Below are 57,671 nucleotides of genomic sequence, written 5' to 3' on the forward strand. Positions count from 1 at the left end.
ATAAATATTTTGGGAGGACTAACAGCATATTGTTTCTTTCCAAAGAAACCGTCACTCAACTTGAAAAAGGTAAATGACGGTCAACTATTTTTAAAATTTGCTTAAACCGAACTCAGGTTAAATTTACGAAATTTTCAAATAGTAGTGATAAAAATTTTATTATGTTAATTAATGATAGATAACTCAAAAACAGAATATTATAGTTTTTTGATGCAAAGACTTTTGCCGTCAAGTTTTCTGATGGTAATATTGAAAAAAAACTTTTTCCAATAAATTTTAAAGTATGAATATTATGTTATATTAAAGAGAAGTAATATTCATGGATTTTATTCAATAAATTTGGATTTATTACTTAAAGTGGACATTTAATTATGGATAAATATGAAATATTGGAAGTATTGAAACGAAGGTTGGCAGAAAAAATTCAGAAATTCGAACAACTGATTGAAAGTACAAGAGCTTCGAATAACGATACCAAAAGTTCAATGGGAGATAAATATGAAACGGGGCGGGAAATGCTGCAGCAGGAAATCAATAACTTACAAAGACAACTGAATGAAGCGACGAATCAGCAGACAGCACTTCAGAAAATCAATGCCGATCCCTGTACGAAAGTACAAAACGGAGCACTGGTGAAAACAGACAGAGGACTATTCTATATTTCAGCTTCCGTTGGAGAAATTATTTATGATAATCAGAAAATCATGACTGTTTCTTTAGAATCTCCCTTAGTCAAATCTATGTCAGCATTAAGTAAAGGTCAAAATTTTTCCCTCAACAATAATTCCCAGACGATCATAGAAATTTGGTAACGATTTACGAGAGTGAAAAGCTTATTTTTTAACTCAGATTAATATTTCACCAAAGAATTTTAAGAAAACTTTATTGCTTACTTTGGAAGCATTTTGCTGGTTTTGACGTAAATTGTGGTATCAAATTATTACAAATAATAAAATATCATTATGGGAATTTTAGAAAACAAAGTCGCCCTTGTAACAGGAGCCGGATCAGGAATCGGATTGTCCGTTGCTCATTCGTATGCAAAAGAAGGAGCCAAAGTAATCGTATCAGACATCAACGAAGAACATGGTAAAAAGGCTGTAGAAGAAATTAAGGCAGATGGTGGTGAAGCTGCATTTGTAAAGGCAGATACTTCAAAGGCAGAAGAAGTGGAAGCTTTAATAAAGAAAACGGTAGAAATCTATGGCAGACTTGATATTGCATGCAACAATGCCGGAATCGGTGGAGAGCAGGCTCTGACCGGCGATTATAGTCTCGACAGCTGGAGAAAAGTTCTGAGTGTAAATCTTGATGGTGTTTTTTATGGCTGTAAGTATCAGTTAGAGCAAATGGAGAAAAACGGGGGTGGCGTTATTGTTAATATGGCATCCATCCACGGAACTGTTGCAGCGCCGCTTTCATCGGCATATACTGCTGCGAAACATGCCGTAGTAGGACTTACAAAAAATATAGGTGCGGAGTATGGGCAGAAAAATATCCGTTGCAATGCAGTAGGGCCTGCTTATATTGATACTCCTCTTTTAGAAATGCTGAGCGAAGAAATGCGAAATGCTCTCATCACCAAACACCCGATGGGCAGACTCGGAAAACCTGAAGAAGTTGCTGAACTTGTGCTATTTCTAAGTTCGGAAAAATCTTCATTCATGACCGGAGGATACTATCTTGTAGATGGCGGTTATACAGCGGTTTAATAAAAATCATACTTTTTTTCAATATAAAGCGTCCATCAAAATGGATGCTTTTTTTAATTCATTTTTAAATTTCTTTCTTTAAATTTGAGGCATAAATCATTTTTTCAATGCAGAACTACCTAGACCTTTTACAGCATATTTTAGATAACGGAACAGACAAAACCGATAGAACCGGAACGGGAACGAGAAGTGTTTTCGGTTATCAGCTGAGATATGATCTTTCAAAAGGCTTTCCTCTTGTAACGACGAAAAAGGTGCACCTGAAATCTATTATCTATGAGCTGTTGTGGTTTTTAAAAGGAGATACCAATATTAAATATTTAAAAGATAACGGTGTTTCTATCTGGGACGAATGGGCTAATGAAAACGGTGATCTGGGACCGGTTTACGGTGCACAGTGGAGAAGCTGGAATGGAGCCGATGGAAAAGTGGTAGACCAGATTACGGAAGTGATCGATCAGATCAAAAAAAATCCGGATTCCAGAAGACTGATTGTCTCTGCATGGAATGTTGCGGAAATCCCGAATATGGCTTTAGCGCCTTGTCATGCATTATTTCAGTTTTATGTAGCAGATGGGAAACTGTCGCTACAGCTTTATCAAAGAAGTGCTGATGTTTTTCTTGGAGTCCCTTTCAATATTGCAAGCTATGCTTTATTGCTGATGATGGTCGCGCAGGTTTGCGATCTGGAAGTTGGCGATTATGTGCATACTTTCGGTGATGTTCATATTTATAATAATCATTTTGAACAGGTTAAAAAACAACTTTCCAGAGAAACAAGGCCTTTGCCGACGATGAAACTTAATCCTGAAATTAAAGATATTTTTGATTTTGATTTTGAAGACTTTACATTGGAAAATTACGATCCGCATCCCGGAATTAAAGCACCTGTTGCGATTTGATATTTTTTGAATTAATATTTCAGATATTATTTTATAATTGCTGTCATTCTGTTATTTTTGATTTGAAATTTCATTCCGGATTCTTCAACGATGGTGAAAAAGTCATGGAAATAAAGTAATAGATGACATCGCAAAAGCAAATATCTCACTGGATTTTACCGTAATATAAATTTTATAAATTAATACTAAAAAGTGAAGCTCAAAACTTCACTTTTTTTTGTAACATCTTCAGAAATTTTTCAACTCATTTGTTAAATCTCAGAATATGTTTAAAAAGTTACTTTTTCTCTCAGCAATAAGTTTTTCAAATATTGCATTTTCTCAACAAAGTGTAAAAGAAAAATTGGGAAATTACTTTGATTCTCTGTTTGTACACCATAAAGTAATGGGAAGTTTTGCCATTGCAGAAGATAATCGGCCGACTTTCATTAAAGTGGTCGGATTTTCCGATGTTGAAAAAAAGCAAAAAGCAAATGTGGAAACGCAATACCGAATTGGCTCGATCAGCAAAATGTTTACCGCAGTTTTGATGATGAAAGCTGTTGAAGAGAAAAAGATTTCTTTAGACAAAAAATTATCAGATTTTTATCCTGAAATTCCAAATGCTGATAAAATCACGATCGAAAATTTATTGCAGCATAGAACCGGAATTCACAACTTAACCAACGAAGCAGAATATTGGCAATACAATACAAAACCTCAGACAGAAAGTAGTTTAGTCAATATCATTAAAAAATATAAAAGTGATTTTGAACCTGGCTCGAAGTATGAATACAGCAATTCTAACTATATTTTATTAGGTTTTATTCTTGAAAAAATATATAAAAAAACGTACGCTGAATTAATTAAATCTAAAATCACAAAACCTTTAAAATTAACTTTAACAGAAGTTGGTGGAAAAATCGACACGTCAAAAAATCAGGCAAAATCTTACGAGTTTACCAACGGAAAATATGAACTTTCATCTGAAACGGACATGACCATTCCTATTGGTGCAGGAAATATCATCTCAACTCCGAGAGATCTTTTAAACTTTATTCTTGGTTTGGAACAGGGAAAATTAGTAAAAAAAGAAAGTCTGGAAAAAATGAAACATTTTATAGACGATTATGGATACGGTTTGTTGAAGGTTCCTTTTGATAAGCATTGGGGATTCGGTCACACCGGAGGAATCGATAAATTCAGTTCGGCCTTATTTTATTTTCCGGATTTGAAGGTTGCGGTAGCTTTTAGTACCAATCAATCGGACATGGATACAAATGAAATTTCAATTAAAATGATTGAAACTGCAATCGGAAAAGATTTCGAAATTCCAAGTTTTAAAACAATGGAAATTCCGGAAAATGAGCTTCAAAAATATGCAGGAACATATTCTTCTCCTGATATCCCCTTAAAAATTAATATCTTTATCAAGGATAAAAAACTGATGGCACAGGCAACCGGACAAGGCGCATTTCCTTTAGAAGCGACTTCAAATACCAGGTTTAAATTCGATACAGCTGGAATTGTCGTTGAATTTTTCCCCGCAAAAAATCAGTTTATCATCATGCAGGGTGGAACGAAAAACACATTCGCAAAAGAATAATACAATGAAATATTTAAAAATAAATATTGAAAAGACTGCGGATATTGAAGCATTGAAAAACGCAGTACTTCAAATGAAAGGTGTGGATTCCGTAGAAATCATCGACGATGAAAACCCTGAAAGCGAACTGAAAAAAGCGTTTGCAAAGACTAAAGAACAGTTCAAAAAAGGAGATTACGAAACCCTGGTCAATGACATCTTTGATATTTTAACAAAAAAATAATTTTTAATCATAATGAAAAAAGCCATTTTATCAATCGCTCTTTTGGGAATTTTCTTTTCCACAAATGTGGCGGCACAAACTGAAACTTCCGGAAGAGAAAAGGTCTACAGAGCCACTCACACGAAAGCAACAGAACTTAAACATACCAAACTAAAAGTAAATTTCGACTATCAGAAAGAGCAGATGAACGGTGAAGAATGGCTCACTGCATCTCCTTTTTTCTACCCGACCGGCGAACTAACGCTGGATGCCAAAGGAATGCTAATTCACGAAGTAGCGCTGGATACGAATGGCAAAAAATCTCCCTTAAAATATGACTATAAAAATGATGTATTAAAAATCACTTTAGATAAAACGTACACAAAAAATCAGGATTATACAGTTTACATCAAATACACAGCCCGTCCGAATGAAGTAAAACAGGAAGGTAGCGCTGCGATTAATGATGCTAAAGGACTGTACTTCATCAATCCGCAAGGGAAAGAAGCCGATAAACCTACACAAATATGGACGCAAGGCGAAACAGAATCCTCCTCAGCATGGTTTCCTACCATTGATAAACCGAATCAGAAAAGTACACAGGAAATTTATATGACAGTTCCTGATAAATATGTAACCCTTTCAAACGGTATCCTTAAAGATTCCCAAAAAGAATCAAACGGATTGAGAACGGATCATTGGGTAATGGATAAGAGACATTCTACCTATTTATTTTTCATGGGAGTGGGAGAGTATGCCATCGTGAAGGACAAATGGAGAAATATCCCAGTCGATTATTATATTGAAAAGAAATACGAACCTTATGCAAAGCAGATCTACGGAAATACTCCGGAAATGATTGAATTCTTTTCTAAAAAATTAGGATATGACTATCCATGGGCAAAATATGCACAGATTTCTGGTAGAGATTACGTAAGTGGAGCGATGGAAAATACTACAGCAACCCTTCATGGAAGTGATATTCTCCAAAAGCCGGGACAGCTCATCGATGAAAATACATGGGAAGATACTATCGCGCACGAATTGTTTCACCATTGGTTTGGAGATCTTGTAACCGCAGAAAGCTGGAGTAATCTTACAGTAAACGAGTCATTTGCCAATTATTCGGAATATCTCTGGAACGAATATAAATACGGAAAAGATCAGGCAGATTATCATCAGATGAAAGATGTTAATATGTACATCCATAATCCCGGAGACTTTAAGAAAGATCTTGTAAGGTTTAATTATGATTCACGCGAAGATGTTTTTGATTTGGTAACCTATCAGAAAGGCGGCGGAATTCTTCATATGCTCAGAAATTATCTTGGCGATGATGCATTCTTTGCCGGAATACAAGATTATCTGAAAACCAATGAATACCAGAACGCAGAAGCTCATCAGCTGAGACTTTCATTTGAAAAAGTATCAGGGAAAGATCTGAACTGGTTCTTTAACCAATGGTATTTCGGAAGCGGAAACCCTAAAATCAATTATTCTTACACCTTTGAGCCGGTAAAAAAACAGATTGCAGTAACTGTTGAGCAGACTCAGGAACAGCCGTTCCAGTTTCCTTTGGCGATCGATGTTTACGAAAACGGAAAGCCGAAGAGATATAATGTTTGGGTAAACGCCGAAGCAAAAAATACATTTAATTTTGATGTTACTAAAAATGCCGATCTTGTAAATATTAATGCAGATGGCGTTTTACTGGCTGATATCCAGGACACAAAGACTCCGGAACAGTATCTTATGCAGTTTACAGGGTCTAAAGAATTTAAAAGCAAATATGCAGCTTTGAACGGCATTAAAGATCAGTTAGGAAAAAATCCTGCAGCGACAAAATTATTAGCCGCAGCGATTAAAGATCCGTTCTTCAGAACAAGAATAAGAGCATTGCAGTTGATGGATCTTTCCAATGCTGAACAGTTGAAAGCTTTAGGTAGCGATGTTGAAAAACTGGCAACCAACGATCCTAAAACACTCGTTCAGGCTGCTGCAATTTCAGCGTTGGCAAAAACAAAAGATAAAAAATATATGCCGGTTTTTGAAAAAGGAGCCAATGCTGTTTCCAATGCGGTAAAAGGAAGTTCGGTCGGAGCTATCGTAGCGATCGATCCTGCAAAGGCTGGTACGTATGCCGATAAAATCGACATGGAAGGCGCTTCAGAAACACTTGCTGCACAGATGTTGCCGATTATAGTTCAAAACAAAGTAGCTTCTCAGATGGCTAATATTGCTCAGTTTGCAGCGTTTTATCCATTCATCAAATTCCAGAATCCTGAATTGGGAAAATCTGCTGAGGAAGGTTACAATTGGATCATGAGCTCAGATAATTTAAAAGCTACAGAAAGTATTACAAAAATGTTAAGCCGTGCGAAAGGTCAAATCGGAAACAATCCGCAGGTAAAAATGATGATATCCCAGATGCTGAAAGACGGTCTTAACAAGAAAATGGAAGTTCTGAAACAGAACCCTCAGAACGCCGCAAGCATTAACAAACAAATTGATCTTATTAATAAAGCGATTGAAGATTTTAAATAAATAATAAGAATTCATCTCAAATTATGATAACCGCTATTTTGTAGCGGTTATTTTCTTATGTTAATTATTAAATTAAATTTAATAATTGCTTATTTATTTGATTGTAATGTTTTAAAATTGTAATTTTGATTGCGAATATAATAATAAGTTGATTCGTGTATTTTGATGAGGAAACTTATAATTCTGTTAATAATTTACAATCAAGCATCTCCCTGGAGGTGCTTTTATATGCAATAAAAACCAGATTTTCTTTATCTAATATAAATCATACTTTGTAAATTTCATAACAATCATTACTGATTAAACGTTTACATTTTTTAAATTCGTATTAAAATTAAAAAAATATGACTTTTGGAATTGAGGCAGCAAGCTATTATGTGCCGTCTTTGTATTTGGAAATTAAAGATTTAGCTGAAAAGAGAGGAATTGATCCTGCTAAACTTGAAAAAGGATTAGGTCTTCATAAAATGGGCTTTCCTGATGTACACGAAGATGCAGCGACTTTTGCGGCAGAAGCGCTCTTAAAATTAATAGAAGACTACCAGCTCAATCCAAAAGAAATCGCAAGAATTTATCTGGGAACCGAAAGTGCCCTGGATGCAGCAAAACCAACCGCTTCTTATGCGATGCAGATGGTAGAGGAAGTTCTGGAACCAAAATTCGGCAGCAGATGCTTCAAAAACTGTGACGTTGTAGATATGACGTTCGCCTGTATCGGAGCGGTAGATGCGCTTCATAATTCACTCGATTTTGTACGGGTGAATCCTGACAAGAAAGCAGTGGTAATTGCAAGCGATTACGCAAAATATGAACTGGCTTCTTCCGGTGAATATACACAAGGCGGAGGGGCGGTGGCTGTTTTGATATCGTCAAAACCGGATCTGATCGAAATTGAAAATCATTGGGGAATTGCTACAGAGAGTGTCTTCGATTTCTTTAAACCAAGACGGCATTTTAAAAAAGAAGAATTAGTAAACGCTCCCGAAAGTTATCCTGAAAAAATAGAAGTTTTTACCGATGAACCTGTATTTGATGGTCAGTATTCCAATCAGTGTTATCAGGATAGAATCAGGGAAGCATATGAGCATTATAAGGAACTGACAGGAAAAAACAAACCTTATGAAAACTGGAAATACCTGATTTTTCATCTTCCGTATGCTTTCCATGGCAAAAGGGTTTTCACGGAAATTTACAGTTTGGAAAACGGCTTGTCTTATGCAACTCCTGAAGAGCAAAAAGCGGTGGCAAAATCTGAAGAATACATCAGCTTTATTAATGAGAAAATCGAAAAGTCACAAAGAGCTTCTTCAGAAATAGGAAATATGTACACAGCATCCATTTTTATGGCAATGCTTTCAGCGTTGCAGACTTCTTTTAATGAAAATGAAGAACTGAAAGGACAGGAAATCGGATTTTTAGGATACGGAAGCGGTTCGAAATCAAAAGTTTTTGCAGGCAAAGTTTCTGAAAACTGGAAAAATGTTGTGGCAAAATGGAATCTCTTTGATGAATTGAAAAACAGAAAAGCAATTGATTTTGAAACGTATGAACAACTTCACAGAAAACAAATTCAGGAATCGGTAAACAAAAATTATAAAGGTTTTGGGTTAAAGTATGTTGAACTTGAAAATCCTGTTTTGAAAGGAGCAAGATATTATCATTATCAAAAATAAACTATTCTAAAGCATCTCAATCAAAGGGATGCTTTTTTGCTGACTTTAATACACAATGATTCAATAGTATCTTTTGGAGGAATCACCACAGTTACTGAGATATTGTAGTTTTATCTTGATAACTCTTCGGCGTGACACCAACAAACTGTTTGAAAACTCTAGTAAAATAGTTGGTATCTGAAAAACCAGTCTGGTAAGCAGTTTCTTTTATGCTGTTTTGGTTTTTTAAGAGCTCTTTAGCCCTGCTGATTCTTTCCTGAAGGATAAATTCATTAGGCGAAGTTCCCAGCTCATCTTTAAACATTCTGAAGAAATTCGATTTACTCACATACGCAAGCTTTGCAATGCTTTCAATGGAAAGTTTCTGATGAAGATTCTTTTTGATGTAATCTACTGCGAAACCTATTCTGGATTTATTCTTAACGATATTTTTCTCCACCATACTTCTTGCCTGAGTCTGCATTAGTCGTATCAATAACTCTTTCAGTGCAAAATCTGCCATGATGTCTTTTTGTGAATTATCATCCATCGCAATACGCATGATATTGTTCGTAGCAGAAGCTAAAGATTGATTGTTAAACAGAAAGTATTCATCAAATTCGATATTCCACTGCGAGGTCTCGTCTGTTTTTGGTAAATGATAATTAAGATGATTAAGCGAATTCTCAATAAATTCAGGATTCAGGCTTAGTGAAATGCATTGTGATGGCGTTTCATCAGCTTCGGGGAAATCGATAATCATCGTCTCTCCGGGCGATACCAGAACACTTTCACCAGGATAATAATCAAAATAATTAGTCTTATTATCGAGTTTCATGTGCTTTTTTCCACGAAGCATGGCGGTGAATGCAATCGTATCAAAATGCAGTTTTACGTCAAAAGCGGCTTTGTGAGTCTCGTATATGCTGAATTCACAATTGTTCAGATTGAATGTAGTCTGGTTTTCCACCATGCTTAAAAGCTGGTTTTCCTTCTTTAATTCAGGGGTTTTGAGTAAAAACTTATGATTATTCATTTTAGAACATTTTATGCTTCCGCTTAACTCAAATATAAGAAAATATGATATTTAATGAATGTTAATGAATTATAAAATTGTCCGTCTGTACGATTTTGAAGTCTTTTTGTACGATTTTGCTATCCGATTACCTGTTGTAAATGTAACTTGGCTATTCAGAAAAATTAAAAATTGTACGAATATGAGCACAACAACACAACAACAATCAGACACATTATTGCAATGGCCTGAATTCAAAAAAAGATACGATAACTATATTGACGGCAAATTTACCGCCCCCATAAACGGTGAATACTTCGATGTAGTATCGCCCATTGACGGAAAACAGTTTACCCAGGCGGCGCATTCCTCCAAAGAAGATCTGGAGTTGGCTGTAAATGCTGCGGAAAAAGCATTCCAAACCTGGAAAGATACTTCGTCAACAGAAAGAAGTGTTATTTTAAATAAAATTGCAGACAGAATCGAGCAAAACCTCGAATACCTGGCGACGGTAGAAACAATAGATAATGGGAAAGCGGTGAGAGAAACACTGGCAGCAGATTTACCATTGGCGGTAGACCATTTCAGGTATTTCGCTTCCGTGATAAGAGCAGAAGAAGGTTCACACAACGAATTAGATAAAGATACGGTTTCTTTGATCGTTCATGAGCCGCTTGGTGTCATTGCTCAGATCATCCCTTGGAATTTCCCGATCCTGATGGCAGTATGGAAACTGGCTCCGGCCCTGGCGGCAGGAAACTGTGTCGTATTGAAACCTGCGGAAAGCACCCCAATTTCCATCATGGTTTTAATGGAGGTCATAGGAGATCTGCTGCCTGCGGGAGTCGTGAATATCGTTAACGGTTTCGGTGCAGAGTTAGGAAGAGCCTTGGTAACCAATCCAAAAGTTTCCAAAGCAGCTTTCACAGGATCTACAGCGACAGGTCGTCTTGTGATGCAGTACGCAACTGAAAATATTATTCCTGTAACCTTGGAATTGGGAGGTAAATCACCAAACGTTTTCTTCAGTTCCGTGATGGATGCCGATGATGAGTTCTTAGATAAAGCCATAGAAGGAGCCGTGCTTTTTGCCCTTAATCAGGGAGAGATCTGCACTTGCCCTTCGAGATTATTGGTTCAGGAAGATATCGCAGACGCTTTCATTGCAAAAGTGGTTGAAAGAGTAAAAGCCATCAAAGTAGGAAATCCATTGGATAAAACAGTGATGATGGGTGCTCAGGCATCCCAGATACAGAAAGATAAAATTCTTTCCTATATTAAATTAGGAAAAGAAGAAGGCGCGGAAGTGCTGGTAGGAGGAGATGTCAACAATGTAGGAGAAGGATTGGAAAACGGTTATTATATTCAGCCGACCATTTTCAAAGGCAACAACAGAATGAGAATCTTCCAGGAAGAAATCTTTGGTCCGGTGCTGGCGTTTACCACGTTTAAAGACGAAGAAGATGCTATCAAGATCGCCAACGATACAATTTATGGCCTTGGAGCCGGAGTATGGACGAGAGATGCCCATCAATTGTACAACATTCCGCGTCATATCCAGGCGGGAAGAGTTTGGGTTAATCAATACCATTCTTACCCGGCGGGAGCGCCGTTCGGAGGGTACAAACAGTCAGGAATCGGTAGAGAAAACCACAAGATGATGCTCGATCATTACCGTCAGACCAAGAATATGCTGATCTCTTACAACAAAAACAAATTAGGTTTCTTTTAAAATGAAACGCAATAATCCGTGTAAATCTGCGTAATCTGTGGTCAATAAAAATACGTGATAAACAGTTTTGTAAGGATTCATTTAAAATGAAACATAACAATCTGTATAAATCCGTGTTATCAACGGTAAATAAAAAACAAAAACTAAACTAAAAAAACTCAGAATATGATTCCAAAAACGATGAAGGCGGCGGTGGTACAAGGGTACGGTCAGCCGTTAAAAATTGAAGAAGTTCCGGTACGTGAACCCGGAAGATATGAAGTACTGGTAAAAGTGATCGCCTGCGGAGTCTGTCATACCGACCTTCATGCGGTCGATGGTGACTGGCCTGCAAAACCCAAAATGCCCTTGATCCCCGGACATGAAGGTGTAGGAATTGTTGTCGCGTGTGGCCCCGAAGCGTATGTGAAAGAAGGAGATGCAGTAGGCGTGCCTTGGCTGTATTCTGCCTGCGGATGCTGTGATTATTGTATTACAGGATGGGAAACCCTTTGCGAAGCCCAAAAGAATGGTGGCTACAGTGTTGATGGTGGCTTTGCGGAATATGTGATCGCCGATTCAAGATATGTGGGGCATTTGAAGAGTGATGTCAACTTTTTAGAAATTGCGCCCATACTTTGTGCCGGTGTTACCGTATATAAAGGATTAAAAGAAACCGAAACAAAGCCCGGAGAATGGGTGGCTATTTCCGGAATCGGAGGATTGGGACATGTTGCCGTTCAGTATGCAAAAGCAATGGGAATGCATGTAGCCGCTATAGATGTAGCGGACGATAAACTGGAACTGGCGAAGAAGCTGGGAGCAGATTTGGTAGTCAATGCAAGAAACACAGATCCTGGAGAATACCTGCATAAAGAAGTTGGCGGAATGCACGGCGCATTGATTACGGCGGTCTCTCCTATTGCCTTCAAGCAGGGGATAGATGTGCTGAGAAGAAAGGGGACCATCGCGCTGAACGGCCTTCCTCCAGGTTCATTTGAGCTTCCGATCTTTGAAACCGTGCTTAAGAGAATTACCGTGAGGGGGTCTATCGTCGGAACAAGAAAAGACCTTCAGGAGGCACTAGATTTTGCTAATGAAGGATTGGTAAAAGCAACCGTTACGGCTGCAAAGCTGGAAGACATCAATGAAGTCTTTGATAAAATGAAAAAAGGACAGATCGATGGAAGAATCGTTCTCGATATTGCCGGAAGTGCAAATTAATGATGACAATGTCTGGTTCGGCGAAATGAAATTTCGCCGAACTTTTTTTAACATCATGAACAACTTATAAGCACGTTTTGTATTTTGATATATTTTCGTCACTTTGAGTAGATTTTGAAAAAATCGTATCGAGAAGTTTGTTACTTCTGAAGATAAATCTGTTCTCGATACATTTTTCCTCCACTTTGTTACGAAAAAGTACTCGAACTGACGGATCGTATAAAAATTTTGCAAAATGCACAACTGCTTATTATAAGTATAAAGTAAATTTGCTTGAGGATCAGAAAAAGTCCAGCTCCTTAAAATAATTAAAAGTATCCCGAATAGTGAAACTATTTAATTTGAGCTATGCCAATCAATACAAAAGAAAAAATTATGAAACCTAAAATATCAAGACTTGCCGCTACAGAAAAAGCCTTAGAAGTCATTTGGGAGCTCGAAAAAAAATACGGAGATCTCATGTTCTACCAGGCGGGCGGATGTTGTGAGGGGACGCAGCCACAGTGTTTCGAAAAAGGCGGGTTTTATCCGAGAATGAACGATGCTATGATCGGCACCATCCACAATCATGAATTCTGGATTGACCGTGACCTGTTCGAATACTGGCAGTACTCCCATTTCACACTGGATGTTACCGACGGCTTCGGACCCGGCGGATTTTCCCTCGAAACCCCTTTAGGCAAAACATTTAAAGTTCATTACCGACTTTTTACACCTGAGGAACTGGAAAATCTGGAGCCGGTAAAAAGGAGTGAATAAATATTAAAAGAATGATGATTCGCATACATTACTTTTGAATATAAACTTGTTGAAACTGATTTCAGGATTAACCACAAACCGAAGGTTCGACGGAGTCAAAAGCCACAAAAGATAATGATAAAGCAATGAAATATTCAAAGTTCTCAAAAGGATATACATTGAAGATTTTTTTTAGCTATTGAGATCTTTTTCATTTATATCATACCGGTTGGGTATTTTGTAAGATTTGGTTATGGGATTCGTCAATTCGAGTATTTTTCGCAGCGAAGCGAAGAAAAATGTATCGAGAATCTGTGAGTAAAGGTGACTTAAAGTGAAACTTCTCGATACGATTTTTTTTAAATCTACTCGAAGTGACGAAAATGAATCAAAACGCACAACGGGTTATAGAAATATTTCTATAGGCTTGTAGATGTTTATCTACAGAGGATTTTTGTATTGATTATTTTATTAAGTTTATCACTTAATCTAAATAATTAACACAAATGTCTATCAAGTACACAGTGATTGAACGTGGTGAGCCAGGCGTAACTGGCGGTGGAACCAAAAAATGGTATGCACAGGTAAAAACCGATGGTGAAATGACCGTCGATGACCTGGTAAAAGAAATCGAGAAATTTTCTGCCCTCAGTGAAGCAGATATTCGGGGAGTCATCATTGCCCTCGAAAACGTCATTCAGAAAGAGCTTGCCAATAGCAAGATTATCAGGCTCGACAAACTGGGGAGTTTCTATCCCAGTCTCAGCAGTGGAAGTGCCGAAAGTGCCGACAAGTTTAATGTAAGCCTTATCAAAGGAGCGAAGGTAAACTACCGTCCTGGTAAGCGTATTACTGATGCACTCAATACGGCCACTTTTACCAAAGACAAGTAAACGTATAAAACCTGCGCAGGTTTTACCTCAAACCTAAGCAGGAGTTACTCCAAACCTGCGCACCTTTTGCATAAAAGCTGCGCAGGTTTTTTATGAAACATAGTTAGGTATTTTTAAATACATCAGTTAAAACGGCATCAGACCTTGACAAACCTATTGACAAACATTGACGCAATCAACTGCCCGACAGCATTTAAAACCGTTGCTAAAGGATCTACCAATGTTCCGATAATCATCACGGCTGGAATTGCCTCTGCGGGAAGTTTGTAAACGGAAATCATCAGCATTTCACCGATATATCCGCCATTGGGAATTCCTCCTGCTACGATACTGACGAAAACGGTAATGCCTAATGCTAAGAGCAGATTCACCGGATCAAAAAAGTCTCTTCCGATAATCATAAAAGCAACATAGATCTTAATGATCGAAGACATTGAAGATCCGTTCTTATGAAGCGTTGTCCCGATCGGAATCACAATGTTGGAAATCTGGCTGGGAATTCTCATATTAGAAGCTGCCTGCAGATTGGCAGGCATGGTAGCAAAGCTGCTGCAGGTACTGAGTGCCGTTACGGTAGGGTAAATGGCATTTTTCCAGAACCTTTCGATTCCGCTTATTCCCCCTGCTATAAAAGCATACAATGAGAAAAATACCAGAAAGTAAATAACACCTGCAATATAATAAAGTCCTAATGGTTTAGCATAAAATCCGAAAAGCTGAGGTCCTAATGTGGCTACCTGATAAGCGAAATAAGCGCCCAACCCAATAGGGGCTGCTTTCATAATCAGTAAAAGAAGTTCTTTCATCACTTCATATCCTGAAGCAATAAACGCCCTGAAAACCTGTCCTTTTTCTCCTGCTCTTCTGGCTGAAAAACCTGTCATAAAAGCAAAAATGAGCAGCGCCAGCATATTCTGTCTTGAAAAAAGCTGTGTAAATTCGCCCACCGTAAAAAAGCTTACTATTCTGTTGCCCCAGCTCTCACCAGATGCTACTTCTTCGACTGCTTCTTGGCTTCCAGAAATTCCCGAAACGGGAAACAGATACACTGCGCAGATCGTGAAAACGGCTGCCGTTAGAATAAAAAATAGAAAAGTAAGCCCCATCGTAAAAATGATCTTTCCGAACTTTGACTGCTGCTCAAGCGAAGCAATAGAGTTGGAAACGGCAAAAAAGACCAGCGGCACAACACTTACAAAAAGTAAATTGAGAAAGATATCTCCCAAAGGTTTAAGGTAATCTACAATATGGGGAGCTACAATTCCGATAATGCTTCCGACACTAATGCCCAGAAGCAAAAGCAGGATTCCGGAGTAGTTTTTCAGGACTTCTTTCATGAGGCGCTTTTTACTCAAAGATAGCTTTATTTTTAACACTTCATTATATAAATTTCCTTTTCAAAATCCTTAAATTTGAGTAAAAACCATTCTATGGCTTATATAGATTACTATAAAATTTTAGGCGTAGATAAAAACGCAACACAGGAAGATATCAAGAAAGCATATCGCAAGCTGGCAAGAAAACTGCACCCCGACCTTAATCCCGATGATAAGGAAGCAGAGAGAAAATTCAAAGAAATTAATGAAGCCAATGAGGTTCTCAGTAATCCTGAAAACCGCGCCAAGTATGATAAATATGGCGAGCACTGGAAGCATGGAGAAGAGTACGAAAAAGCACAGCAACAACAAAGGCAGTACCAGAGCCAGGGCAGTAATTTCGGAGGCGGGTTCTCCGGTGCGGATTTTGGAGAAGGGGAAGATTTCTCAGATTTTTTCCAGAGTATGTTCGGTGGCGGAGGAGGTTTCGGAAGAAGTTCAAGAGGAAGTGCGTCCGGAAAGTTTAAAGGACAGGATGTTCACGCAGAACTGAATCTTGGGCTGAGAGACGCAGCTACTACCCATCAGCAGACTTTCGATATTAATGGGAAAAAGGTGAGAATCACCATTCCGGCAGGAGTGTACGACGGGCAGCAGATCAAGCTGAAAGGTCACGGCAGCCCGGGATATAATGGCGGTCCTGCAGGAGATTTATATATTACCTTTAATATTCCGGCAGATCCTGATTTTGAAAGAATCGGGGATGATCTTAAAACCAAGGTTTCTATTGATCTTTATACGGCAGTATTGGGAGGTGATGTAAAAGTGAATACGCTGACAGGAAGCGTTAACCTAAAAGTAAAACCCGAAACGCAGAACGGTGTGACGGTAAGATTGAAAGGGAAAGGTTTTCCGGTGTACAAGAAAGAAGGTCAGTTTGGCGACCTGTTTGTGACCTACGACGTGAAACTGCCTACGAATCTTACGGATAAGCAGAAAGAACTTTTCGAACAACTAAAAAATTCCTAAGTCATGAATGAAAGAATATCACGGGAAGAACTCGTAAAAATATACAATATTGAGATTACCTTTTTTGATGAACTGGTAGATTCCGGTTTGCTGAATATCCATACAGAAAACGAAATAAGATACCTGATGTATGAAGATCTGCCTTCTTTTGAAAGATTTACCAATTGGCATTATGATCTGGAAATCAATCTTCCGGGGCTTGAAGTGATTCACGATATGCTCAGAAAAATGGATGAGCTGAAGCAGAGAAATCGCGAGCTGATGACTAAGCTTTCGGCGATCAGTGATAAGTATGAGGAATGATAAATTTGAGCGTCTGAGAATTTTAGGGTGTGAGAGTCTTATAGTTTTAGGGTTAAAGAGTATAAGGGTTTTGGATTTGTGATGAAATGGATAGGTGGAAAAACTTATATTTGTATTCATAATTAATCGATATGAGTGAAGAGAGGGTAATCGTTCTGAAGCCGAAAAGGCAGGATTTTGAGGAAATATATTTCAGTGGTAATCAGGGAAGCCTGTTCTTTTCATCAACAACCCGCGGGAGAACAATAACAACCATTGTGGTCGGCCTTATCTTACTGATTTTATTGTTTTTCAGAGATGATTTCAGCAAGGAGAAAGCGGGAATTTTATATTTTGTCAGCTTCTTGTTCCTGTTGTGTGCTGTTTTTCTTTCAGTGAGCATCAACAAAGTTTCAAGATGGAAAAAACAGGTGGGGCATTATTTAACCAAGCTGGAGAAGTGCAGCATTTATGAGATTAGATTCGATGAAAATTTCTTCACTGTCAATATTGATGGCGATAAAGAAACCAGCGAATGGAAAGATTTTGAATTCTTTGACAGCAATAATGAATTTATCAGCATCGAAGGAAAGTATAGCTATATGTTTCCCCGAAAGTCAATGAGCGAGAAAGATTATAGCTTCCTGAAGCAGGTTTTAAAGCAGAGAATTAAGGAATAACATCTGTCAGGAAATAGTTTAATAAAATAAAAGAACTCAGAGCAAAATGTTCTGAGTTCTTTATGTATTATAGAGAAAACTTTTAATCCAGCCAGCCCATTTCTTTCATCCATTCATCGTTGTAGATTTTTCCTACATATCTTGATCCGTGATCATGAAGAAGAACGACAATGACATCATCTTTCGTAAACTGATCTTTCATCTGAACCAGAGAAGCGATGGCGCTTCCCGCAGAATATCCGCAGAAAATTCCTTCTTCTTTTGCCAGCTTTCTAGCATAAATGGCACCGTCTTTATCTGTTACTTTTTCAAAATGGTCGATCACTGCCATATCATAGTTTTCAGGAATGATATCTTCCCCGATCCCCTCCGTGATATAAGAGTAGGCATGATCGTAATGAAGCTCGCCGGTTTCATGATATTCCTTTAAGATCGATCCGTATGTATCGACACCGATTACTTTGATATTTGGATTTTTCTCCTTAAAGAAGGTTCCGCATCCGGTAATGGTACCTCCTGTTCCTGCTCCCACTACAAAATGGGTAAGCTTACCTTCAGTCTGTTCCCAGATTTCAGGTGCGGTAGATTCATAATGCGCTGCTCTGTTGGAGAGGTTATCATACTGATTGACGTACCATCCGTTTTCAGTTTCATTAGCCAGTCGTTTTGATACAGAATAATAGGAACGCGGATCTGTAGGTTTTACATCGGTAGGACAGACAATTACTTCAGCCCCTACAGCACGTAGAATATCGCATTTTTCTTTTGATTGTTTTGAGTTGGTTACAAAAATACATTTGTATCCTTTGATGATCGCTGCAAGAGCCAGCCCCATTCCTGTATTTCCGGAAGTCCCTTCGATGATCGTTCCGCCCGGCTTCAGCCTTCCGTCTTTTTCTGCGTCTTCAATCATTTTTACGGCCATTCTGTCTTTTACAGAATTCCCGGGATTGAAGGTCTCCACCTTTGCCAAAACTAATGCCGGAAAGTCTTCACCTAAAACTTTATTCAGTTTTACCAGTGGTGTATTTCCTATAGTTTCGAGGATGTTGTTTGCGTATTTCATAAATGTTTTTTAAAGAACAGCAAAGATACGGCTTTAAATTTTATTGAGCTTAAGGGATGGTAGGATTAAAGAATGTCAATGGTCAATTTCTATGAGTCAATGGTTAATTTTCCTGTGATTCTATATTCACTTGTGAAGCAAAATTCACCATTCAGCACTAATGTCAATAGTTAATTTCTGCGAGTCAATAGTTAATTTTCCTGTTACTCTACATTCACTTGTAAAGCAAAATTCACCATTCACAATTGACACAATTTTATTTTCCCTTAGTTATATTTAATCGCTTTCACCGGAGAAATCTTACTGATCAGGTAGCTTGGAATGATAAGCGCCAAGCCGGAAATGATAAGAATACCCAATGAAATGGAAATAATAACCAATGGATTAAGATCTACCGGAACAGTACTAACATAATAGTTCTCAGGATTCAGCTTGATAATGCCAAAGAACTTCTGAATCAGGATCAGGCCGAGACCGATCAGATTTCCATATAAAAGCCCCGGAATCATGATGATGAGTGTATAATTGATAAATGTTGCCCGAATCTGGGAATTGCTCGCTCCAAGTGTTTTAAGGAGACCGATGGAATTGGTTCTTTCGATAATAAGAATTAAAAGAACCATAATGATATTAATGACCACAACAATCAGCATAATAATGATGATGAGTGCGATATTGGTATCGAAAATACTGATCCAGTCTGTGATCTGCGGAAACTTTTCGGTGGCTTTCTCTGCATAGTTTTTATAGCCTATCAGCTTTTCGATTTCCGGAAAATCGGTATCTATGTCATTGACGTTTTTAAAGAAAATATCAATGCCACCAACTTCGTCCGGCTTCATATTCTGGATTTTCCGTACATGATTGATATCTCCGATCACAAACTGATCGTCGATCATTTTAATGTCAGTTTTATAGATTCCGACTACTTCAAATTTCCTGTAAATAGGCTGCTGATCTGTTTTTGAAAATACAGTCACAATACTGTCTTTCACTTTCAGATGCAGATCATTGGCAATTTTTTGGGAGATAACGACCCCGTTGTTGTAGCCTTTTTCGGTTACCTTTGGAGTGTTGCCAGCCAGCAGGAACTTTTTAAATCTGAGACTGTCAAAATCTTTTCCGATACCTTTAAAAATAATTCCTGCAAAATTATGCTCATTCCGCATAATCCCTGTGGTCGTCGCATATTTCTGTACCGATTCTACATCGGGAAGCTGGCGGATTTTCTTAGTGTCCAGTCCCTGATTATCAAGAACAGAGGTGTTGTATGAAGAATTAGATCTTGTAGATTTTACGGTAACATGTCCACTGAAATCTGCCAGTCTCTCTTTGATCGCTTTTTTGGAGCCGAATCCTGTGGAAACGGTAATTAAAGAAACAATGATTCCCAACGCTACAGAAAGTCTGCCGATGAAGATGATAACCCTTGAAAGGTTATTTTTGTTATCTTTGGAAAACGCTATTTTTCTAGAGAAATATAAAGGAAATTTCAAGCTTATGAATTTAGATTTCAAAATTAAAAATTTACTTCTTATTTGCCTAATTTTTTTAGGAGTATTCCATCAATATTATTCTCAGACTCAAGCTACACACGGTTTCAAAACGGGTGCCGACCAACCGGAAATATATCTGCCTTTGCTGAAAGGAAAAACGGTCGGCGTGGTTACCAATCAGACCGGATTGATTAACGACAGAACGCATGTGGTTGATTTTTTAGTGAAGAACGGAATTAAAATTAAATCGATCTTTGCGCCTGAACATGGTTTCAGAGGCGATGCCGATGCCGGTGAAAAAGTAAAAAACGGAGTGGATGTAAAAACAGGAATTCCTATTGTTTCTCTGTACGGAAATAATAAAAAGCCAAAACCTGAACAATTAAAAGGTATTGATATAGTAGTTTTTGATATCCAGGATGTTGGTGTACGTTTTTACACTTACATTTCGACATTAACTTATTTAATGGAGGCCGGAGCGGAAAATAATGTTGAGGTGATGGTGCTTGACCGACCGAATCCACACGATGGCTACACAGACGGACCTGTTCTTGATAAAAAATGGAGCAGTTTCGTGGGAATGCATGAAGTCCCTGTCGTATATGGTCTTACAATCGGTGAATATGGCAAAATGGTAAATGGTGAAAAATGGCTGAAAAACGGTATTCAGGCAAAATATACCTTGATTCCCATGAAGAATTATCATAAAAAATTAAGATATCCGATGTTGGAAAAGCCATCACCTAATTTACCCAACGACAAATCAATTAATCTGTATCCAAGTTTATGTTTTTTTGAAGGTACTCAGGTTTCTGTCGGAAGAGGAACGGATCTTCCTTTCCAGATTTACGGCTCGCCGTGGACGAAAGATTTACCTTATCAGTTTACCCCTAAACCAAATTTCGGGGCAAAAGATCCTTTCTTAAATGGAAAGCTTTGTTTTGGAGAAAATCTTTCAAACTATCCGGAAGATTTAAGAGCTTTAAATCTTGAATGGATCATCAAAGCGTATAAAAATTATAAAAACCCTGAACTTGATTTCTTTCTTAAACCTGCTGCGGGTAAGAATTTCTGGTTTGATACTTTAGCAGGGAATGATGAATTTAGGAAACAGATCGTTTCCGGAAAATCCATTGCTGAGATTAAAGCATCATGGAAGCCCGATCTGGAAAAATTTGAGAAGATCAGAAAGAAGTACGTTATTTATGAAAATTAATATTGGCGAATAGTCAAATGGTGAATTTGAATTAGCCGATCAATTTTGAAGATTCACAAAGCTTGAGCGAATTGACCATTGGTCTCTAATTCACTTTTTTAGTCAAAATCATGTGGCGGATTTTTATCATCTTTGCCTTTGTTCATGATGAATAAACCAATTGACAACCCGATTACTCCTGCAGCTCCGATCATTAAAGCTCTTTGCAGTTTATCTGCTTCGTTATTTCCAAGATAGTTCATCAAAAACAGTATGGCAAAAGTTATAACGCAGATAATCAGGTGATTTTTTCCGAATAGTTTCATTTGGGATTATTTTAATTTATAAGAAATCATGACACCTCCTCTGTAGGGAAGAATTTCACCACTTCTGTTGAATTTGTTATCTTTTTTATCGTAACGTTCTCCTGTAGTTCTGTCGTAGCCTTTATAAAAATCCTGTGAACTTCCTACAGTTCCGTACAAATCAATATTCCACCTATCGGAAACTTTAAACTGATATCCCAACGTAATACCCAAAATTACCGAATAGCCTTTCTGATAAAGATCTGAGGTTTTAAAAACTTCTCCAAAGTCATTATAATAAGGATCATCAGACCAATAATTCCATTTTTGTAAAACAAATGATGATGCGGCGATGTTGGCTCCTACATAAAAATGTTTAAAAGCCTCATTAAAATAATATCTTCCCTCCGCAGATAGTGAATAATACTGCATTTCATGGCCTGAAAATGACTTCCATGGTGAAATCAAAACATCTCCCTGTATGGTAATTTTTTTGGTGAGCTGATGTTCAAGAGCTAAATTAACAACCCCAATAGGAATGAGCAGTGCATTACCTTTTACATAAACACTGGTTTCATTACTTTGTTCTACTTCCTGAGCTTGTAAATTTCCGAGTAAAAATACAGTAAGAAATGCTGTAATGAATTTAATTTTCATCATTTGCTGTTGATTTGATTTAGTAATGTATCTGCTAAAGTTGAGTCTTTCTGAGCCTGGTTGGCCATTTTTTTTGACATTTCAGCATACGTTTTTGCCTGATCTTTATTTCCTGTAAGGAAGTACAATTTTGCAAGAATATAGGTGTTTTCTGAAGTTTCTCCGCGCATGACAGACTTTTCGGCCCATTCCGCCGCTTTTTTGAGAGACGTAGGATTGTTGATATGCTCAGAAAATATCCATGCGGCTTTTAGCAATTCATTAGGTTCAAAAGCGTCAGAATTTTTGTAATAAACAAGCGCTGCCTTTTCATATTCCGGAAAATTTGCATTTTGCTCGTAATAGCTGAGTTTTGTCTGATTGAGTTTTACTTCTGCATCATGCTTTCCTACAAGTGGCTCGGCCATATTCATGAAATAGTCATCGTCGATTTTTTTGTTCTGACTGTCGATGGATTGTTCAACGATTTTTCCGAGTTTTAGCTGATTATCAAATTCTCGGTAGGTTTCTTCGGGCAGAAATTTGATGATCTCAGCTTTTCTTTGGGTGAAGACTTTATAATTTTTATCCTCAGAAGATTTCAGAAAAAAGAGTAAAAGACCGATGTCGTCTTTGGTGAGTTCTGATGTTTTTTCTTTATTTTCAAAGTATCTTTCTGAAGCTTTTTTAGCGAAATCAAAATCTGAAGAAGAGTTTAGCCTCATTATATTAATGAGAAATTCAGGATCTTTTTCACCCTTTTCAAAACGTTCTTTTAAGGTTCCTTTTTTGTTGTTTGGCGAATTGATGTCCTGTGCCATGGAAAGAAACATGCTTTCTTCCATATATCCGAAATTTTGCGAAACAAGCTCTCCGTCGCCGTTCAGAAAGAGATACGTAGGATAGGATCGTACGCCGAATTTGGCAGCGATTTCTCTCCCTTCACCTTTTTCCATATCAAACCTGGCATTCACAAAGTTGGAATTGTAATAGTCTCCTACTGTTTTTTTTGTGAAAATATTTCTTTCCATCATTTTGCACGGGCCACACCATGAAGTATAAGCATCGATAAAAACGATTTTGTTTTCTTTTTTTGCTTTTGCGATAAGATCTTTAAATGGCAGTTCCTGAAAGTGAATAGCTTCCTGGGCAAATGTTGCGATGGCTGAAAATAAAAATAAACAGGAGACAATCTTCTTCATTTTTCAATAAAAAATTAAAAAGCGAATATACTTATTTTCAACGTAAAAAAGGGGAGTCTATTATTGAATTTATGATTTATCTTTTGCTTTAACAAAGGTTTAACAAATGCTTTTAACAGATTGGGATGACTGTAAACTTCTTAATTTAGGATTTTAAAATTTAGCGAACTTATTCGTATTTTAAACAAAAAAACAGGACTTAAATTAAGGCCTGTTTCATTTATTGATGATAAATAATTTTATTCCGGTTTATAAGAATCTTTTAATGTTACAGTTCTGTTGAATACCAGTCTGCCTTCAGTAGAATCCTTATCTTTTGTAAAATAGCCAATTCTCTGGAATTGAAGAGGTTCTCCTACTGCTACATCTTTTAAGCCAGGTTCAGCAAATCCCTGAACGATTGTTACAGATTCAGGATTTATGAAGTTTAGAAAATCCACGTCTTTTTCTGCATCAGGCTGTTCTACTGTAAATAATTTGTCATAATTTCTTACCTCCACAGGAATAGCATGCTTGGCAGATACCCAGTGAATAGTTCCTTTTACTTTTCTTAAACTTTCTTCGGTTCCACTTCCTGACTTTGATTTTTCGTCGTACGTTGCGTAAATGGTTGTAATATTTCCATTCTCATCTTTTTCTACCCTTTCACCTTTGATGATGTAGGCAGATTTTAAGCGGACTTCACCACCCAGTTTGAGTCTGAAAAATTTATTATTCGCTTCTTCTTTAAAGTCTTCACGTTCAATATATAGTTCTCTAGAAAAAGGAATTTCTCTTGTTCCTGCATTTTCCTGCTCAGGATTATTTTCTGTTTCCAGCCATTCTTCTTTTCCTTCAGGATAGTTTTCAATAACCAGCTTGACAGGATCAACGACGGTCATAACACGTTTCGCTACTTTATTCAGATCTTCACGAACGCAGAATTCCAGTAACTGAATTTCAATAAGATTTTCTCTTTTGGCAACACCTACTTTCTCAATAAAATTCCTGATAGCGGTAGCTGTGTATCCCTTTCTTCTCATTCCTGAAATGGTAGGCATTCTCGGATCATCCCAACCGGTTACTGCTTTTTCGGCGATCAGCCTTTGCAGTTTTCTTTTGGAAGTAATCATATAGGAAACATTCATTCGGGCAAATTCTCTTTGCTTATTTCTTACCTTAGTTTCATCATATACCTGATCTAAATACCAGTCGTACAAAGGTCTGTGGTTTTCAAATTCCAAAGAACACAAAGAATGTGAAATTTGCTCTATATAATCAGATTCACCGTGCGCCCAATCGTACATAGGATATATTTTCCATGCAGTTCCGGTTCTGTGGTGAGGTCTTCTCAGAATTCTGTACATCACAGGATCACGCATGTTCATATTGGGAGAAGTCATGTCGATTTTAGCCCGAAGAGACATTGAACCTTCTTCAAATTCTCCGTTCTTCATTCTTTCAAACAGGTCTAAAGATTCTTCGGCAGGCCGGTTTCTGTATGGAGATTCTACTCCAGGTTCGGCAGGATTTTTTCGTTGCTCGGTAATGACTTCAGACGGTTGCTCATCTACATAAGCTTTTCCTTCTTTAATCAGCTGTACCGCCCAATCATAAAGCTGCTGGAAGTAATCGGAGGCGTACAAAACTTTATCCCATTTGAAACCCAGCCATTCAACGTCTTTCATAATAGAATCTACGAATTCCTGTTCTTCTTTTTCAGGATTCGTATCGTCGAAACGAAGGTTCACGGGAGCATTGTATTTTTCACCCAAACCAAAGTTGATGCAGATTGCTTTTGTATGACCTACATGCAGATAACCATTGGGTTCAGGTGGAAAACGGAAACGGATCTGATCTTTTTTCAGTCCGTTTGCCAAATCATCTTCGATAATTTGCTCAATAAAATTGAGTGATTTTTTTTCTTCTTCCATTAAAATTCGCTTTAAAATGCCGTACACACGACAATTTGCAAATTTAGCAAAATTTAAAGTTTTACGAAAATTATAATTTAAAGTATAATTAGTTTTGCCTCAGTATTTTTACCTATCTTTGAGGTGACTAAAAAAACCATTACTTAAATTATATTTCATCATGATTCCGAAAGATTCTAAACAGCAAGAAAGCTTTTTACAAATTATAGCCAATATTTCTTTTTAAGGTTAAATACCTGTTCAATTTAATGCATTTATATTAATAAAATTTAAAGCAGATTCAATCCGTTATTAAACAGTTGGTTAGGTTGTTTTGTAGAAAATAAGGCATCAAGAAATGGGAAAAATGCTGTATTATGGCATAAAGATTGCAAACGATTAAGCACACGGAATACTAAAACAGAATACTAAATAATATTATTATGAAAAAGGTTAAAAAAAGTTTTTCTTCATTATTAGAATACATTAGAAAGGCAATTTTCGTAGAAGATGTTATCTAGAAGAGTCACTAAATCCTAAAAACAAGTAAGTTATTCAGACAAATCTGACGAAATCCAATTTAAAATTAATTTTTAAAGTACAGTAACTCTCCTTTCAGAGCAAGATCTGATTCGAAATTATTGACAAATAATGATCCGGTACCCAAACCTTGTGGCATCGGATTTTTTTTGGTAAATGTATATTGTGCAATGGCATTCAGCCCGATATTGCTTTCCAATGCGGAAGTAATCCACCAGTTGATATTTCTCTCTTCAGCAAGTGAAATCCATTCATCAGAACCGGAAAATCCGCCTATCAAAGAAGGCTTCAAAATAATGTATTGAGGCTTTACACGATCAAGAAGTTTAATCTTTTCACTAACCTCAATAATGCCTATCAGTTCTTCATCAAGAGCAATCGGAGTGGGAGTTTCTGCGCATAATTCAGCCATATCATTCCAATTTCCGGATTTTATAGGTTGTTCTATAGAATGAATCTGCAGTTCTGCCAATTGTTGCAAAACAATTTTTGCCTCATCTTTCGTAAAACCGCCGTTGGCATCTACGCGAAGTTCCAGCATCTCTTTTGAAAACTTCTGTCTTAATTTTTTAAGAATTTCATGTTCTGATTTCCAGTTGACACCAATTTTTAATTTAATACAATGAAAGCCTTTGTCCAGTTTATCCTGAATCTGCTCTTCCATAAAACTGATATCACCCATCCAAATAAGTCCGTTAATAATTATGGGAGTTTTTCCTTCCGTAAATTCACTTGGGAAATACAGGTTTTTACCATGTCTTAAATTCAGAATAGCCTGCTCGTAGCCAAACCAGATCGACGGAAATTCTTTTAATTCATCCTTTAAAAATTCAGAATTCTGCTGAATATTTTCGCAAAGCCACCGAAGTTTTTGCTCATAATCTGGTCTGTCGTCGAAACTTAGCCCTCTGAAAACAGCACATTCTCCTGTTCCTTTATTTCCGTTTTCTGAAATTTCAAGAATAAAAGTTTCTTTTTCATTCAAAACGCCGCGAGATGTTCCACCCGGGCGTTTAAATTTTAATAGATGTCTGAAATATTCTGCTTTCATTTATTTCACACTGTCGATTCTCATAAATTCTTCTGCCTTTTCCACCATATCAACACTACCACAGAAGAAAGGTATTCTCTGGTGCAGTTCGGTAGGCTCTATTTCAAGGATTCTTCTGAATCCGTCGGTTGCTTTTCCTCCTGCCTGCTCTGCAAGAAATGCCATCGGATTGCACTCGTATAATAATCTTAGTTTTCCATTGGGAGCCTGTGAGTAAGAAGGATAAATATAAATTCCGCCTTTCAGCATATTTCTGTGGAAATCAGCAACTAAAGAGCCAATATATCTTGATGTGTAAGGCCGGTCGCCTTCTTCCATCTGACAATATTTAAGATAATTCTTTACACCTTGTGGAAATTTGATATAATTTCCTTCGTTGATGGAATAGATTTTTCCTGTTTTTGGGAAAGTCATATTCGGATGAGAAAGATAATAGGTTCCCAGAGAAGGATCCAGTGTAAAACCGTTTACGCCGTTTCCGGTAGTATAAACGATCATGGTTGATGATCCGTAGATTACATATCCTGCAGCGATCTGATTAATTCCTTTTTGTAAAAAGTCTTCCAGCTGAACCGGAGTTCCAGGTTCTGTAACCCTTCTGAAAATTGAAAAAATTGTTCCTACAGAAACATTAACATCAATATTTGAAGACCCGTCAAGAGGATCGATTAATACTACATATTTGCTCAGATGACCGTTTTCTCCACATTTTATGTCAATGAAATCATCGTTTTCCTCAGAGGCAATTCCGCAAACCACTTCTCTTTGAGATAAAGCTGTAATAAAAATCTCATTGGCGATGACATCAAGCTTTTGCTGTTCTTCACCCTGAACGTTTTCGTTCCCTGCTTTCCCGATAATATCTGCAATTCCTGCTTTGTTCACTTCCCTGTTTACCACTTTCGAAGCTAATCTTATTGCACTCAGAAGACGAGAAAATTCACCTGTAGAATATTGGAAATCATCCTGCTTATCAATAAGAAATTCTCCTAAAGTCTGTAATGGTTGATCTGGCATATTTTTCTTTTTACGATTTCTCCAAATTTCGTAAAAATTATTACATTTAAAAACAAATATTAAGAAAAGACCTTATCTGTTGTTTATCAGTGTTATAGGGTTTTGTTTTTTACGTTTTGGCAGGAGCTTATCATAAAAAACTGCCCCCGAAATGACCAGGTATATCATAATATTCTTAATATCATTATAATTTTAATGAAATCTTAAGCCAAACCCGCCATCGCACTCTTTCATATCTCGTTGTAAATTTATAATTTTGACACCCGTAAAATATTCCCACAAATTTTATCTAACAATTTTATTATTAACAATTTAATGAAAATTTTCAAGTTTGGTGGAGCATCGGTAAAGGATGCTGAAAGTGTAAAAAATGTTTCCATGGTATTAGAAAGCCAGGGATTTTCAAAATGCCTGCTGGTAATTTCGGCAATGGGCAAAACGACAAATGAGTTGGAAAAAGTGGTGGAACTTTATTTCAAGAAAGATAACTTTCAGACTGAAATTGAAAAAATAAAACGAAAACACATTGAGATCGCGGAAGGATTATTCCCTGAAAATCACGCTGTTTTTGCAGAAATAAATCTTTTTTTTGATGATATCGACTCTTTTTTGAGAAGAAACAAATCTCCGAACTACAACTTTGTGTACGATCAGGTGGTGAGCTGCGGAGAAATGATTTCCACTAAAATTGTGAGTGAATATTTAAACGAGATCCAGTTTACCAATCAGTGGCTGGATGCCCGGGATTATATAAAAACGGATAATTCTTACCGGGAAGGCGTGGTAGACTGGGCTAAAACGGAAGAATTTATTTCAAACCTCAACAAAGAAATATGCTACGTCACTCAGGGGTTTATCGGGTCGGATGAAAATAATTTTACGGTAACTTTAGGAAGAGAAGGATCCGACTATTCTGCGGCTATTTTTGCTTACTGCCTTAATGCAGACACCATGACCATCTGGAAAGACGTTCCTGGAGTGATGACGGGAGATCCAAGAAAATTTAAGGATGTAACGCTTCTTTCTAATATTTCCTATGAAGAAGCGATTGAAATGGCATACTATGGTGCGAGTGTCATTCACCCGAAAACTTTACAGCCACTTCAGCAGAAGAATATTCCTTTTTATGTAAAATCTTTCGTAGATCCCACAAAGGAAGGAACAAAGGTAGGTGCTTCGGATAAAAATCAAAGCGAAGAAACATATATTTTAAAAGAACATCAGACGCTTCTGAAAATTTCAACAAGAGACTTTTCCTTCATTGCAGAAGACCATATGAGCTTAATTTTCGGATATTTGTCCAAGTATAAAATTAAAGTTTCTCTGATGCAGAATTCTGCCATTTCACTGGCTTTATGTCTTGAAGATAAGTTTAACAATATAGACGAACTAAACGAAGAACTTCAGAAAGTATTCCGTACGGAAGTGGTAAAAAATGTATCTTTATTTACTGTAAGGAATGCGAAGATGGATCATATTGATCAATTCTACCAGGAAAAAAGTGTATTATTGGAACAAATTTCTAAAAATACACTTCAAATGGTAACACAATAAAACTAATTGCGACTAACCACACACATGAGTTTAATTTCGAAAAACGATTTAATAAAGGCTTCCGGCTTACATAAAATAGGATTTCTTAAAAATCCTGTAGCATCTGCTGTGATGAGCATTGCTAAAATAAATGAAGTAAACAAACTATACGATAAACTGAAAGACAAGGAAGGCAAAGACTTTTTCGACTCATTTGTGAGAGAGCGGAACTTAAGCTATATCGCGTTTGAAGAAGATCTTGCAAAAATCCCGAAAACGGGACCTTTTATTTTGGTTTCCAATCATCCGCTTGGTGCGATCGACGGAATTCTGATGTGCAAGATTCTTTCAGAAGTGCGGCCGGATTTTAAGGTGATGGGGAATTTCCTTTTGGAAAAAATAAAGCCGATGGAACCTTATGTAATTTCCGTAAATCCTTTTGAAAACAGAAAAGAAGCCTACAGCAGTTCATCAGGAATGCGCGAAACGCTTAAACATCTCCAAAACGGTGGCTGTATAGGGATTTTTCCGGCAGGAGAAGTTTCAAACAAGAACAATCCTTACGGGGAAATTTTAGATAAAGAATGGGAAAAACCGGCACTTAAGCTTATAAGAATGGCAAAAGTTCCGGTGGTTCCCATGTATTTCCATGCCAAAAACAGCAGGATGTTTTATCAGATGGCTAAACTTCATCCGAGTCTTCAGACAATGATGCTTCCTGCAGAAATGATGAGTGACAGGGAAGAGCCTATCAGAATAAGAATAGGCAGACCTATTGCTGTAAAAGCGATGGACGATATGGAAAGTATTGAAGAGCTGGGAGACTTTCTGAAGCGTAAGGTTTATATGATGAAATCTTATTACGAAAAAAGAAAATCATTGGCGCAAAGCATTAATCTTCAGAATCTTTCGTTGAAATTTCCTTTAATGAAAGAAGAAAATATTGTTCAGAATATCATCGACGAAACTCCGAAAGAAGATATCCTCAAAGACATCAATAAGCTGAAAGGTACCGATAAAATGTTTTTCAGCAACGGAAATTATGAAGTCTACTTCACCAACTACGAAGAAATTCCTTCTATTATGAGAGAAATCGGCCGCCAGCGAGAGCTTACATTCCGGGCGGTGGGTGAGGGCAGCAACCTTCCTTTTGATCTCGATGAATATGATAAGCATTACCATCATCTTTTCCTTTGGGATAATGCCGAAGAAAGACTTGTAGGAGCTTACAGAATGGCTTTGGGAAGAGAAGTCATGAAAAAATCCGGGATTAAAGGATTTTACACCAGCTCACTGTTTGAATTTGAGCAGGATATTCATCCTTTCTTTAAGAAAGTTATTGAAATGGGACGCGCCTATATCTGTCAGGAATATCAGCAAAAGCCACTTCCGCTTTTTCTTTTATGGAGAGGAATTGTACATGTCTGTTTAAGAAATCCAGATCATAAATTTTTGATGGGCGGTGTAAGTATTTCCAATAAATTTTCTGAGTTTTCCAAATCGCTGATGATTGAATTTATGCGGTCGAATTATTATGATTCTGCTGTAGCTCAATATATTACTCCGAGAAATGAATATAAAGTAAAGCTTAGAGACCGGGATAAAAATCTTTTCTTTGATGAAATGGAATCTGATCTGAACAAATTAGATAAAATCATTGATGATCTTGAACCTGAACTAAGACTGCCTGTTTTAATTAAAAAATACATCAAGCAAAACGCAAAAGTGATTGCGTTTAATGTAGATCCCAATTTCAATGATGCAATTGACGGTTTAATGTACATCAGAATAAGTGACCTTCCTGAAAGTACGATAAAGCCTGTACTGGAGGAGATGAGCGAGCAGATTCGTAAAGAACAGGAAAATAATTCGATTGAAAATCAGTAAGTTTTAAGTTTTGTTAAAAAAAGTATTGTTAATACTTGCTTCATATGCCAAAACTTACTACTTTTGCATCACTTTAAAACAACGAAGTAAAAGAATGGTTTCTTAGCTCAGTTGGTAGAGCAATGGATTGAAAATCCATGTGTCCCTGGTTCGATTCCTGGAGAAACCACAAAAAACCACCTGTAAAAAGGTGGTTTTCTTTTCAAAATTGTTTTAAATTAAAACTTGTAAAAGTTAATAATTATCATTACTTTTGCACCACTTCAAAAACGAAGTAAAAGAATGGTTTCTTAGCTCAGTTGGTAGAGCAATGGATTGAAAATCCATGTGTCCCTGGTTCGATTCCTGGAGAAACCACTTAAAGTCATCTCAATCGGGATGACTTTTTTTACTTATAGGAAAGAATTTAAGTATTCTGAAATTATTCTTTCTCACAAACCGATCTCTCCTTTAGCGACTAACCCTTAAACAAAAGGGAATATATAAATAATAGTAGTAATAAACTAAACATAAAATATAGTGAAGCTTATATATCTCTATACAAATTCATTCAAAGGGCTTTCTAAAGAGAGCTGGATGCTGGCATTGGTAATGCTCATCAATCGTGCCGGATCAATGGTACTTCCTTTTTTGGGAGTTTATATGACCAATCATTTGCATTTCAGCATTGAGAATACCGGGATTGTACTCAGTTTTTTTGGAATCGGTTCTGTCATCGGATCCTGGCTTGGTGGATTCATCACCGATAAAATCGGAGAATATAAAGTGCAATATCTCAGCTTGCTACTGAGTGTTCCATTATTTTGCCTGATTCCCGTTTTTAAAACAGAAATAGGAGTAGGTGCTATTATTTTAATTCAGAGTATTGTAAGTGATTCCTTCCGGCCGGCCAACTCGGTTGCCATTACCAAATATGCAAAGCCTGAAAATATTACGCGTGCATTTTCACTAAATCGGATGGCTGTTAATTTGGGATTCTCCATCGGTCCTGCTCTAGGAGGAATCTTATCGGCCATTTCGTACGAATTCTTATTTTTCACCAATGCTTTAGCGGCGTTTATGGCAGGTATTCTTTATATTATCTTCTTTAAAAAACGAAATAAAGTAGCCAGGCTGAAGGCTAAAAAAGTAAAAGAAGTAATTGAAATTAAAAAAGAAAATTCGCCTTATCGGGATGGTAAGTTTTTGATATACTGTTTTTTCTGTATGTTGTTTTCTATATGTTTTTTTCAGCTTTTCAGTACTCTTACGATCTTTTATAAAAATACGGCAAAGCTTAGCCAGGAGCATATAGGGTATATTCTCGGTTACAGCGGATTTTTGGTTGTTTTGCTGGAAATGGGTCTTGTTCAGATTGCTGAGAAATATTTCAGCCTTGCTGTAACGATGTTTCTGGGAACTTTTATCTGTGGGCTTTCCTATGCAATGCTGGGATTCGATCACAGTATGCTGACTCTTATTCTGTCAATGAGTTTTCTCTGTGTAGGTGAGATCTGGGCTTTACCTTTCATGGCAACAATCACCGCATTGAGATCAGGGAAAAATAATAAAGGAGCCTATATGGGGTTGAATGGAATTTCTTTTTCTATTGCTTTTATCATAACACCTTATCTGGGAACGATGATCGCAGAAAAATTTGGTTTTACATTATTATGGATCGGAACCGGGGTTTTAGCAACATTCATTGCGATTGCCTTTTATTTTATTGTTCCGTGGATGATTAAGGACAGAAAAGAAACTGATAAATCCTATGTATAGTTTGTTTGCTTAAAAGGTTATGATTTCCAGAATAAGTTTTTAAACTAAAAACAAAATGTACAATTTTTGCTTCATCATTGGCAATGAAAAAATTTTACATTTTTATATCTACAATCTCTGCCATTTTAGGATCAGCACAGGAAAAAGATTCAGCACAGTTGATCTCTGAGGTGCGGATTGATGCTTATAAAAAACCGACGGCATTTATCTCTTCCACCAAATCTGTTTCCGTGGTTTCGGAGATTCTACTCGATCAGAATCCGCCCGAAAGAATGCTGGAATCCATTAATCAAATCCCAGGGGCCAGAATGGAAGAACGCTCTCCCGGTAGTTATCGTATATCGTTGCGGGGAAGTACTTTGCGTTCACCCTTCGGAGTAAGAAATGTAAAGGTATATCTTGATGATTTTATTTTTTCGGATGCTTCCGGAAATACGTATTTTAATGTGATTTCTCCCGAACTAATCAGTAGAATGGAGATTTATAAAGGCCCAGAAAGCGGCGATTATGGAGCTGTTACAGGTGGAACTATTCTTCTGAAAACTGCAGATTCCGACAAAACTTCCGCTAGTCTGACATCTGGAAGTTACGGAATGTTTAACCAAAGTTTTGATTTTTCTAAAAAGATGGACAAGCACTTTGTTGAGGTATTTCAGAATTACTACCAGACAGATTCTTACAGAGAGCAGTCGAAAGTAAAACGGAAACAGCTTTTTATTAAAGATCATTTTAAATATTCAGAAAATGGATTACTGAAAGCGATGTTGCTGTATGCTGAACTCGATTATCAGACACCCGGTGGACTGACCCTGGAGCAGATGGAGGCTGACAGGAAACAGTCCAGGCCGGCAACTAAAACCCTTCCCGGAGCAAAAGAACAAGATGCCGGAATCAGTAACAAAATGTTGCTGGCAGGGCTTTCACATGAATATAATTTTAATCATAATTTTTCACATTTTATCCTTATTCAGGGTTCGTATGTAGATTTTGAAAATCCTTTTATCACCAATTTTGAAAACCGTTTTGAGAAAAATTTTGCCTTACGAACACATCTGAATTACGAGAAAAACTGGAAAAATATCGTATTGGCTTATCGTTTCGGCTTTGAAGGCGGTATCAATGATATCATCGTCAAAAACTATGACAATAACCATGGAACAGAGGGAAACCCGCAGAATTTTGATAAGATTAAAAACACTTCAGGATTTTACTTTATTTCTCAGAAATTGAATATAAATGAAAGACTTTTTACAGATATTTCTTTAAGTCTGAATTCAAACTCCTATGACTGGAATAGGACTTATCCTGAATCAGAAAACGGAACTGTGAAATATAAAAATCAATGGCTGCCGAATTTCGGTCTGAGTTATCTTTTAGCAAAAGGATTTTCCGTGCTGGCAAAAGCGGGTAAAGGTAATTCGGCTCCCACGAATGAAGAAATACGGGCATCGGATCAGCGGTTTAATCCGGATCTCAGACCTGAATATGGCTGGAATAAAGAATTCGGTATCAGGAAACAGTTCGGAAATATATTTTTTGCAGAAGGGAATTATTTTGATTTCAGAATCAAAGATGCTATTGTGAGACGGCAAAACCAAGCGGGTCAGGAATTCTTCGTAAACTCAGGAGCGACCGTTCAGAAAGGTATAGAAATACTGTTGGAATCTAAAAAATTTAATCTTAAAAACGAAATTTTCAGTTTTTTTAAATTCAGGTTTTCTGGAAGCTTCTATCATTTTAAATTTAAAAATTACCATCAGAATGATGCAGATTTTTCCGGAAATGATCTTACCGGCGTACCTCGAACAACCATAAACAGTCTGGTGAATTTTGTTTTATTTAAAAAGTTATCGGTAGATTATTCTCATTTTTACACTTCAAAAATTCCGCTGAATGATGGCAATACCGTTTGGTCTGAGCCAAGCATGGTCGCAAACATGAGATTAAACTTTCCTTTTGAGCTCGACAAAACCAAGCTGAACCTGTTTCTGCAAATTCAGAATATTTATAATGAAAAGTATGTTGCAGGGTTTGACATCAATGCGTTTGGGAATCGGTATTATAATCCGGCGGCAAAAAGAAACTTTATTTTTGGAGTAAAAGCTGATTTTTGAAATTTATTTTTTAACATTAAGGAATTAAATCTCTTTAGCCTAAAAAATTGAATAAAAATCAATGTATTGATTCCTTAAACGTAATAAAGCCTAACTCACTAAAATTCTTAATGTTAAATTAAGGAAAAACTATAAAAAATACTTAAAAACTTTTTCCAAGTAAAATTTTTACGCTAAATTAGGTTGAGCCAAAAACAGAATATATGACCGTTCATTTTATACTTTCCGGAGAAACACTGGAAAGCATATCTGAAGAAATTCAACTCGAAAATCCTGAATACCTTAAAGAATTTCACAATAAACATTGTGCGAGGGAAGATTTTATCTACGATGATCTTGTTCCAAGAAAAAAACTTCTGATTCCAGATATCAATATAATAAAAGAATACAACAGTAGGAACGATGCTTTTTTCAAGAATCCCAAGCTGAATCCTGTATTGCCTTTCTCGCCTGAAAACTTCAGCAAAATATATTCTGTGGTTAATGAAGAAATTCATGAAGATCAGCTGAATAAACAATATAGTATTCTTACATATACCGTTTCGGTGAAATGGGTAAGGAATGAAAATGATTTTTATATTTTTCAGCTTTTTAAAAATAATTTTTCAGACGAACAGGGAAGCATGATGGCAGATCTTGCTTCAGAATGCATCCGCTCGCTAAATCCTATTGAAGTGAAAACAGATTTTAAAGGAAATATTCTTAATGTGAGTCTTACCCAGCATACAATAGATAATTTCAAAAAGATAAAAGAACGGCTGCTTGACCTCTTTCCTGACCGATATGCAAAAATTTATCTCGATGAATTTGAATTTGCCGTTGTCAACAAAGAAGTTTTTGATGCAAGAATGAAAGAAGATGTTTTTATTAAAAACTATTTTGCCTCTGTGAGAAATACATTTTTCAACGGAAAATCTTTTTTACAGCAGTCGATAGGAGAGGAAAATACTCGTGTTGAGCTTCAGCAGGAAATTGCATACGCAGATTATGATAAAGAAATTATGCTTCTTCAGACGCTGGCAATGCCGGAAAATGAACTTGATTTTTCCGGAAAATATATTCTGGATACTAATAACGGAATGATTAAAAATATCGACATTCAGTATATTATTTCCCGGTACGGAGTTAAAAATTCAAGTTTTTTTATTCTTACAGAACTATCGTAACCCTTATCAATAAAGGAAAGTAAGGATTAATTATATCAAATGTCGTAGAATTACTACATGAAATCGTAGAACTACTACAAAAAAGCAGATAGAGGTGTAAAAGCTTTTCTAAGAAATTTGAGGTCTCTATCTTTGTAAGACAATCACCGAATCACAAAATATTATTAACGATTAAAATTTACCATCATGGCAGCAAATTCAAGAGGAATTCTTAAATTCAATGGAGGAGAAGGTCAGAAACTTTTAAAGCTGAACTACAGCGTATCCAGATCTACTGATGTATCGGGAAGAGTAGCTTCAGATCCTTCCAATGCAATCATTAAAGTAACCGTAGAAGCAACAGAAAAATCTGATATTCTGGAAAGTTTACTGAACGGGAAATACAAACCTACCACAGGTGAAATCACATTCAACAAATCTCACGAAGAAGGAACATTAATTACCCTGAACTGGGAAAACGGATACGTGATTCAGCATGAAGTAGATTTTGATGCTGTAGACGAAAACAGTATGCTGATTAGCTTTATCATCAGTGCAGAAACCATCGACTACGGAAACTCCAAGTACGAAGGACTTTGGCCTTCAAGCTAGGAAAACCGAGCGTAATTTAATATTCATAAGGGAAAAGACTGTCATCAGAGGCGGTCTTTTTTTACCATTAGGATAATGAAATTTACTATGCTTTAAATAATATTATTTGCTGGCCGGGCATCAGATATTTTATCCTCTCAAAAAAAACGGATATATTAGTAAAAGGTAAATGATTCAGACGATTATGGAGTAATTTTTGCTTCATCTCAGCAAAACATAACTGGCAAAATCACCACACCACAATAGAATATAAATTTGAAAAATACACAATGGGAGTACTAGTAACCAACGAGACCGTAAAACAGCTATTTCATATTGCTCAGTCTATCGCGAGAGAAAATTATAACGGAACTTTTGGAGGTCCGCACATTCTTCAGGCTTTAATGCATAAGGATATTGGCCTTTCAGATTTCCTGAAGAGTATTGATAAAGACCCTGGATATTTTTATGAATGGGCAGATGTACGGATTGAAGACTATCCTAAAACAACCCATCTTCCCGATGAAGTGAAGGAGGATGAGACGGTAGACACCATCGTAGAAGAAGCAGATGATATTCGTCTGAAGTTGGGACTAGATGAAATAACTCCGATATGTATATTAACGGCTATTGTAAAACCGCAGGTTGCATTTTCACTTCAGCAGCTCAAATCACTTCCCCTCCGTGAACATGAAATTTTTAATCTGTACCGAAAAGATACGCCTTACGAAAGTTCAGCAAACCAGGATTTTTCTTCTCTATTTTCAAATGGTTCAGATTATTCAGATAATTCTTTCCCTTCCATTAAAAACTATTGTGTAGACCGTACGGCGCAGGCAAGAAAAGGCGAACTGGAAAATATCATAGGAAGAGATAAAGAACTCCGAATGCTTGTAGAAATCCTTTGCAGAAGGAGTAAGCCGAATGTCATTATTATCGGCGAACCTGGAGTTGGAAAGACCGCTCTTGTAGAAGGTTTTGCCATCGAAATTACCAAAGGAAATGTTCCCGAAATGCTTAAAAACGGAACATTACTGGAGTTGGATACAGGCGCTTTATTAGCAGGAACTTCTTATAAAGGAGAAATCGAGGACCGCCTTAAAAAAGTAATCAATGAATGCAAAAAGATAGAAAAAGCCATCCTTTTCATTGATGAAATTCATACACTTCTTGATCCTAAAGGAAGCATCGGAAATGTCGCTAATCTATTAAAACCAGAGTTGGCAAGAGGTGAAATTACCGTAATCGGAGCAACTACGCAGGAAGAGTACAGAAAAATTATAGAGCCGGAACAGGCTTTCAACAGACGTTTTGAAGTACTTACTGTTAACGAACCGGACGAAAAAACCTGTGTTAAAATGATTGACGTTCTGCTTGAAGGGTACAAAAAACACCACGGAATAGAGGTGGAAAAAACAGCACTTCCCGAATGTGTAAGACTGGCAAAAAGATATGCAAAAGGTAAGAAATTACCGGATGCGGCAATTGATTTATTAGACCGGACAATGGCTGCGATTAAAATGCTTGACGAACTTTCAGAAAAAGAACTGGAAAGCTGGAAAAACAGATATGATGAAATTCTGAAAGAAGAATTTTTTGATGATAAAGATAAAGCAGATGAGCTGATCTGGACGTACAATTTACTTAGAGATAAAATAAGCCCGATTTTATGGGGATCTTTGAGCGAACAGCCTCAGATTGACAATTCTATGCCGGTTGAGTATATACAAAAAACAATTGAAGATACCTACACTGAATTGTTGCAGCACGCAGCTAAAAAAAGAGAAAAAGTTGACCGTCTTGAACTGGCAGCGGTAATGGCGGCGAAAACCAATATTCCGATCGGGAAAATTCAGGCGCAGGAAAAAGAAAAGCTTCTGAATATGGAATCGCTTTTAATGAACAGAGTTGTTGGGCAGGATCACGCTTTGAAAATCCTTTCTGATGCTATTGTTGAAAACCGAAGCGGATTGAATAAGCCGGGACAACCTATTGGTTCTTTCTTTCTTCTCGGACCAACCGGAACAGGAAAAACAGAGTTGGCAAAATCAATGGCAGAGCTTCTCTTCAATGATGAAAAAGCGATGGTTCGTTTCGATATGTCGGAATTTAAAGAAGAACATTCGGCAGCGCTTTTGTACGGTGCGCCTCCGGGATATGTTGGTTATGAGGAAGGTGGGATGCTCGTCAATAAAATCAGGCAGCAACCTTACACCGTGGTTTTATTTGATGAAATTGAAAAAGCACACCATTCGGTTTTTGATGTCTTTTTACAGATCATGGATGAAGGAAAAGTTCATGATAAACTTGGGAAAGAAGGAGATTTCAGTAATGCTCTGATATTATTTACTTCAAACATCGGAAGTGAAGAAATTGTAAAACAGTTTGAAGAAGGCAAAGTTCCGGAATCATCTTCTTTAATGCAGATTATGTCGAATTCAGGGCGTTTTAGACCTGAGTTTCTGGCAAGGATTACAGAAATTATTCCTTTTGCGCCAATCACCGAATCGATTGCTGAAAGAATTTTTAATATTCAGTTAAAATCGCTTCACACGTCACTGACAAGACTGGGGATTGCTCTTAAAATTTCAGATGAAGCTGTGAAAAACCTTGCATTAGGCGGTTTCAGCAGCAAATACGGAGCAAGACAGATCTCGGGAGTTATCAGATCTCAGTTGGCAAGGCCAATCTCTAAAATGATCGTTCGTGAAGAAGTGAAATCCGGGCAAACCATTTATGCAGACTGGAATACAGAAGAGGAAAAATTAAACTGGAAAGTGGAATAAATAAATTAATATACGTTAAATTTCATATTTACGTTAATATTATATGAAACCAAATCTCAAAAATATCATCCTCACAGGAATGCTTCTGTTGTGTTCACATTTGATGAATGCACAGTTTCTTACCGCATCCGATACTTCGGAAAGCAGTGTGAAACGGTATAAGAGTATTATCAGCGCCAATAAAGATATCGTCGATTTCATAGAATATTCTCTTGTGAAAAAAGGATTGCCGAAACATCTCCGCAATCTGGCTCTGATTGAGTCTCATTTCAATAGAAATATAACTTCAGGAGCGGGAGCTGTGGGCGTTTGGCAGTTTATGACTTCTCATGCCAACCAGTATGGGCTTACCCAACAGAACAGAAATGATTTGTATAAAAGCACTAAAACTGCAGTGATATCACTTACGAATTTGTACAAAAAATATAATAACTGGATAACAGTTGTCGCAGCATACAATTGTGGAGAAGGAAATATTGCAAAGGCAATGGCGGCTGCAAACTCATCTCAATATCATGTGTTTTATAAATTTTTACCGGAAGAAACCATCACTCATGTTAAAAAATATTTAAATGCCTGCTACGCAACCGGAGAACTTCAAAGCGTTCTGAGTAATTACAATTCTTCCAGAATGAATAAAGTCTTTTTCGTAAATGGCGGAAGCGGTAAAAACAACGAAGCATTTGCAGAAACAGATATTAATGCAGGATTTAATTTAAAAGTCATTGCAGATGAACTTGATGTGGATGTTACCAAGCTTATGTCCTGGAATCCTGGAATTTCAGAACAGCTTGAGGATAAAGGAGAAGGAACTCTTTATCTTCCTAAAGATCTCATGCCGGATTTTTTATTACGGAAAAACAAAATTCTTTCAAGATCAATCAAAGAAAGCACACCATAAACACCAAACAGTAAGAACACTTAGCGATAATGTTTAACCTATCCAAATCACAGGTAATATGAAAACAGAATCACCAAACATACCTAAAAGCCCATCATTCCGTCCTTCACAGAATGCCGACGGAATCTCGGAAAATCATCATGCGGGTATCAACAGATTAGTAAAACTTTCCCTTGTTATAGAAGGAAAAGTAATCAAATATTACAAGCATTTTAAACTGACTCAAAGTACAGGAAAACACCACGAATTCAGTGTGACGCTGGCGCACGATGCATTGGGCGACAGGCAGACTCATACACTCGAGGAAGCCAATAAGTTCCTCGGGAAGCGACTTACGGTTGTCATTTCATATAAAGATATTGATAACAGTCCGGAAAGAACTTTCGTGGGAGTGATTACCGGTGTTGGCTTCAGTCAGGAAAGAATGAGTCTTGGAAATATTGTTTTAACGGGCTATAGTCCTACCATTTTATTAGACGGAGCACCTCACATTCAGAGTTTTGGCGGCACCTCTCCTGTAAATATGGGAATTATTGCCAATGAAGTTATTAAACAAGGCATAGACACAGGCCGTTTTGATGTAAGAGTAGATACCAATGATTATGCACAGATTATCTACAGCAGTCAGTACGATGAAACGCATTATAACTATCTCGCAAGAATGGCAGAAGCCTATGGCGAACAGTTTTATTATGATGGTGAAGTTCTTCATTTCGGTAAGCTGCCTCCTCAGAATAAACCTATTAAACTGACTTATGGCAGCAGTGCAAACAATATTAAAGTTGAACTAAAAGCTGTTCATACAAAACCTCAGTTTTATGGCTATAACAGCAGTAAAAATGAAAAGTTAAAATCCGGAGAAACGCCGATTCAGCATGTCGGAGATTTAGCAAAAACAGCCTATTCCCATAATGATAAGATTTATAAGACACCGGCTCTTCAGGTAGCCCCTATCAAAGCATCAACTCATCTTGACGTGGAATATTCACAGAAAAGCACCTCTGGAAGTCAGGCTGTCAATGTTTTTTTATTATCAGGTAATACTACCGTCCCGTTTTTACATCCGGGCTGTGTAGTTGATGTTCAGATGCGTAAGATTGATACCAATGAATCTTCCTATTTTACCAGAATTATGGTGACGGAAGTTTCACACGAAGTCGATACCATAGGGCATTATACAGGAAGTTTTGAAGGAATTGCTTCTGATACGGGATTTTTGCCTAAGCCTGAGTTTAAAACTCCTAAAGCAGAACCGCAGATTGCTACTGTTATCTCAAATGCAGATCCGGAAGGACAGGGAAGAGTACAGGTAAGATTCGACTGGCAAACGAACGATACCACTCATTTTATAAGAATGATGAGTCCGGATGCCGGAGGAACCGACAAGATTACCCAAAACAGAGGATATGTAGCCATTCCGGAAGTGGGCGATCAGGTAATGGTAAATTTTGTACACAGCCATCCTGACAGGCCATTCGTCATGGGAGGAATGTTTCATGGAGGAGTAGGACTCGGTGGCGGCGCAGATAACAGAGTAAAATCTATTCAAACCAGAAGCGGACACAGAATCGTTTTTACCGAAGATGAAAGCATTATCATTACCGATAAATCAGGAAACGAAATCCATTTGGATACAACCGGAAGCAATATTACCATTACCGCTCCTGAAACAATGACGCTTAACTGTAAGAATATGAACATCAATGTCGGAATGAATATGACCACCAATGTCGGAATGAATAAATCTGATACGATCATGGTGAATCACACTGAAAGTGTAGGCTCCATGAAATATCTTTCTACCGGTGCCGATTTTATGACCAATGTGGTAGGAAGAATGAGCCATTATGTAAAAGGAGATATGGAAGTGTATGGTGAAAAAGAGCATAAGCTGACTTCAATGAAAGGTGTTCAGGTCAACAGCGAAGGCAAAGTAGAGCACCATTCGGAAAAAGAAGTTCAGAATAACAGCGGAGAGAAATCTAAAAATTACTAATCATGAGCATCGAATATTTTGTAGAAGGCAAAGTGGTCACCCAGACAGGAGGTAACTACAAAGCCTACGCTAAAGAAGGCATCAGCCACAACAGCGCAGTTTCGGTGGAGCAGAAAGGAAAAGAAGCTGGCGTAAGCTACAACCCGGCTGAAAAGATTAATCCCAATGATAAGCCTGTCAATACCATTGATGTAACCCTGAATTTGTTTTTCGACGGAACTCTCAACAATAAAACAAACACACAGGCTGGCGCACAGCAGTCCGATCCAAAAGGAAGCTATGCCAATGATTTCAGTAACGTAGCCAGAGGATATGATTGTATTGATTCGAATGCACAAAATCAGGTGTCTTATTATGTGGAAGGAATCGGAACCGTGGATCAGAAGTCCGATAATGATACGTTGGGACTTCCTATACGCGGAGCCGGAATGGGAGTAAGTGCAAGAGGGGTGAAAGCCAAGGCAACAAAAGGCTGTGTGAAAGGGGCAGAAACCATTCAGAGAAAATTTCAGGGTAAAAAAATTGATGTTCTTACTGTGAATGTTTACGGATTCAGCAGAGGGGCCGCAGCGGCACGTCATTTTTTGCATATTGCCGGTACAACCGCCAATTCCCAGATCATCTCAGATAAACAGATTCTTGTTTATCCTCCTGAAGCGTACGAAAAATCAGATGCCGAACCTGAACCGAATCAATATATTATTGTTAACGAACCGGATTTCCCATTACTCAAATATGGATATTTTGGTGCCTGTCTCATTCAGCAGAAAATTCAGGTTAAAACGGTACGATTCAATTTTGTTGGTCTTTACGATACGGTAGCTTCATTCGGTATTAATCATAAGGGTGCTTCGCTATTCGGATTCAGTATTATTGATGATGATTCTAAACAGCTTGGGCTAAATGCTGTCAGAAATGCAGCTTTTGTATTACAGCTGGCTTCGTCGGATGAATATCGTGATAATTTCAGCCTTACCAATATAGACAGTGCCGGAATAAGAGGACTTCAGCTTACCTTGCCCGGCGTACATTCAGATATAGGCGGCGGTTACGTAAATAATGATAAGGAAAATGTTTTACTACACCAGGAAATTAATTCCAGCAGAGAATGTGAAAGATTCAGGAATATACTGATTGATGAAGGTTGGTATAAACCGGACGAAATCAGCATTGAATCCAGCATTATTCCGTCACGTACCGCAACCATAAAATATAAGCTTTGGGGAAGACGAAAAAAAGTATCGAATGAATATGACAAGGTATCATTAAAAAATATGTTCTATTACTCAAAAGAGTTTGATGTGAAATATGATGAAGGCTTAGTGGCAGATCATCAGATTAAAGATGGCTTTATCGCAGATATCAGCAACAAGCTGACCTCAAAATATATTGCTACCTGTAATAATGTAAGGAATGAATATGTGAAAGAGTATAATGCAGGAAAACATCCTTCAGCAGGAGAATATATCAGCAAAGTAGACAGCTATTCTTACCTGGATTCCGGAATTGATATCAAAACACTGAGAAATGTTTATTTACATTGGTCAGCCAATCTCGATTCATTCGGGATGGGACCGAGATTCTCCGGGCCGAAAACGGCTGCAGAACGCAAAAGATATATATTAAATGGATAAATGGAAAGCTCTAATTATTGCGCTGGGAATGCTCCAGCTTATCAACTGTCAGGAAATGAAGAAAAATGATACGCCTATGCCAACTTATGAGGTACAGATTTCACACCCGTGGAACAATTATATGATAACCCCTGTAGAAGATAAAATCATTACGCTTGAAGGAGTGCCGGCAGGTTTACCTTACGGAAGTTCATCCGGAACATGGGGCGATTCGGGAAAAGGGTTTACGGAGCAGAGCGGTACGCCGGTAGGTGCTGATATTGTGTACTTTTCCAGATATGAAGATACTTTTTATCACCTCAAGGCAGATTTTCCTAAAGATAAAGTACTCGATATGGTGCAGCGGGCATATGCCAACAACGAATCTGATTCTTCGGAGGAACCTCTCAAAGAATTTATCAGCATTAAAGACGAACCGGATTATTATGAAAAGTATAACAAATTCGGAATGTCTTACTATAAATTCGGAACATTGGTATTTGGATTTGCCCCTAAAGGGATGGTCGTAGTCTGGTTCAGATATGGGTATGTATCTGTGCAGCTGGGTGAATTTCAGGCTGAGGTCGTAAAAGATGACACGAAATATGCAGATAAATTGTTCTCAAAAATTTCGCAGACTCGGGAAGAAATTAAACAGCGTATGTTCATTCCCGATGCATCCCCCGAAGAATGGAAGAACTATCAGAAAAGATATTCATGGGCTCCCTATATCAGTTCGGAAAACAAAGCATTCCGCTTATTCAGAACACAAGCAGAATATTATAATGGAGAGAAAGAAATCATGCTCCGACCTTGGGGAATAAAGCCGCCTCTAAAAGAAAGAGCCATTCCTAAAGAAATTTCCTTCTTCTGGGAAACAGGAAAAGGACAATCTTTTGAAGGACGTGCTTTTTTCAACTGGAAAAAAGTGAATGAACAGTTTGAAAAATCAGGTAAAGATTTTAAACTTGATCTTAAAATAGCCCCAGACAACAACAGTATGGAAATTTTAATTAATAATCAGCCGGTTCTGGTAGATAGCACAAGAATATATCAAAGTGATGTTAAGTTTAAAGAATCTTATTAATCCTGTTAAGAAGCACACATAATTATTTTCCAAAATATAATTCCGGCAGAGTAAAATCTATTGCCGGAATTTTTTATTTCAGACCTATGATACAATAAATGCAACCATATAAAACTCATTAAATTTAAGTTGACAATGCTTTTTATATATTAAGCGTTTTATATTAAAAGTTGTTTTAAAGCGTTGGATTGTAGTGTTTTACTATTTGTTTTAAATCATGAGTCGTAGAATTACGACATGAAATCGTAGAATTACGACAAAAAATAAAATTGATATTTCAAAACTTTTAGAATAAAAATTTGTGTTCTATCTTTGACTCAACAAATCAAACAAACCAACCAAATCACAAAATATTATTAACGATTAAAATTTACGAATCATGGCAACAAATTCAAGAGGAATTTTAAAATTCAACGGAGGCGAAGGTCAGAAATTATTAAAACTGAACTACAGTGTTTCAAGATCTACGGATGTATCAGGAAGAGTAGCTTCAGACCCTTCAAACGCATTGATTAAAGTTACAGTCGAAGCTACTGAAAAATCAGACATTCTTGAAAGCTTACTCAACGGAAAATACAAACCTACAACAGGGGAAATCACTTTCAACAAATCTCACGAAGAAGGAACTTTAATTACTTTAAACTGGGAAAACGGATACGTGATCCAGCATGAAGTAGATTTCGACGCTGTAGACGAAAACAGTATGCTTATAAGTTTTGTTATAAGTGCCGAAACAATCGATTACGGAAATTCCAAGTACGAAGGGCTTTGGCCAAGCAGTGGTAACTAATACCAGCAATCATCTTAGTAAACATAAAAATTGGTACAGAATAGTTATTTCATCAGAAGTAGCTATTCTGTTTTTTTATTGACGTAAATTAAATTAAAATATGCTGTTTTTACGCTTTTATATTCAATAAGGAAATTTAGATGTAACCGTCGAGTAAGAACAAGAGACTTGCATCGATGCAAGCAAGATGCATGTGAGGCAGCAGACAAGGGGCTCTCATCGGGCGAGATAAGAAGGTTATCTCGAGCGTGATAAGGTGTTCTCATCGACCGATGAGAGTGCCTCTCGGAAATTGAATACGATTTGTAGAAAATGACAACCAGTTGTAGAATGATGAGGCTGCTCTCCAAGTCACCACTTTGCTAATCAATTATTTTGAAAAGTTAATAAATGTTATAAAATACCAGGTAAGTCGGAAATTTAGTATCTTTAATATCATTTAAAAATAAAAAAGAATGGAAGCGTACAATTTTGAAACGGCAATTAAACCCTTTTTTTGGGTAGCCTCAGAAAAGACTTTTTCAGTATGTTTAAATGCAGGAACCTACAAACCCGAAATTTTTGAGTGGCGGAAAGAGGAAGGTTTTGAAGGCAACGGATACGACTGGGCTTCGCTGGCGAAGGTTTTCGTAGAAGAAAAAATGCCCGACCTGGCAGACGAGATCAAATTCGATCCGGAAGCCGATATGTTCTGCGCCTATTCCGAGAATCCTGAACGCTTAAAAGACTTTATCAAAGAGTTCAAGAAAACCTGTGAAGACGAAGTTCAGATCCAGGATCTCTTCCTCAAAGCAGAAATAGACTAAAATAGAATAAAAGGCCTCCATGAGGTCTTTTTCATTTATAAATCTCTGTACTAATTGAACTCATGGAATTAAGGTTCGGCAGTTTAATTGTATTTATCTTATAAAATCTCAATATTAAAAAAGCACATCCCGAATAAATTCAATAAGTTTGCAACAGCTTTCCCAAAAATAGCACCATGTCCGGAAACATTCTCATCATCGATGACGAGATCAAGCTCCTGAAACTTTTAGGAATGATTCTCTCCCAGGAAAATTTTACCGTAAAAGAAGCATCTACCGCGAGATCGGCAATGACGATGCTTGAGCAATATGAATTCGATGTCGTATTAAGCGATGTCAGGCTGCCCGATGCCTTTGGCGTAGACCTTGTAAAAACCATCAAAACCAAATATCCGTATTTGGAAATTATTCTCATGACTGCTTTCGGAAATATTACAGATGCCGTACAGGCTATGAGAAACGGCGCGTATGACTATCTGGTGAAAGGTGATGACAACGAGAAAATAATTCCGCTCGTATATAAGGCGCTGGATAAAGCCAAAGACAATGCTGCAAAGAAAGCACAGAAACATAATACCATTCAGAAAGGTTTTGAAGCCATTGTCGGGGCTTCACCGCTTATTCTTCAGGCAAAAAAGCTCGCAGAAAAAGTAGCGGTTACCGATGCTACCGTACTGCTGACCGGCGAAACAGGTACCGGGAAAGAAGTTTTTGCGAATGCCATCCACCAGGGAAGTGAACGGAAAAAGAATAATTTTGTTGCCATCAACTGTTCGGCATTCAGCAAAGAAATATTGGAAAGCGAACTTTTCGGACATAAAGCAGGCGCATTTACCGGCGCTGTAAAAGATAAAAAAGGTCTTGTAGAAGAAGCCAACAACGGGACTTTATTTCTTGATGAAATTGGTGAGATGCCAATCGAGCTTCAGGCAAAATTATTGCGTGTTCTGGAAACCGGAGAATTCATCAAAATGGGTGAAACAAAAGTTTCTAAATCAGACTTCAGATTGATTGCTGCTACGAATCGTGACCTGGAAGAAGAAATAAAACAGGGGAATTTCCGTGAAGATCTTTATTTCAGGTTGAATGTTTTTGAAATCCGCCTTCCCGCACTTCGCGAAAGAAAACAAGACTTGAAAGCGTTGGCTAAAAATTTTATTGATGTATTCTCTCAAAAGCTGAATATTTCCGACATTCAGGTGACCCCGGAGTACTTTAAAGCGTTAGAAAAAAACGACTGGAAAGGGAATATCCGCGAGCTGCGGAATACCATAGAACGAAGCCTTATTCTCATGAATAATAATATTCTTGATGAAGAAAATTTACCACAATATTCCGGTAAAATTTCAGATGAAAAAGATTCTTTCAGCATGAGATCTCTTGAAAAAGAGCACATTCAGAAAGTTATACAATACACCAAAGGCAACAAAGCAGAGGCCGCAAGGCTGCTCGAGATCGGGATCGCAACCTTATATCGTAAACTTGAAGAATATCATTTGAGATAAAGCAGGCAAACGTTTCGTCCAGTCGAGTGAAATTCTGAAAGAATTTTTCAATTACAGATCAAATTCTACCATAACACAAAGACTTTACAATAAAAACGTCTTATCATTTTAATAACGAGCCTATCATTTTGATAGGCTTTTGTGTTTTCTGACATTTGCTTTGAATGTAATAAGGTGTTTATTTTCAGTTAGTTGAATTTGTTATTTCTTAAATGGAATTCCTTTTGGCATTAAGGATAAAGAATAAAATATTAAACAATGTCAATTTCAAGAAAAACATTTAAAAAACCAGAGCACTCAAAACTGAGCCTGCTGATCGTTTCGTATGCAGTATTCACCATTCTAACCCTCATTGTTACGATATGATGCTGTTGTGTCTGATAATTTTGTGTGCGGTCCTTTTCTGGATCCTCTACCGTTCCGTTAATTTCTTTGATAAAATATAATTATGTGGAGTTTATTTTTTCTATCCATTATGGCCTTCGGGTACATCTGCTACGTCTTAATGAAACCCGAAAAATTTTAACCTGAAACAATGAATACAGAAATCTTAGGCATTATTGTCATGTTTGTCATTACCTTAGCAATCGGTGTTTTTCTAGGAAAATACATTGCTGATGTTTACGGCTATAAAAAAACTTTTTTAGATAAAATTTTTCAGCCGGTCGAAAATCTCATCTATAAAATATCCGGCATCAACCCAAATAAACAGATGAGCTGGAAACAGAATATGTTTGCCATGCTTACCATTAACCTTGTTTGGTTTATCATCGGTTTTTTTATTTTAATGAATCAGTCATGGTTGCCTTTAAATCCCGACGGAAATCCGAATATGTCACCCGATCTGGCTTTCAATACGGCCATTTCCTTTTTAGTTAATTGCAACCTGCAACACTATTCCGGAGAAACCGGATTGAGCTATCTTGGTCAGCTTTATCTGATGTTCTTACAATTTGTATCGGCAGCCACAGGTATGGCCGCTATGGCAGTGCTCTTTAAAGCATTTAAAGATAAAACAACCACAGAACTGGGTAATTTTTACGACTTTTTCACAAAATCCGTGATTCGTATTTTAATTCCGATAAGTATTGTTGTCGCATTTATCCTTTCTGCTAATGGAAGCCCGATGACCTTTGAAGGAAAAGATCATATTACGACACTTGAAGGGCAGAAAGCAGACGTTTCCCGAGGTCCGGCAGCGGCATTTATTGCCATAAAGCACGTAGGGACAAACGGCGGCGGATTTTTTGGAACCAACTCTGCACATCCGTTGGAAAATCCTAATTATCTCACCAATATGACCGAAATGATTGTACAGATGGTTATTCCTTTCGCTTTGGTTTTTGCACTTGGATTTTATTTAAAGAAGAAAAAACTTTCATGGACTATTTTTACCGTAATGACGATCGGCTTTCTGGCCTTAGCCATTCCGAATATTATTAATGAAACAAATGGGAACCCATTAATTACGCAAATGGGTACAGATCCTCACCTCGGAGCCATGGAAGGAAAGGAAATCCGTTTCGGAAGTGCAGCATCCGCTTATTGGAGTATTGCCACAACAGTAATCTCAACCGGTTCTGTGAATGCCATGCACGACAGCACTATGCCACTTTCGGGAATGAACGAGCTGCTTGCCATGATGATTAACTGCTTCTATGGAGGCTGTGGCGTGGGAATTCTGAACTACTTTATCTTCATCATCCTTGCCGTATTCATAAGCGGACTGATGGTAGGAAGAACTCCTGAATTTTTAGGTAAAAAAATTGAAGCGAAAGAAATGAAAATTGCTATGATTGTCGCTCTATTCCATCCGTTTTTAATTTTAGTAGGAACAGCTTTAACAGCTTACCTTCCTGAGTTTGGAGCAAAAACACTTAATAATCCAGGATTCCATGGCTTCAGTGAAATGTTGTATGAATTTACCTCATCTTCCGCAAACAACGGTTCCGGATTTGAAGGCTTGGGCGACAATACACCATGGTGGAATATTTCGACTGGAATTGTTTTGCTTCTTTCAAGATTCATCCCAATCATCGGTCCTGTTGCTATTGCAGGATTGCTGGCTCAGAAGAAATACATTCCTGAAAGTGCCGGAACGTTGAAAACAGATACTGCCACTTTCGGATTCATGACCTTAGCCGTTATCTTACTGATTGCTGCGTTATCCTTCTTCCCCGTGCTAACTTTAGGACCTATCGCAGAACAATTGCAATATTTTTCTAAATAAATAATTAAACCATTAAGACTTACTTAAGAAGTTAAGAATAGTAATTTCATCAAATTAAGCTTTAAAATATTCTTTGAATATTTCTTAACCCAGACTTAACTCCTTAAAAACTCTTAATGGTTCAAATAAAAAATAAATCATTCAAAGCAATGAAAAATCAATCACAGACTTTATTTCAGAAAGATCTGGTTAACGAAGCCATTCAACAATCTTTCGTTAAGCTGAATCCGAAAATTATGTTTAAAAATCCGGTCATGTTCCTGGTGGAAATCGGAACCGTGGTTATGCTCATCGTAAGCTTGTTTAGCTTAAGCGGTGATCGCTCACAAGGCAGTTTCAGTTATAATTTTTTAGTTTTTATCATCTTATTTTTCACCGTTTTATTTGCCAATTTTGCCGAAGCTATCGCCGAAGCAAGAGGAAAAGCGCAGGCAGACACATTGAGAAAAACTCGTGAAGAAACCCCTGCAAAATTGGTCATCAACAACAAACAGGGATTTCAGGTAGAAACCGTACTTAAAAAATCAGCCGAGATGAAGCTGGGAGATATTTTCTTGTGCGAAGCCGGAGATCAGATCCCTATGGATGGTGAGATTATTGAAGGGTTGGCTACCATCGACGAATCTGCCATTACCGGAGAAAGTGCCCCTGTAATTCGCGAGGCAGGAGGGGATAAAAGCTCAGTAACCGGTGGCACTAAAGTCCTTTCCGACAGAATTAAAGTAAAAGTAACGACAAAACCGGGAGAATCTTTTCTGGACAAAATGATTGCCCTGGTAGAAGGTGCTTCAAGACAAAAAACACCGAACGAAATCGCACTCACTATATTATTGGCAGGGTTTACATTAACCTTTATTATTGTTACCGTTACCCTGAAACCTTTTGCAGATTATGCGCAGACACCGATTACCATCGCAGCATTCATTTCACTTTTCGTTTGCCTTATTCCTACAACAATCGGCGGTCTGCTCTCTGCGATCGGTATTGCGGGGATGGACAGAGCTTTAAGAGCCAATGTAATCACAAAAAGTGGTAAAGCCGTGGAAACGGCCGGAGATATTGATGTTCTCCTTTTGGATAAAACCGGAACCATCACCATCGGTAACAGAAAGGCAACACAATTTCATCCTTCAAACAATATTCAGCTTGATGAATTTATCAAAGCTGCTGCATTGAGTTCTGTTGCTGATGAAACGCCTGAAGGCAAATCAATCATTGAATTAAGCCAGCTGAAACCTGAAGAACTGCTTGTTCCGAATCCTGTGTATATCGATTTTACAGCAGAAACAAGAACTTCAGGAATTGATTTTGAAAATACGAGAATCCGAAAAGGAGCGTATGATACGATTAAAAAATTATCGGAAAAGGCAGGAAATGTTTTTCCGCAGGAAACTCAGGAAGCCGTAACCAAAATCTCGGAAAACGGAGGGACACCATTGGTTGTTTCTGTTAATGAAAAGGTTTGGGGGGTAATCGAACTTCAGGATATCATCAAAACAGGGATTCAGGAACGTTTTCAACGATTAAGAAAAATGGGTGTAAAAACCGTGATGGTAACAGGTGATAATCCTTTAACCGCAAAATTTATCGCAGAAAAAGCAGGGGTGGATGATTTTATTGCCGAAGCCAAGCCGGAAGACAAGATGAATTATATCAAAAAAGAACAGCAGGAAGGAAAACTGGTCGCGATGATGGGAGACGGAACGAATGACGCGCCAGCACTTGCCCAAGCCGATGTTGGTGTGGCTATGAACAGTGGAACTCAGGCAGCCAAAGAAGCAGGAAATATGGTAGACCTCGATAATGATCCTACGAAACTAATCGAAATTGTAGAAATCGGAAAACAATTATTGATGACCAGAGGAACACTCACTACATTCAGCATTGCGAATGATGTTGCTAAATATTTTGCGATCATTCCTGCGTTATTTATTACTTTTATTCCAGCCCTTCAGAAGCTGAATATCATGAACCTTCACAGCCCGGAATCAGCGATTTTGTCAGCCATTATTTTTAATGCGATTATTATTCCGATCCTTATTCCGTTGGCCTTGAAAGGGGTGGCTTATAAACCGATCGGGGCAAGTGCCTTATTAAGAAGAAATCTTTTAATCTATGGACTGGGAGGAATTATAGCGCCATTCATAGGGATTAAGCTCATCGATTTAGGAATCAGTGTTTTCTTTTAAAGGCTGGAAGCTGGAAGTTAGATGCTGGAAGTATAATAGCATGCCGTTTTAATTAATTATTAAATGAAAAAGACTTGTGGCTGTTAATTATAACCAGTATAACTTCCATCATCCCGCTTCCATCATCCATCATTCATCTTCATAACAACAAAAATTACTCAAAATGAAAAATCATATTATAGCCGCATTAAAACTGACTCTCGTCATGCTTGTAATCGTTGGAATCTATTCAGGCATCGTGTATGCTGGCTCAAAAATTTTACCGACACAAGGAAATGCAGAGATCATTAATTATAAAGGGCAGAAATTTTATGCCAATATTGGGCAGGAATTCAAATCTGCCAAATATTTTCACGGTCGTCCGTCTGCCGTAGACTACAATGCTGCCGGAAGCGCCGGAAGCAACAAAGGACCTAGTAATGAAGAATACCTGCAAATGGTTCAAAAAAGAATAGACACTCTAAAAATGCAGAATCCGGAAATGCATAATATAAAAGTTCCCGTAGAGCTGGTAACCGCCAGCGGAAGCGGACTGGATCCTGATATTTCTCCCGAAGGCGCTTTATATCAGGCAAAAAGAATTGCTAAAGAAAGAAATATTTCAATTGATAAAATTCAAAATCTTATTAACAATCAAACGGAAAAATCATTTTTCGGACCGTCTAAAGTCAATGTCTTAAAATTAAATATTGCACTTAACGAATTACACTAATTTTATATTAACTCATGAAAAAATATATTATTACAGGTTTTATTTTAGGAATATTTTTCCCAAAAGCACAGTCGGCAGACTCTTTAAAAACAAATAGTAAAATCAATTTTTCTGCCTATGCAGAATTATTCTATACTTATGATTTTAACGAGCCATCCAATCATATCCGTCAGAATTTTTTATACTCCTACAACCGTCATAATGAAGTGAACCTAAACCTTGGATTGGTAAAAGGTTCTTATCAGGACGAAAATTTCAGAGCAAATCTGGCTCTGATGGCGGGAACATATGCTCAGGATAATATGGCTGCTGAACAGGACGCACTACGCTATGTCAATGAAGCCAATATCGGAATCAAGATTTCAAAAAGCAAAAACTTATGGGTTGATGCCGGAATTATGCCGTCTCATATTGGATGGGAAAGTGCTATCGGAAAGGATAATACTAACCTGACGAGAAGTCTGGCTGCTGAAAATTCTCCGTATTTTGAAACCGGGGCTAAAATTTCCTATACTTCAGACAACGGAAAATGGTTCCTGAGCGGTCTTGTACTAAACGGTTGGCAGCGTATCGCTAAACCGGAAGGAAATCAAACCATTTCTTTCGGTCATCAGCTGACGTTTAAGCCTAATGAAAAAATTACCCTGAACAGCAGTTCTTTCATCGGAAACGATAAAGCTAAAGATGATAAAAGAATGCGTTACTTCCACGATCTTTATGGAAGTTTTCAACTAACTAATCAGTTTTCGACAACACTTGGATTTGATATCGGTGCCGAACAAAAGGAAAAAGGCAGTGAAAGCTACAACATATGGTATTCACCGAATGTTTTATTAAAATATCAATTCGATAATCAATGGGCTTTAGCCGGGAGATTAGAATATTACAGCGATAAAAACGGAGTAATCATTAATACCGATACTCCAAACGGATTTCAGACTTTCGGATATTCCCTGAATGTAGATTACGCAATTTCTAAAAATGTCGTCTTTAGGACGGAAGCAAGAAGTTTTAGTTCTAAAGATGCCATTTTCATGAAAAATGATGAATTTAAAAAAGAAAACTTTTTTATAACGACAAGTTTGGCGGCCTGGTTTTGATGAACTGTTGCTGTGCGATAGATTCTGGAAATAAGTGAGTGTTTACTTTGTTAACCACAGATTTGCACGGATTTTTACAGATGATTTTATCTTCCATCTTCCAGCGCCCATCACCCGGCATTTTACACCTCAATGCAAAAATTTAAACTCAAAAGAATAAAATCTATGTCGTCAGCAAAAGATTTTTTAGAACTGATTCAGAAATCCCGGAAAGGAAAATTCAAAATTTATATTGGGATGAGCGCGGGTGTAGGAAAAACCTTCCGGATGCTCCAGGAGGCCCATGCGCTTTTGCGAAACGGAATTGACGTAAAGATTGGATATATAGAAACCCACAGCAGAGAAGAAACTCAGGCATTAGTAGAAGGAATTCCTGAAATTCCGAGGAGATCTTCTTTTTATAAGGGTAAAAATCTTGAAGAAATGGATCTTCAGTCAATTATCAATATTCATCCGGAAGTTGTTCTTGTAGATGAACTTGCCCATACAAATATTGAAGGTTCCAAGAATAAAAAAAGATGGCAGGATGTGTTAGAGATTCTAGATAATGGAATTAATGTTATCAGCGCGATGAATATCCAGCATATTGAAAGCCTGAATGAAGAAGTAAAAAAAATCACGGGAATAGAAGTTACTGAACGGGTACCTGATAAAATTCTCGCACTGGCTGATGAGGTTGTGAATATCGATTTGACCGCCGACGAATTGTTAACAAGGCTTAAAGAAGGGAAAATTTACAAAAAAGAAAAAATACAGACAGCCTTACAGAATTTCTTTCAGAGCGGACATATTCTGCAGCTTCGTGAGCTTGCCTTAAAGGAAGTAGCTACCCACGTCGAAAAAAAGGTAGAAACGGAGATCAGAACTGAAAATTTTAAGCCTGTAAAATTTCTCGCATGCATTAGCAGTAATGGAAAAGTTGCCAAAAACATCATCCGTAAGACAGCCAGGCTGGCCAGTTATTACAACAGTCCGTGGACGGTTCTTTATATTCAGAGACCATCCGAAAGTCTTGAAAAAATTGCACTGGATAAACAGCGTTATTTGATTAATAATTTTAATTTAGCAGAGGAATTGGGTGCCAAAGTCATTCGTGTAAAAAACAACAGTGTGCATACAGGTATTCTGGATTACGTTGTCGAACATAATATCACTACAGTATGCATGGGAAAACCGCACGCAAGATTATGGCAGAGAATTGTTGGCTACAGCTGGATCTATACCCTGATGAACCGCCTAAATGAACGGCAGATCGATATTATTATTTTATCCTGAAATCGATGAAACTAAAAACAAAACTTACCTTAGGTGTCGGTCTTCTTTTTCTCCTGATTGTTTTGCTTTCAGTGATGGGCTCTGTTTACATCAATAAATTAAAATCGGATACCGAAAAAATCCTGAACGCCAATTACAGCAGTATTGAATTTTCTAAGAATATGCTGCTGGCATTAGACAGAATCGGGAGTGACAGTGCCGTGGCTATACAGGAATTTAAGAAAAACAACCAGCTACAGGAAAAAAATCTGACAGAATTCGGGGAAAGGGAAGCGACCCAAAGCTTAAATCTGCATTTCAACAATTATCTGAAACTTCCAAATAATGAAAAAGAAAAACTGATTCGTGAAGATCTGGTAAAGATCATGACTCTCAATATGAAAGGGATTGAACGGAAAAGTGATGTGGCCATCATTACCGCAGAAAATGCTACATTCTGGATCGTCAGCCTCGGAACGGTATGTTTCCTCATTGCTTTCGTCCTCTTGTTTAACCTTCCTCAGACCATTGCGGAACCGATTAGTCAGCTTACCTTCAGTATCCGTCAGATTGCCAATAAAAATTACAGTGAAAGGGTTCACTTCAAAGGAAGCGAGGAATTCAATGACCTTGCAGAATCATTTAATGTCATGGCCGAAAAGCTTCAGGAATATGAAAGCAGTACACTTTCTAAACAGTTGATGGACAAAAAGCGCATCGAAACTCTTGTGAATAATATGCACGATGCAGTTATTGGTCTTGACGAAAATCATTTCATCTACATGATTAATGATGAAGCTTTGAAAATTACCAATTTAAACAAGGAAGAAATTATCGGGAAAACCGTCCATGAAGTGGCGGTAAACAATGATCTGGTTAGGGAACTTTTGAAAAATATGGATCATCCTCAAAAAGATCCTATTAAAATCGTTTCAGGTCATAAAGAGAATTATTTTGAGCAGGATGTCATTCCGATCAATATTGTAAGAACAGGTGAAAAAGAAAAGAAATATATTGGACGAGTTATTCTTTTGAGAAATATTACACCTTTCAAAGAGTTGGATTTTGCTAAAACGAATTTTATTGCGACCATTTCACATGAATTAAAAACCCCGATTTCAGCCATTAAAATGGGCGTACAGCTATTAGAAAATCAAAAATTCGGTGAACTTAACGAACAGCAGAAGGAACTTGTGAAAGGCATTAACGAAGACGGACAACGACTTCTGGATATTACCGGCGAACTCCTTAATTTATCACAGGTTGAAACGGGAAATATTCGCATCAATATTGAGAACTGCTCACCCAAAGAAATAGTTCAGACCGCGATCAAAAATGTGGAAAAACTTGCAGAGCAGAAAAATATTTCCATTAAAACTCAGTTTGAAGTTGAAGATTCGGATCTTGTGGCAGCCGATTTTGATAAAACCGTTTGGGTAATGAATAATTTCCTGAGCAACGCCGTTAAGCATTCTTTTCAGGATGAAAGCATCTCCGTAAAGGTGGAAAAATATGAAACCTCAGTGAAATTCAGCGTGAGCGACACTGGAAAAGGAATTGATGAAAAATACCACCGTCAGATATTCGACCGTTATTTCCAGGTTCCGGGCGAGCATCAGAACGGAACAGGTCTCGGATTGGCCATTTCCAAGAATTTCATTGAAAAACAACACGGTGAAATAGGTGTTAAAAGCTCGCTGAATCAGGGGAGTAGTTTTTATTTTTTGCTGCCGTTGGTTTAAATTATTTCTATATTTTTGAGGTCAAAATACTTTTGGTATTAAAAATC

General features: G+C 37.4%; 45 protein-coding genes, 2 tRNA genes and 1 pseudogene. 38 read left to right on the forward strand and 10 right to left on the reverse strand.

From position 1 onward, the window contains the following. From BLR30_RS18100 to BLR30_RS13230, 8 genes and pseudogenes are all read left to right on the forward strand, one after another. Positions 1 to 105 (forward strand): annotated as a pseudogene (locus BLR30_RS18100) (IS982 family transposase); the annotation flags it as partial. A 266-nt stretch (positions 106 to 371) separates the two neighbouring features. Continuing rightward, positions 372 to 812 (forward strand): hypothetical protein, encoded by a 441-nt coding sequence (locus BLR30_RS13200; RefSeq protein ID WP_089859700.1) that lies wholly within the window; start codon positions 372 to 374, stop codon positions 810 to 812. 150 nt (positions 813 to 962) lie between these two features. After that, positions 963 to 1,712 (forward strand): SDR family NAD(P)-dependent oxidoreductase, encoded by a 750-nt coding sequence (locus BLR30_RS13205; protein ID WP_089859702.1) that lies wholly within the window; start codon positions 963 to 965, stop codon positions 1,710 to 1,712. Positions 1,713 to 1,819: 107 nt separating this feature from the next. Continuing rightward, positions 1,820 to 2,614 (forward strand): thymidylate synthase, encoded by a 795-nt coding sequence (locus BLR30_RS13210; protein WP_089859706.1) that lies wholly within the window; start codon positions 1,820 to 1,822, stop codon positions 2,612 to 2,614. Positions 2,615 to 2,879: 265 nt separating this feature from the next. Next, entirely contained in the window at positions 2,880 to 4,199 is a 1,320-nt protein-coding gene (locus BLR30_RS13215) for a serine hydrolase domain-containing protein (protein WP_089859709.1), read from the forward strand. Between the two features lie 4 nt (positions 4,200 to 4,203). Next, positions 4,204 to 4,422 carry a hypothetical protein gene (locus BLR30_RS13220; protein ID WP_089859712.1) on the forward strand — a complete coding sequence of 73 codons (219 nt, stop codon included), beginning with the start codon at positions 4,204 to 4,206 and terminating at the stop codon, positions 4,420 to 4,422. Positions 4,423 to 4,434: 12 nt separating this feature from the next. Beyond that, positions 4,435 to 6,945 carry a M1 family metallopeptidase gene (locus BLR30_RS13225; protein ID WP_089859715.1) on the forward strand — a complete coding sequence of 837 codons (2,511 nt, stop codon included), beginning with the start codon at positions 4,435 to 4,437 and terminating at the stop codon, positions 6,943 to 6,945. Between the two features lie 344 nt (positions 6,946 to 7,289). Further along, a complete protein-coding gene (locus BLR30_RS13230) occupies positions 7,290 to 8,618 on the forward strand; it encodes a hydroxymethylglutaryl-CoA synthase family protein (protein WP_089859718.1) in 1,329 nt (442 codons plus the stop codon). Positions 8,619 to 8,709: 91 nt separating this feature from the next. Here the strand turns inward: BLR30_RS13230 and BLR30_RS13235 are convergent, their stop codons facing one another. Continuing rightward, positions 8,710 to 9,633 (reverse strand): AraC family transcriptional regulator, encoded by a 924-nt coding sequence (locus tag BLR30_RS13235; protein ID WP_089859724.1) that lies wholly within the window; start codon positions 9,631 to 9,633, stop codon positions 8,710 to 8,712. A gap of 181 nt (positions 9,634 to 9,814) precedes the next feature. Between BLR30_RS13235 and BLR30_RS13240 the strand changes: the two genes are divergently transcribed. The 4 genes from BLR30_RS13240 (at position 9,815) to BLR30_RS13255 (ending at position 14,178) form a co-directional block, all read left to right on the forward strand. Beyond that, positions 9,815 to 11,344, forward strand: coding sequence for an aldehyde dehydrogenase family protein (locus BLR30_RS13240; protein WP_089860061.1), 1,530 nt, complete (start codon positions 9,815 to 9,817; stop codon positions 11,342 to 11,344). 165 nt (positions 11,345 to 11,509) lie between these two features. Next, a complete protein-coding gene (gene adhP, locus BLR30_RS13245; RefSeq protein WP_089859727.1) occupies positions 11,510 to 12,547 on the forward strand; it encodes an alcohol dehydrogenase AdhP in 1,038 nt (345 codons plus the stop codon). A 375-nt stretch (positions 12,548 to 12,922) separates the two neighbouring features. Continuing rightward, on the forward strand, positions 12,923 to 13,306 hold the full coding sequence (locus tag BLR30_RS13250) for a DUF779 domain-containing protein (RefSeq protein WP_042719775.1): 384 nt from the start codon (positions 12,923 to 12,925) through the stop codon (positions 13,304 to 13,306). A 485-nt stretch (positions 13,307 to 13,791) separates the two neighbouring features. Then, complete coding sequence (locus BLR30_RS13255; protein WP_089859731.1) at positions 13,792 to 14,178, forward strand: HU family DNA-binding protein; 387 nt, start codon at positions 13,792 to 13,794, stop codon at positions 14,176 to 14,178. Between the two features lie 137 nt (positions 14,179 to 14,315). On the opposite strand, the gene BLR30_RS13260 is transcribed toward BLR30_RS13255, so the two are convergent. Next, on the reverse strand, positions 14,316 to 15,515 hold the full coding sequence (locus BLR30_RS13260) for a dicarboxylate/amino acid:cation symporter (RefSeq protein WP_089859736.1): 1,200 nt from the start codon (positions 15,513 to 15,515) through the stop codon (positions 14,316 to 14,318). A 93-nt stretch (positions 15,516 to 15,608) separates the two neighbouring features. Between BLR30_RS13260 and BLR30_RS13265 the strand changes: the two genes are divergently transcribed. From BLR30_RS13265 to BLR30_RS13275, 3 genes are all read left to right on the forward strand, one after another. Next, positions 15,609 to 16,523 (forward strand): DnaJ C-terminal domain-containing protein, encoded by a 915-nt coding sequence (locus BLR30_RS13265; RefSeq protein ID WP_089859739.1) that lies wholly within the window; start codon positions 15,609 to 15,611, stop codon positions 16,521 to 16,523. 3 nt (positions 16,524 to 16,526) lie between these two features. Further along, positions 16,527 to 16,826: a chaperone modulator CbpM gene (locus BLR30_RS13270; RefSeq protein WP_089859744.1), complete on the forward strand. Its 300-nt coding sequence runs from the start codon at positions 16,527 to 16,529 to the stop codon at positions 16,824 to 16,826. Between the two features lie 131 nt (positions 16,827 to 16,957). Continuing rightward, positions 16,958 to 17,485: a hypothetical protein gene (locus tag BLR30_RS13275; protein ID WP_089859747.1), complete on the forward strand. Its 528-nt coding sequence runs from the start codon at positions 16,958 to 16,960 to the stop codon at positions 17,483 to 17,485. Between the two features lie 82 nt (positions 17,486 to 17,567). On the opposite strand, the gene BLR30_RS13280 is transcribed toward BLR30_RS13275, so the two are convergent. Continuing rightward, positions 17,568 to 18,551: a PLP-dependent cysteine synthase family protein gene (locus BLR30_RS13280; RefSeq protein WP_089859751.1), complete on the reverse strand. Its 984-nt coding sequence runs from the start codon at positions 18,549 to 18,551 to the stop codon at positions 17,568 to 17,570. Between the two features lie 266 nt (positions 18,552 to 18,817). Continuing rightward, positions 18,818 to 20,047: an ABC transporter permease gene (locus BLR30_RS13285; protein ID WP_089859756.1), complete on the reverse strand. Its 1,230-nt coding sequence runs from the start codon at positions 20,045 to 20,047 to the stop codon at positions 18,818 to 18,820. 4 nt (positions 20,048 to 20,051) lie between these two features. On the opposite strand from BLR30_RS13285, the gene BLR30_RS13290 reads away from it, so the two are divergent. Then, positions 20,052 to 21,263 (forward strand): exo-beta-N-acetylmuramidase NamZ family protein, encoded by a 1,212-nt coding sequence (locus BLR30_RS13290; RefSeq protein WP_089860063.1) that lies wholly within the window; start codon positions 20,052 to 20,054, stop codon positions 21,261 to 21,263. A gap of 98 nt (positions 21,264 to 21,361) precedes the next feature. Here the strand turns inward: BLR30_RS13290 and BLR30_RS13295 are convergent, their stop codons facing one another. The 6 genes from BLR30_RS13295 to fbp all read right to left on the reverse strand — a co-directional run bounded on the left by BLR30_RS13295 (position 21,362) and on the right by fbp (position 27,885). Further along, positions 21,362 to 21,568, reverse strand: a complete 207-nt coding sequence (locus tag BLR30_RS13295) for a hypothetical protein (protein ID WP_089859759.1) — start codon at positions 21,566 to 21,568, stop codon at positions 21,362 to 21,364. Positions 21,569 to 21,574: 6 nt separating this feature from the next. Further along, positions 21,575 to 22,207 carry a DUF3575 domain-containing protein gene (locus BLR30_RS13300; protein WP_228400769.1) on the reverse strand — a complete coding sequence of 211 codons (633 nt, stop codon included), beginning with the start codon at positions 22,205 to 22,207 and terminating at the stop codon, positions 21,575 to 21,577. Then, positions 22,204 to 23,385 (reverse strand): thioredoxin family protein, encoded by a 1,182-nt coding sequence (locus BLR30_RS13305; RefSeq protein WP_089859762.1) that lies wholly within the window; start codon positions 23,383 to 23,385, stop codon positions 22,204 to 22,206. Before BLR30_RS13305 ends, BLR30_RS13300 begins: the two co-directional genes overlap by 4 nt. A gap of 239 nt (positions 23,386 to 23,624) precedes the next feature. After that, positions 23,625 to 25,298: a glutamine--tRNA ligase/YqeY domain fusion protein gene (locus BLR30_RS13310; RefSeq protein WP_089859765.1), complete on the reverse strand. Its 1,674-nt coding sequence runs from the start codon at positions 25,296 to 25,298 to the stop codon at positions 23,625 to 23,627. 565 nt (positions 25,299 to 25,863) lie between these two features. After that, positions 25,864 to 26,868, reverse strand: coding sequence for an o-succinylbenzoate synthase (gene menC / locus BLR30_RS13315; RefSeq protein WP_089859769.1), 1,005 nt, complete (start codon positions 26,866 to 26,868; stop codon positions 25,864 to 25,866). Continuing rightward, on the reverse strand, positions 26,869 to 27,885 hold the full coding sequence (gene fbp, locus BLR30_RS13320; protein ID WP_089859772.1) for a class 1 fructose-bisphosphatase: 1,017 nt from the start codon (positions 27,883 to 27,885) through the stop codon (positions 26,869 to 26,871). Between the two features lie 315 nt (positions 27,886 to 28,200). On the opposite strand from fbp, the gene BLR30_RS13325 reads away from it, so the two are divergent. The 22 genes from BLR30_RS13325 (at position 28,201) to BLR30_RS13430 (ending at position 57,624) form a co-directional block, all read left to right on the forward strand. Continuing rightward, positions 28,201 to 29,439: an aspartate kinase gene (locus BLR30_RS13325; protein ID WP_089859775.1), complete on the forward strand. Its 1,239-nt coding sequence runs from the start codon at positions 28,201 to 28,203 to the stop codon at positions 29,437 to 29,439. A 24-nt stretch (positions 29,440 to 29,463) separates the two neighbouring features. Further along, on the forward strand, positions 29,464 to 31,305 hold the full coding sequence (locus BLR30_RS13330) for a lysophospholipid acyltransferase family protein (protein WP_089859780.1): 1,842 nt from the start codon (positions 29,464 to 29,466) through the stop codon (positions 31,303 to 31,305). 96 nt (positions 31,306 to 31,401) lie between these two features. Next, positions 31,402 to 31,474 (forward strand) — tRNA-Phe (locus tag BLR30_RS13335). Positions 31,475 to 31,589: 115 nt separating this feature from the next. After that, a tRNA-Phe gene (locus tag BLR30_RS13340) sits at positions 31,590 to 31,662 on the forward strand. 159 nt (positions 31,663 to 31,821) lie between these two features. Further along, positions 31,822 to 33,063, forward strand: coding sequence for an MFS transporter (locus tag BLR30_RS13345; protein WP_394332374.1), 1,242 nt, complete (start codon positions 31,822 to 31,824; stop codon positions 33,061 to 33,063). An 83-nt stretch (positions 33,064 to 33,146) separates the two neighbouring features. Continuing rightward, a complete protein-coding gene (locus BLR30_RS13350; protein WP_089859786.1) occupies positions 33,147 to 35,177 on the forward strand; it encodes a TonB-dependent receptor in 2,031 nt (676 codons plus the stop codon). A 203-nt stretch (positions 35,178 to 35,380) separates the two neighbouring features. After that, positions 35,381 to 36,343: a hypothetical protein gene (locus BLR30_RS13355; RefSeq protein ID WP_089859790.1), complete on the forward strand. Its 963-nt coding sequence runs from the start codon at positions 35,381 to 35,383 to the stop codon at positions 36,341 to 36,343. A 186-nt stretch (positions 36,344 to 36,529) separates the two neighbouring features. After that, positions 36,530 to 36,934 carry a type VI secretion system tube protein TssD gene (tssD, locus tag BLR30_RS13360; protein WP_029296853.1) on the forward strand — a complete coding sequence of 135 codons (405 nt, stop codon included), beginning with the start codon at positions 36,530 to 36,532 and terminating at the stop codon, positions 36,932 to 36,934. A gap of 269 nt (positions 36,935 to 37,203) precedes the next feature. After that, a complete protein-coding gene (locus tag BLR30_RS13365) occupies positions 37,204 to 39,699 on the forward strand; it encodes an ATP-dependent Clp protease ATP-binding subunit (protein ID WP_089859797.1) in 2,496 nt (831 codons plus the stop codon). A gap of 43 nt (positions 39,700 to 39,742) precedes the next feature. After that, a complete protein-coding gene (locus tag BLR30_RS13370; protein WP_089859800.1) occupies positions 39,743 to 40,600 on the forward strand; it encodes a lytic transglycosylase domain-containing protein in 858 nt (285 codons plus the stop codon). Between the two features lie 58 nt (positions 40,601 to 40,658). Continuing rightward, positions 40,659 to 42,596, forward strand: coding sequence for a type VI secretion system Vgr family protein (locus tag BLR30_RS13375; RefSeq protein ID WP_089859804.1), 1,938 nt, complete (start codon positions 40,659 to 40,661; stop codon positions 42,594 to 42,596). A 2-nt stretch (positions 42,597 to 42,598) separates the two neighbouring features. Continuing rightward, positions 42,599 to 44,230 (forward strand): T6SS phospholipase effector Tle1-like catalytic domain-containing protein, encoded by a 1,632-nt coding sequence (locus tag BLR30_RS13380; RefSeq protein WP_089859807.1) that lies wholly within the window; start codon positions 42,599 to 42,601, stop codon positions 44,228 to 44,230. After that, entirely contained in the window at positions 44,223 to 45,296 is a 1,074-nt protein-coding gene (locus BLR30_RS13385) for a DUF2931 family protein (RefSeq protein ID WP_089859810.1), read from the forward strand. The genes BLR30_RS13380 and BLR30_RS13385 overlap by 8 nt, the downstream gene beginning before the upstream one ends. Positions 45,297 to 45,675: 379 nt before the next feature. After that, a complete protein-coding gene (gene tssD / locus BLR30_RS13390) occupies positions 45,676 to 46,086 on the forward strand; it encodes a type VI secretion system tube protein TssD (RefSeq protein WP_175443667.1) in 411 nt (136 codons plus the stop codon). 455 nt (positions 46,087 to 46,541) lie between these two features. Next, positions 46,542 to 46,892, forward strand: coding sequence for an immunity 51 family protein (locus tag BLR30_RS13395; protein ID WP_089859815.1), 351 nt, complete (start codon positions 46,542 to 46,544; stop codon positions 46,890 to 46,892). A 176-nt stretch (positions 46,893 to 47,068) separates the two neighbouring features. Beyond that, the gene (locus tag BLR30_RS13400; RefSeq protein WP_089859818.1) at positions 47,069 to 48,397 is read left to right on the forward strand and encodes a sigma-54-dependent transcriptional regulator; all 1,329 of its coding nucleotides are present in this window, start codon (positions 47,069 to 47,071) and stop codon (positions 48,395 to 48,397) included. A gap of 535 nt (positions 48,398 to 48,932) precedes the next feature. Next, on the forward strand, positions 48,933 to 50,627 hold the full coding sequence (gene kdpA / locus BLR30_RS13405; RefSeq protein WP_089859822.1) for a potassium-transporting ATPase subunit KdpA: 1,695 nt from the start codon (positions 48,933 to 48,935) through the stop codon (positions 50,625 to 50,627). A gap of 149 nt (positions 50,628 to 50,776) precedes the next feature. Continuing rightward, a complete protein-coding gene (gene kdpB, locus BLR30_RS13410) occupies positions 50,777 to 52,816 on the forward strand; it encodes a potassium-transporting ATPase subunit KdpB (RefSeq protein ID WP_089860069.1) in 2,040 nt (679 codons plus the stop codon). A 163-nt stretch (positions 52,817 to 52,979) separates the two neighbouring features. Beyond that, entirely contained in the window at positions 52,980 to 53,528 is a 549-nt protein-coding gene (gene kdpC, locus BLR30_RS13415; RefSeq protein ID WP_089859825.1) for a K(+)-transporting ATPase subunit C, read from the forward strand. A gap of 14 nt (positions 53,529 to 53,542) precedes the next feature. Further along, on the forward strand, positions 53,543 to 54,628 hold the full coding sequence (locus BLR30_RS13420) for a porin (RefSeq protein WP_175443668.1): 1,086 nt from the start codon (positions 53,543 to 53,545) through the stop codon (positions 54,626 to 54,628). A 165-nt stretch (positions 54,629 to 54,793) separates the two neighbouring features. Then, a complete protein-coding gene (locus BLR30_RS13425) occupies positions 54,794 to 55,903 on the forward strand; it encodes a histidine kinase (protein ID WP_089860076.1) in 1,110 nt (369 codons plus the stop codon). Between the two features lie 5 nt (positions 55,904 to 55,908). Beyond that, a complete protein-coding gene (locus tag BLR30_RS13430) occupies positions 55,909 to 57,624 on the forward strand; it encodes an ATP-binding protein (RefSeq protein ID WP_089859828.1) in 1,716 nt (571 codons plus the stop codon). Positions 57,625 to 57,671 lie beyond the last annotated feature (47 nt).

This window comes from Chryseobacterium taeanense (assembly GCF_900099685.1).
GTDB lineage: Bacteria > Bacteroidota > Bacteroidia > Flavobacteriales > Weeksellaceae > Chryseobacterium > Chryseobacterium taeanense.

What these genes read in the sequence shown, in the direction of transcription:
- kdpA (WP_089859822.1), top strand. Translation starts at nt 48,933, where the DNA reads ATGAATACAGAAATCTTAGGCATTATTGTCATGTTTGTCATTACCTTA.
- BLR30_RS13225 (WP_089859715.1), top strand. Translation starts at nt 4,435, where the DNA reads ATGAAAAAAGCCATTTTATCAATCGCTCTTTTGGGAATTTTCTTTTCC.
- BLR30_RS13260 (WP_089859736.1), bottom strand. Translation starts at nt 15,515, where the DNA reads ATGAAAGAAGTCCTGAAAAACTACTCCGGAATCCTGCTTTTGCTTCTG.
- BLR30_RS13255 (WP_089859731.1), top strand. Translation starts at nt 13,792, where the DNA reads ATGTCTATCAAGTACACAGTGATTGAACGTGGTGAGCCAGGCGTAACT.
- BLR30_RS13220 (WP_089859712.1), top strand. Translation starts at nt 4,204, where the DNA reads ATGAAATATTTAAAAATAAATATTGAAAAGACTGCGGATATTGAAGCA.
- BLR30_RS13230 (WP_089859718.1), top strand. Translation starts at nt 7,290, where the DNA reads ATGACTTTTGGAATTGAGGCAGCAAGCTATTATGTGCCGTCTTTGTAT.
- BLR30_RS13250 (WP_042719775.1), top strand. Translation starts at nt 12,923, where the DNA reads ATGAAACCTAAAATATCAAGACTTGCCGCTACAGAAAAAGCCTTAGAA.
- BLR30_RS13395 (WP_089859815.1), top strand. Translation starts at nt 46,542, where the DNA reads ATGGAAGCGTACAATTTTGAAACGGCAATTAAACCCTTTTTTTGGGTA.
- BLR30_RS13235 (WP_089859724.1), bottom strand. Translation starts at nt 9,633, where the DNA reads ATGAATAATCATAAGTTTTTACTCAAAACCCCTGAATTAAAGAAGGAA.
- BLR30_RS13400 (WP_089859818.1), top strand. Translation starts at nt 47,069, where the DNA reads ATGTCCGGAAACATTCTCATCATCGATGACGAGATCAAGCTCCTGAAA.
- BLR30_RS13355 (WP_089859790.1), top strand. Translation starts at nt 35,381, where the DNA reads ATGACCGTTCATTTTATACTTTCCGGAGAAACACTGGAAAGCATATCT.
- BLR30_RS13330 (WP_089859780.1), top strand. Translation starts at nt 29,464, where the DNA reads ATGAGTTTAATTTCGAAAAACGATTTAATAAAGGCTTCCGGCTTACAT.
- BLR30_RS13240 (WP_089860061.1), top strand. Translation starts at nt 9,815, where the DNA reads ATGAGCACAACAACACAACAACAATCAGACACATTATTGCAATGGCCT.
- tssD (WP_175443667.1), top strand. Translation starts at nt 45,676, where the DNA reads ATGGCAACAAATTCAAGAGGAATTTTAAAATTCAACGGAGGCGAAGGT.
- fbp (WP_089859772.1), bottom strand. Translation starts at nt 27,885, where the DNA reads ATGCCAGATCAACCATTACAGACTTTAGGAGAATTTCTTATTGATAAG.
- kdpB (WP_089860069.1), top strand. Translation starts at nt 50,777, where the DNA reads ATGAAAAATCAATCACAGACTTTATTTCAGAAAGATCTGGTTAACGAA.
- BLR30_RS13270 (WP_089859744.1), top strand. Translation starts at nt 16,527, where the DNA reads ATGAATGAAAGAATATCACGGGAAGAACTCGTAAAAATATACAATATT.
- kdpC (WP_089859825.1), top strand. Translation starts at nt 52,980, where the DNA reads ATGAAAAATCATATTATAGCCGCATTAAAACTGACTCTCGTCATGCTT.
- BLR30_RS13205 (WP_089859702.1), top strand. Translation starts at nt 963, where the DNA reads ATGGGAATTTTAGAAAACAAAGTCGCCCTTGTAACAGGAGCCGGATCA.
- BLR30_RS13210 (WP_089859706.1), top strand. Translation starts at nt 1,820, where the DNA reads ATGCAGAACTACCTAGACCTTTTACAGCATATTTTAGATAACGGAACA.
- tssD (WP_029296853.1), top strand. Translation starts at nt 36,530, where the DNA reads ATGGCAGCAAATTCAAGAGGAATTCTTAAATTCAATGGAGGAGAAGGT.
- BLR30_RS13295 (WP_089859759.1), bottom strand. Translation starts at nt 21,568, where the DNA reads ATGAAACTATTCGGAAAAAATCACCTGATTATCTGCGTTATAACTTTT.
- BLR30_RS13290 (WP_089860063.1), top strand. Translation starts at nt 20,052, where the DNA reads ATGAATTTAGATTTCAAAATTAAAAATTTACTTCTTATTTGCCTAATT.
- menC (WP_089859769.1), bottom strand. Translation starts at nt 26,868, where the DNA reads ATGAAAGCAGAATATTTCAGACATCTATTAAAATTTAAACGCCCGGGT.
- BLR30_RS13430 (WP_089859828.1), top strand. Translation starts at nt 55,909, where the DNA reads ATGAAACTAAAAACAAAACTTACCTTAGGTGTCGGTCTTCTTTTTCTC.
- BLR30_RS13275 (WP_089859747.1), top strand. Translation starts at nt 16,958, where the DNA reads ATGAGTGAAGAGAGGGTAATCGTTCTGAAGCCGAAAAGGCAGGATTTT.
- BLR30_RS13385 (WP_089859810.1), top strand. Translation starts at nt 44,223, where the DNA reads ATGGATAAATGGAAAGCTCTAATTATTGCGCTGGGAATGCTCCAGCTT.
- BLR30_RS13300 (WP_228400769.1), bottom strand. Translation starts at nt 22,207, where the DNA reads ATGATGAAAATTAAATTCATTACAGCATTTCTTACTGTATTTTTACTC.
- BLR30_RS13420 (WP_175443668.1), top strand. Translation starts at nt 53,543, where the DNA reads ATGAAAAAATATATTATTACAGGTTTTATTTTAGGAATATTTTTCCCA.
- BLR30_RS13380 (WP_089859807.1), top strand. Translation starts at nt 42,599, where the DNA reads ATGAGCATCGAATATTTTGTAGAAGGCAAAGTGGTCACCCAGACAGGA.
- BLR30_RS13425 (WP_089860076.1), top strand. Translation starts at nt 54,794, where the DNA reads ATGTCGTCAGCAAAAGATTTTTTAGAACTGATTCAGAAATCCCGGAAA.
- BLR30_RS13370 (WP_089859800.1), top strand. Translation starts at nt 39,743, where the DNA reads ATGAAACCAAATCTCAAAAATATCATCCTCACAGGAATGCTTCTGTTG.
- BLR30_RS13215 (WP_089859709.1), top strand. Translation starts at nt 2,880, where the DNA reads ATGTTTAAAAAGTTACTTTTTCTCTCAGCAATAAGTTTTTCAAATATT.
- BLR30_RS13310 (WP_089859765.1), bottom strand. Translation starts at nt 25,298, where the DNA reads ATGGAAGAAGAAAAAAAATCACTCAATTTTATTGAGCAAATTATCGAA.
- BLR30_RS13280 (WP_089859751.1), bottom strand. Translation starts at nt 18,551, where the DNA reads ATGAAATACGCAAACAACATCCTCGAAACTATAGGAAATACACCACTG.
- BLR30_RS13200 (WP_089859700.1), top strand. Translation starts at nt 372, where the DNA reads ATGGATAAATATGAAATATTGGAAGTATTGAAACGAAGGTTGGCAGAA.
- BLR30_RS13350 (WP_089859786.1), top strand. Translation starts at nt 33,147, where the DNA reads ATGAAAAAATTTTACATTTTTATATCTACAATCTCTGCCATTTTAGGA.
- adhP (WP_089859727.1), top strand. Translation starts at nt 11,510, where the DNA reads ATGATTCCAAAAACGATGAAGGCGGCGGTGGTACAAGGGTACGGTCAG.
- BLR30_RS13325 (WP_089859775.1), top strand. Translation starts at nt 28,201, where the DNA reads ATGAAAATTTTCAAGTTTGGTGGAGCATCGGTAAAGGATGCTGAAAGT.
- BLR30_RS13365 (WP_089859797.1), top strand. Translation starts at nt 37,204, where the DNA reads ATGGGAGTACTAGTAACCAACGAGACCGTAAAACAGCTATTTCATATT.
- BLR30_RS13305 (WP_089859762.1), bottom strand. Translation starts at nt 23,385, where the DNA reads ATGAAGAAGATTGTCTCCTGTTTATTTTTATTTTCAGCCATCGCAACA.
- BLR30_RS13265 (WP_089859739.1), top strand. Translation starts at nt 15,609, where the DNA reads ATGGCTTATATAGATTACTATAAAATTTTAGGCGTAGATAAAAACGCA.
- BLR30_RS13375 (WP_089859804.1), top strand. Translation starts at nt 40,659, where the DNA reads ATGAAAACAGAATCACCAAACATACCTAAAAGCCCATCATTCCGTCCT.